At 39.4% G+C, this 57,671-nt stretch carries 47 protein-coding genes (2 of these 47 running past the window's edge); 24 read left to right on the forward strand and 23 right to left on the reverse strand.

Features of this window, described 5'->3' with window-relative positions:
• Both H1R81_RS11910 and H1R81_RS11915 read left to right on the forward strand, forming a co-directional pair.
• Positions 1-1,186: the 3' portion of a hypothetical protein gene (locus H1R81_RS11910; protein WP_181840953.1), read on the forward strand. The gene continues 416 nt to the left of window position 1, outside the view; only the last 1,186 of its 1,602 coding nucleotides appear in the window; the start codon falls outside the window, past its left edge; the stop codon is at positions 1,184-1,186.
• A gap of 232 nt (positions 1,187-1,418) precedes the next feature.
• Entirely contained in the window at positions 1,419-3,704 is a 2,286-nt protein-coding gene (locus H1R81_RS11915) for a UvrD-helicase domain-containing protein (protein WP_181840954.1), read from the forward strand.
• 50 nt (positions 3,705-3,754) lie between these two features.
• Here the strand turns inward: H1R81_RS11915 and H1R81_RS11920 are convergent, their stop codons facing one another.
• From H1R81_RS11920 to H1R81_RS11940, 5 genes are all read right to left on the reverse strand, one after another.
• On the reverse strand, positions 3,755-4,144 hold the full coding sequence (locus H1R81_RS11920; protein ID WP_181840955.1) for a thiol-disulfide oxidoreductase DCC family protein: 390 nt from the start codon (positions 4,142-4,144) through the stop codon (positions 3,755-3,757).
• 3 nt (positions 4,145-4,147) lie between these two features.
• On the reverse strand, positions 4,148-4,600 hold the full coding sequence (locus tag H1R81_RS11925) for a cytochrome c maturation protein CcmE (RefSeq protein ID WP_181840956.1): 453 nt from the start codon (positions 4,598-4,600) through the stop codon (positions 4,148-4,150).
• Positions 4,597-4,803 (reverse strand): CcmD family protein, encoded by a 207-nt coding sequence (locus H1R81_RS11930; RefSeq protein WP_181840957.1) that lies wholly within the window; start codon positions 4,801-4,803, stop codon positions 4,597-4,599. The genes H1R81_RS11925 and H1R81_RS11930 overlap by 4 nt, the downstream gene beginning before the upstream one ends.
• A 34-nt stretch (positions 4,804-4,837) precedes the next feature.
• Complete coding sequence (gene ccsA, locus H1R81_RS11935) at positions 4,838-5,503, reverse strand: cytochrome c biogenesis protein CcsA (RefSeq protein ID WP_181840958.1); 666 nt, start codon at positions 5,501-5,503, stop codon at positions 4,838-4,840.
• Positions 5,504-5,604: 101 nt separating this feature from the next.
• Positions 5,605-6,267 (reverse strand): heme exporter protein CcmB, encoded by a 663-nt coding sequence (locus H1R81_RS11940; RefSeq protein ID WP_181840959.1) that lies wholly within the window; start codon positions 6,265-6,267, stop codon positions 5,605-5,607.
• A gap of 335 nt (positions 6,268-6,602) precedes the next feature.
• On the opposite strand from H1R81_RS11940, the gene H1R81_RS11945 reads away from it, so the two are divergent.
• Positions 6,603-6,848 (forward strand): FeoA family protein, encoded by a 246-nt coding sequence (locus H1R81_RS11945; RefSeq protein WP_310588075.1) that lies wholly within the window; start codon positions 6,603-6,605, stop codon positions 6,846-6,848.
• A 36-nt stretch (positions 6,849-6,884) separates the two neighbouring features.
• Complete coding sequence (gene feoB / locus H1R81_RS11950) at positions 6,885-8,993, forward strand: ferrous iron transport protein B (protein ID WP_181840960.1); 2,109 nt, start codon at positions 6,885-6,887, stop codon at positions 8,991-8,993.
• 17 nt (positions 8,994-9,010) lie between these two features.
• On the opposite strand, the gene H1R81_RS11955 is transcribed toward feoB, so the two are convergent.
• On the reverse strand, positions 9,011-9,658 hold the full coding sequence (locus H1R81_RS11955; protein WP_181840961.1) for a YceI family protein: 648 nt from the start codon (positions 9,656-9,658) through the stop codon (positions 9,011-9,013).
• Between the two features lie 227 nt (positions 9,659-9,885).
• On the opposite strand from H1R81_RS11955, the gene H1R81_RS11960 reads away from it, so the two are divergent.
• Positions 9,886-10,263 carry a co-chaperone GroES family protein gene (locus H1R81_RS11960; protein WP_181840962.1) on the forward strand — a complete coding sequence of 126 codons (378 nt, stop codon included), beginning with the start codon at positions 9,886-9,888 and terminating at the stop codon, positions 10,261-10,263.
• Here the strand turns inward: H1R81_RS11960 and H1R81_RS11965 are convergent.
• From H1R81_RS11965 to H1R81_RS11995, 7 genes are all read right to left on the reverse strand, one after another.
• The gene (locus H1R81_RS11965) at positions 10,260-10,688 is read right to left on the reverse strand and encodes a thioredoxin family protein (RefSeq protein ID WP_181840963.1); all 429 of its coding nucleotides are present in this window, start codon (positions 10,686-10,688) and stop codon (positions 10,260-10,262) included. The genes H1R81_RS11960 and H1R81_RS11965 overlap by 4 nt on opposite strands.
• A 101-nt stretch (positions 10,689-10,789) precedes the next feature.
• Positions 10,790-12,430 (reverse strand): serine hydrolase, encoded by a 1,641-nt coding sequence (locus H1R81_RS11970; RefSeq protein WP_181840964.1) that lies wholly within the window; start codon positions 12,428-12,430, stop codon positions 10,790-10,792.
• Between the two features lie 74 nt (positions 12,431-12,504).
• Complete coding sequence (locus H1R81_RS11975) at positions 12,505-13,314, reverse strand: AraC family transcriptional regulator (protein ID WP_181840965.1); 810 nt, start codon at positions 13,312-13,314, stop codon at positions 12,505-12,507.
• 6 nt (positions 13,315-13,320) lie between these two features.
• Positions 13,321-13,779 carry a peptide-methionine (R)-S-oxide reductase MsrB gene (gene msrB, locus H1R81_RS11980; protein ID WP_220275214.1) on the reverse strand — a complete coding sequence of 153 codons (459 nt, stop codon included), beginning with the start codon at positions 13,777-13,779 and terminating at the stop codon, positions 13,321-13,323.
• A 306-nt stretch (positions 13,780-14,085) separates the two neighbouring features.
• On the reverse strand, positions 14,086-15,135 hold the full coding sequence (locus H1R81_RS11985; protein ID WP_181840967.1) for a sugar phosphate isomerase/epimerase: 1,050 nt from the start codon (positions 15,133-15,135) through the stop codon (positions 14,086-14,088).
• Positions 15,136-15,175: 40 nt separating this feature from the next.
• Positions 15,176-18,004, reverse strand: coding sequence for a c-type cytochrome (locus tag H1R81_RS11990; RefSeq protein ID WP_181840968.1), 2,829 nt, complete (start codon positions 18,002-18,004; stop codon positions 15,176-15,178).
• Positions 18,005-18,281: 277 nt separating this feature from the next.
• A complete protein-coding gene (locus H1R81_RS11995) occupies positions 18,282-19,619 on the reverse strand; it encodes a thioredoxin family protein (RefSeq protein ID WP_181840969.1) in 1,338 nt (445 codons plus the stop codon).
• Positions 19,620-19,787: 168 nt separating this feature from the next.
• Between H1R81_RS11995 and H1R81_RS12000 the strand changes: the two genes are divergently transcribed.
• Positions 19,788-21,005, forward strand: coding sequence for a chorismate-binding protein (locus H1R81_RS12000; protein WP_181840970.1), 1,218 nt, complete (start codon positions 19,788-19,790; stop codon positions 21,003-21,005).
• A 102-nt stretch (positions 21,006-21,107) separates the two neighbouring features.
• On the opposite strand, the gene H1R81_RS12005 is transcribed toward H1R81_RS12000, so the two are convergent.
• From H1R81_RS12005 to H1R81_RS12015, 3 genes are all read right to left on the reverse strand, one after another.
• A complete protein-coding gene (locus H1R81_RS12005) occupies positions 21,108-21,992 on the reverse strand; it encodes a hypothetical protein (protein WP_181840971.1) in 885 nt (294 codons plus the stop codon).
• 388 nt (positions 21,993-22,380) lie between these two features.
• Entirely contained in the window at positions 22,381-23,073 is a 693-nt protein-coding gene (locus tag H1R81_RS12010; protein ID WP_181840972.1) for a hypothetical protein, read from the reverse strand.
• Between the two features lie 2 nt (positions 23,074-23,075).
• Entirely contained in the window at positions 23,076-25,295 is a 2,220-nt protein-coding gene (locus H1R81_RS12015) for a carbohydrate binding family 9 domain-containing protein (protein ID WP_181840973.1), read from the reverse strand.
• A gap of 300 nt (positions 25,296-25,595) precedes the next feature.
• Here H1R81_RS12015 and H1R81_RS12020 point away from each other — a divergent pair, with 300 nt between their 5' ends.
• The 8 genes from H1R81_RS12020 (at position 25,596) to H1R81_RS12055 (ending at position 32,280) form a co-directional block, all read left to right on the forward strand.
• Positions 25,596-26,465 carry an alpha/beta hydrolase family protein gene (locus H1R81_RS12020; RefSeq protein ID WP_181841345.1) on the forward strand — a complete coding sequence of 290 codons (870 nt, stop codon included), beginning with the start codon at positions 25,596-25,598 and terminating at the stop codon, positions 26,463-26,465.
• A gap of 288 nt (positions 26,466-26,753) precedes the next feature.
• Positions 26,754-27,104, forward strand: a complete 351-nt coding sequence (gene panD / locus H1R81_RS12025) for an aspartate 1-decarboxylase (RefSeq protein WP_181840974.1) — start codon at positions 26,754-26,756, stop codon at positions 27,102-27,104.
• Entirely contained in the window at positions 27,101-28,117 is a 1,017-nt protein-coding gene (locus H1R81_RS12030) for a lysylphosphatidylglycerol synthase transmembrane domain-containing protein (protein WP_220275215.1), read from the forward strand. The genes panD and H1R81_RS12030 overlap by 4 nt, the downstream gene beginning before the upstream one ends.
• A gap of 75 nt (positions 28,118-28,192) precedes the next feature.
• Positions 28,193-28,672, forward strand: a complete 480-nt coding sequence (rfaE2, locus tag H1R81_RS12035) for a D-glycero-beta-D-manno-heptose 1-phosphate adenylyltransferase (protein ID WP_181840975.1) — start codon at positions 28,193-28,195, stop codon at positions 28,670-28,672.
• Between the two features lie 79 nt (positions 28,673-28,751).
• Entirely contained in the window at positions 28,752-29,450 is a 699-nt protein-coding gene (locus tag H1R81_RS12040) for a zinc metallopeptidase (RefSeq protein ID WP_181840976.1), read from the forward strand.
• A gap of 109 nt (positions 29,451-29,559) precedes the next feature.
• The gene (locus H1R81_RS12045) at positions 29,560-30,696 is read left to right on the forward strand and encodes an iron-containing alcohol dehydrogenase (RefSeq protein ID WP_181840977.1); all 1,137 of its coding nucleotides are present in this window, start codon (positions 29,560-29,562) and stop codon (positions 30,694-30,696) included.
• Between the two features lie 137 nt (positions 30,697-30,833).
• On the forward strand, positions 30,834-31,595 hold the full coding sequence (locus H1R81_RS12050) for a hypothetical protein (protein WP_181840978.1): 762 nt from the start codon (positions 30,834-30,836) through the stop codon (positions 31,593-31,595).
• A 304-nt stretch (positions 31,596-31,899) separates the two neighbouring features.
• Positions 31,900-32,280: a nuclear transport factor 2 family protein gene (locus H1R81_RS12055; RefSeq protein ID WP_181840979.1), complete on the forward strand. Its 381-nt coding sequence runs from the start codon at positions 31,900-31,902 to the stop codon at positions 32,278-32,280.
• A gap of 112 nt (positions 32,281-32,392) precedes the next feature.
• Here H1R81_RS12055 and H1R81_RS12060 read toward each other — a convergent pair whose 3' ends face one another.
• Entirely contained in the window at positions 32,393-33,337 is a 945-nt protein-coding gene (locus H1R81_RS12060) for an EamA family transporter (protein ID WP_229251116.1), read from the reverse strand.
• A gap of 130 nt (positions 33,338-33,467) precedes the next feature.
• Here H1R81_RS12060 and H1R81_RS12065 point away from each other — a divergent pair, with 130 nt between their 5' ends.
• Positions 33,468-33,968 carry a dihydrofolate reductase gene (locus H1R81_RS12065; protein WP_181840980.1) on the forward strand — a complete coding sequence of 167 codons (501 nt, stop codon included), beginning with the start codon at positions 33,468-33,470 and terminating at the stop codon, positions 33,966-33,968.
• Here the strand turns inward: H1R81_RS12065 and H1R81_RS12070 are convergent.
• Together H1R81_RS12070 and H1R81_RS12075 are read right to left on the reverse strand one after the other, a co-directional pair.
• Positions 33,963-34,661: a LytTR family DNA-binding domain-containing protein gene (locus tag H1R81_RS12070; protein WP_181840981.1), complete on the reverse strand. Its 699-nt coding sequence runs from the start codon at positions 34,659-34,661 to the stop codon at positions 33,963-33,965. The genes H1R81_RS12065 and H1R81_RS12070 overlap by 6 nt on opposite strands.
• Positions 34,658-35,668, reverse strand: coding sequence for a sensor histidine kinase (locus tag H1R81_RS12075; RefSeq protein ID WP_181840982.1), 1,011 nt, complete (start codon positions 35,666-35,668; stop codon positions 34,658-34,660). The genes H1R81_RS12070 and H1R81_RS12075 overlap by 4 nt, the downstream gene beginning before the upstream one ends.
• A gap of 166 nt (positions 35,669-35,834) precedes the next feature.
• Here H1R81_RS12075 and H1R81_RS12080 point away from each other — a divergent pair, with 166 nt between their 5' ends.
• The 3 genes from H1R81_RS12080 (at position 35,835) to H1R81_RS12090 (ending at position 38,592) form a co-directional block, all read left to right on the forward strand.
• Positions 35,835-36,260: a hypothetical protein gene (locus tag H1R81_RS12080; RefSeq protein ID WP_181840983.1), complete on the forward strand. Its 426-nt coding sequence runs from the start codon at positions 35,835-35,837 to the stop codon at positions 36,258-36,260.
• 21 nt (positions 36,261-36,281) lie between these two features.
• Positions 36,282-36,710: a nuclear transport factor 2 family protein gene (locus H1R81_RS12085; RefSeq protein WP_181840984.1), complete on the forward strand. Its 429-nt coding sequence runs from the start codon at positions 36,282-36,284 to the stop codon at positions 36,708-36,710.
• A 202-nt stretch (positions 36,711-36,912) separates the two neighbouring features.
• Positions 36,913-38,592 carry an amidohydrolase family protein gene (locus H1R81_RS12090; protein WP_181840985.1) on the forward strand — a complete coding sequence of 560 codons (1,680 nt, stop codon included), beginning with the start codon at positions 36,913-36,915 and terminating at the stop codon, positions 38,590-38,592.
• A 35-nt stretch (positions 38,593-38,627) separates the two neighbouring features.
• Here H1R81_RS12090 and H1R81_RS12095 read toward each other — a convergent pair whose 3' ends face one another.
• Positions 38,628-40,271: a phytoene desaturase family protein gene (locus H1R81_RS12095; RefSeq protein WP_409013556.1), complete on the reverse strand. Its 1,644-nt coding sequence runs from the start codon at positions 40,269-40,271 to the stop codon at positions 38,628-38,630.
• Between the two features lie 66 nt (positions 40,272-40,337).
• Positions 40,338-41,045, reverse strand: coding sequence for a gamma-glutamyl-gamma-aminobutyrate hydrolase family protein (locus H1R81_RS12100; protein WP_181840987.1), 708 nt, complete (start codon positions 41,043-41,045; stop codon positions 40,338-40,340).
• A gap of 379 nt (positions 41,046-41,424) precedes the next feature.
• Between H1R81_RS12100 and H1R81_RS12105 the strand changes: the two genes are divergently transcribed.
• The 3 genes from H1R81_RS12105 to H1R81_RS12115 all read left to right on the forward strand — a co-directional run bounded on the left by H1R81_RS12105 (position 41,425) and on the right by H1R81_RS12115 (position 47,698).
• On the forward strand, positions 41,425-44,595 hold the full coding sequence (locus H1R81_RS12105) for a PAS domain S-box protein (RefSeq protein ID WP_181840988.1): 3,171 nt from the start codon (positions 41,425-41,427) through the stop codon (positions 44,593-44,595).
• 204 nt (positions 44,596-44,799) lie between these two features.
• A complete protein-coding gene (locus H1R81_RS12110; protein WP_181840989.1) occupies positions 44,800-46,215 on the forward strand; it encodes an inorganic phosphate transporter in 1,416 nt (471 codons plus the stop codon).
• A gap of 166 nt (positions 46,216-46,381) precedes the next feature.
• Positions 46,382-47,698 carry a porin gene (locus H1R81_RS12115; protein ID WP_220275216.1) on the forward strand — a complete coding sequence of 439 codons (1,317 nt, stop codon included), beginning with the start codon at positions 46,382-46,384 and terminating at the stop codon, positions 47,696-47,698.
• A 71-nt stretch (positions 47,699-47,769) separates the two neighbouring features.
• On the opposite strand, the gene H1R81_RS12120 is transcribed toward H1R81_RS12115, so the two are convergent.
• Complete coding sequence (locus tag H1R81_RS12120) at positions 47,770-52,263, reverse strand: translocation/assembly module TamB domain-containing protein (RefSeq protein WP_181840990.1); 4,494 nt, start codon at positions 52,261-52,263, stop codon at positions 47,770-47,772.
• A gap of 185 nt (positions 52,264-52,448) precedes the next feature.
• Here H1R81_RS12120 and tsaD point away from each other — a divergent pair, with 185 nt between their 5' ends.
• The gene (tsaD, locus tag H1R81_RS12125) at positions 52,449-53,447 is read left to right on the forward strand and encodes a tRNA (adenosine(37)-N6)-threonylcarbamoyltransferase complex transferase subunit TsaD (RefSeq protein ID WP_181840991.1); all 999 of its coding nucleotides are present in this window, start codon (positions 52,449-52,451) and stop codon (positions 53,445-53,447) included.
• Positions 53,448-53,551: 104 nt separating this feature from the next.
• Here tsaD and H1R81_RS12130 read toward each other — a convergent pair whose 3' ends face one another.
• Entirely contained in the window at positions 53,552-54,913 is a 1,362-nt protein-coding gene (locus H1R81_RS12130; RefSeq protein ID WP_181840992.1) for a vanadium-dependent haloperoxidase, read from the reverse strand.
• A gap of 271 nt (positions 54,914-55,184) precedes the next feature.
• Between H1R81_RS12130 and H1R81_RS12135 the strand changes: the two genes are divergently transcribed.
• Both H1R81_RS12135 and H1R81_RS12140 read left to right on the forward strand, forming a co-directional pair.
• Entirely contained in the window at positions 55,185-56,588 is a 1,404-nt protein-coding gene (locus H1R81_RS12135; RefSeq protein ID WP_181840993.1) for a hypothetical protein, read from the forward strand.
• A gap of 165 nt (positions 56,589-56,753) precedes the next feature.
• Positions 56,754-57,671 carry the 5' portion of an HD domain-containing protein gene (locus H1R81_RS12140; protein WP_229251117.1) on the forward strand. Its footprint extends 354 nt past the window's final position, so 918 of the gene's 1,272 nt are visible here — the first part of the coding sequence; it begins with the start codon at positions 56,754-56,756; its stop codon lies off the right edge, out of view.

Consider the following 57,671-nt stretch of genomic DNA (forward strand, 5'->3'; position numbering starts at 1 on the left):
TTTTTTCAATGAGGTGGTTGAGTATAAACCTCAGAATGGAAAAACTCTGAATATGATAGAGGGTACTTTCTTTTTTACCTATCCTGTCGAGTTTGTGCAGATAAACTTTACGAAAGATGATATTGGTAAAGAGAAAAATATTGAAGGTGAAAAGGTAAAGCTGATGTCGATTGAAAACGATATTGCTGTTTTTGAGATTAACCGTAAAACGGAAGACAGTCAACTGAGTTACTATGCACTGAGTGCCAAAGGTGAGCCACTTGAGTTGACAGTCATGCGCTCAGAAGTACCTAAAACGATTTATACCCTTGTAGATAAAAACGGCAAGATACCAGAAGATAAAAAGAAAGAACTGGTAGATAAATTTGATCAACTGCTTAAAGAGCCGATTATCAGTTATGTAAAGGCTTTAGGTACAATTGCCCAGTTAGTGATTATCAAACCCAAAGGCATAAGCTCCAAAAAGATTCCGATTGTGGTGCATCGCACACCGGATTTTCAGCATGGCGAAACGGTTTTAGTCAATGAGCGTTATGCTAATATACCAGAGATAAAGTATGATAAGTTTTCAGAAGCAGATCTGACGAATCTGACTCTCAAAGCAGACCGCACCAACGATGGTATGAATAATCATAAAATTATTTTATCAGTACCCAATAGTTTTAATTCGGCTTATGCCAAAGTAGAATTTAAAGACGTAGTAGCCACCAACGCAGGAAAAAACTCTCAGTTTGAGCCGCAAGGGGCTTTTTATGACGATAAACCTAAAACCTTCAGTTTCAGACTTGACCCTCCGGGCGGCGACCAGCCTATTGATGCAGATTTAATTAAAGGTACGGTGGTAATCACCTATCCGGTAGAAATCACTACCGAGATCTTTCCTGTTAATGCTCCGGCCGATCATTTCGAAATGAAAAACCCACTTACTGTAAGTTATTTTACAAATGACGATGATCTGGATAATTCGGGAGATTTTAAACCCAAACGGGCTTATGCAGCTAATGGTATGCAACTAAAAAGAGTAGAAGGTTTCTATACAGGTGGCTCTATGAATGGTAAAAATTATATGGAATACGTGTACTGGGGTATACCAGCTACCATTCAGATTGATAAGGCAACCAAATGGGTTACTAAAGAAATTCCTTTTTCATTAAAACCTGCTCCTAAGAAGCCTAAGGAGTTTTGAGATTGTTTTTTGGGTAGAGACGTGATGCATCGCTGGCGAACCGTTACGTCTCTACGAACTGAAAAACAACCTCTAAAACAATTAATTGCCCTACATTCTGCACATTCCACCATATTGTTATTACCTTTGTATTCTCTCTCCTGATACTATCGATACCATTTTGAAAAGACTTGACAAAAATATATCCTGACGATATATTTATATTTGCATTAAATTTAACGATTGAGATTCCGTGCAGAACAAGAACAATTACTTAGAGAAACTTAACCCACCCCAACGAGAAGCTGTAACTCACCCTGAAGGCCCGCTGATGATTATTGCAGGTGCTGGTTCGGGCAAAACCCGTGTACTCACTTACAGAATTGCGTGGTTAATTGAGCAGGGTGTTGACCCTTTTAATATACTGTCTCTGACTTTTACTAATAAGGCAGCAGGCGAGATGCGTAACCGTATTCAACAGATTATTGGCGCAGATGCCAAAAACCTGTGGATGGGCACTTTTCACTCCATTTTTGCCAAAATTCTACGTTTTGAGGGTAAAAGATTGGGTTATACCTCTGATTTTACGATTTATGATACCGACGATTCAAAATCTTTGATACGCAGTATTATTAAAGAATTGGGCCTTGACGATAAAACCTATCGCCCGAACTATGTTTTGAATCGTATCTCGAATGCAAAAAATGCTTTAGTATCGTGGGAGGCTTATGTCAATAATCCGATTTATATGGAAGACGATAAAGCTGCCCGTATGCCGGAAATAGGAAGACTATATAAAACCTATCAGATGCGTTGTTTCCAGGCCAATGCGATGGACTTTGATGATTTATTGTTTAATACCAATGTACTTTTCCGCGACCATCTGGATATACTAAATAAATACCAGCACAAGTTTAAACACGTGCTGGTTGATGAGTTTCAGGATACCAACGTATCGCAGTATCTGATTACCAAGAAGTTGTCTTCGGTGCATCAGAATATCTGTGTGGTGGGTGATGATGCCCAGAGTATCTATGCTTTCCGCGGTGCAAATATCCAGAATATACTCAATTTCAAGAATGATTACCCGGAGTTGCACGTTGTTAAACTCGAGCAGAATTATCGTTCTACCAAAACGATTGTCAACGCAGCCAATTCTGTCATTGCCCGTAACAAAGAACAATTAGAAAAGAATGTCTTTACTGACAACGAAGAAGGGCCCAAAATTGAGGTAATCAAAGCGGCCTCAGACAACGAAGAGGCACGGCTGATAGCCACTAATATCTTTGAAGCCAAAAATAATGAGGGGCTTAAAAACAGTGAGTTTTCGATTCTATATCGAACTAATGCCCAATCAAGAGCATTTGAAGAGGCTTTAAGAAAAATCAATATCAAGTATCGTATTGTAGGAGGCTTGTCTTTTTATCAAAGAAAAGAAATTAAAGACTTACTGGCTTATCTGCGTTTTACGGTCAATCAGAACGACGAAGAAGCTTTTAAGCGTATCATTAACTTGCCTAAACGGGGTATCGGTGATACAACGGTTGCCAAAATTGTAGTAACAGCGGCTGAAAATAACCGATCGGTATGGGAAGTTGTCAGCAATATTACTCAATTTGTAGCCGGACGGGCCGGACAGGCGATTGATGAATTTGCGACTCTTATCAAGAGTTTCAAACTGATGATTGATGAAGGCAAAGATGCCCATACAGTGGCTGCTTATATAGCTAAAACCTCGGGCATTCTACGCGAACTCTATGAAGACAAAACAGTAGAGGGGCTTTCGCGCTACGAAAACGTACAGGAGTTGCTCAACTCTGTAAAACAATTTGTAGATAACCCTGAAAATGAGGAAAAAACACTTAGTGCCTTTTTGCAAACCGTTACACTGATGACCTCGGCTGATCAGGAAGATGAAGACGGTGACCATGAACGCGTAACATTGATGACCATACATGGTGCAAAGGGCCTGGAGTTCAAATATGTGTACATTGTCGGTCTGGAAGAAAACCTCTTTCCTTCGCAGATGATGCTGCAAAGCCGTACAGATTTAGAAGAAGAGCGAAGATTATTTTACGTAGCCATTACAAGAGCTGAGCAAAAACTGACTTTGAGTTATGCCGAAACACGCTATAATTACGGGCGGTTGAATTATTGTGAGCCAAGCCGGTTTTTAGAAGAGATAGACAAGAATTTCTTACAGATGTCGAAAAATCGCTCGGTTTCTTTTGACAACACGCCGGTTAGAAATGATCGTCCGACTCCGACCCTTTCGTTTGCTAAAAAAGAGAGCATTATCTCAAACCTGAAACCTGTACAAAAAGCAGTAGCAACCACCCAGCATACGCCATCAGGTGATTTTGTGGCAAGTGATACAAGTAATTTAAAAGAGGGAGATAAAGTAGAACATCCGAAATTCGGCTTTGGCACCGTAAAAAAAATGGATGTAAATGGCACTGACAGAAAAGCAACTATTGTATTTGACGGGCAGGGAGAGAAGACTTTGTTGTTGAGTTTTGCCAAGTTGAAGATATTGTAACAAATACTATAAAAGCAAGAAAGCCTGTTCGATGAACAGGCTTTCTTGCTTTATAAAAACCTCGCTCTCAACTCAGGCGTGGGCAATCGACATGCATCCATTTTACCCATAAACCGATAACGGTTTTTAGCTACTATATCATAAACAAAATCGCGGATAAACTTAGGGACTATCTTAAAACCATAGAGCAATTTCCACAGTCCGTTCATATTACGGGCTATTTCCAGCGCTGCATCAGATTTCTGATAGAGTTTACCGTCTTTCTCCAGTATTACACTATCAAAGTCAGTGATAACCTTTATGTTGTGTTTTGCAAGAATTTCTCTTCCCGGTTCTGATTGCAGGGCGGCAAATCTGAATACGCCTTTCGGGTCTCTGTCAATCAGAAAATTGATGGAGGCATTACAGAAATTACAAACACCATCAAATAAGATAATCATTTTTTAGTTGTTTTGCATCGAAACTGCCTGTTTCTCTCCTTCCGGATTCAACTCTCCGTTATTGTATTTCGACGGGCATTTCAACAAGATTTGTTCGGCACGAAAAACTTTATTCTGCAAATCCATGCTACCAACTACCACCACTTTCTCTGATTTATCAAGATCCTGTGGTTTGGGTTGATTGTAAATAACCCTTTCTTCACGTTGCAATGAATCAATCATTGTAAACTGAAAGCTATTCGGGTCAGTTACAGGGTCATAAATCATGCCTAAGATATTTCCCTGTGCATCTTTCTTTAAACTACCAACTACGTGAATAGACTTATTGTTTCCGTTTTTTGCTAATTCTTCTGCTTCGCTGAACCCAACGTAAGTACTGGCATCGCCCACAGTAGAAATAATGATTCCAACGGCTATCGCAATGACGCCCAATGCGATGATATGTGATTTTTTCATAAACCTTTTTCTATTTTACTAATCTTTCTATCTAACAAAACTAAGTACCCAATAATTCCCGCAAGAACTACGGCTATCACTGCTACAACCACCCATATTTTTCCGTCTTCACGCATTTTATCTGCCATTTCTACTTCCTGTTGTGCAAACAGATTGGTTGAGATAAGGAGGGTTAGGGTTAAAAGTGCTATTATTTTTTTCATGTATATCGATGTTAATCAAAATTGCAAATAAAACCTAAAATTGCTCAGTCTTCAATCTTTTAATGATTCTCACTCTGATTCTTAAGCTGGTTATCCAGACGCCTAAGAGTGTCCAGCCGATAATAGCAGGATAAAACACCAATCTTACGCGGTTATCCATATCATATTTACCAAAGGCAGGGTTACCGCCATTGCCGGGGTGTAATGAATCTGTCAGGCGGGGTAATATCCATACCAGAGGCATAAAGGCCGCAAAGGCGAAAATATTATATACTGCCGAGAGGCGACCTCTTTTCTGTTCGTCTTCGAATGAGCTTCTCAGAATAAAGTAGGCTGCATATATCAATAAGCCCACTTCAACTGCAATTAGTTTCGGGTCTTTTGGGAGTGGGTCTCCCCAGGTATAGTTGCCCCATACTGCTCCGGTAGCAAAGCCTAATACGCCATAAAGCATGGCTGTATTGGCAAATTCAGCCGAATACTCATCGTGTTGTATGTTTCCACCTCTCAGGTATTTAATGGCAAACCATGCCGAAGCTATCATCAGGGTCATCATGCCAAACCACAAAGGCACGTGAAAATATACGTTACGAAGGGTTTCGTTAAGGATAGGCTGACGAGGAATAGTGCCGATCAGCCCTTGTATAATTGTGTAGAACAAAAGCACTACACATACTATTTTCCACCAGGTTTTTCTCATAAGTAAATAATCGTGAATCAGCGAATGGCGAATATCATGAAAAATATGCTAATTCTTTCCAGACACTTAATATTATAAAAACTTTCTATTCAATATGTTTCTTAGCTTCTCCACAAATACGGAAAAAGCAAATAACTGATACTTAAGACAATAGCATCAATGGCTAATAAAATAGCTATTTCATCATAACTTGTGTTCCAACCCAAGCCGTCCATTGCACTTTTAGATAATTTGGTTATCATCATCAGCATAGGCAGGATAATCGGGAAACTCAGAATAGCCATCAGGGTTGAGGTATTTTCGGCTTTAGAGGCAATACCCGCTACCATTGTAAGGGTAGTAGAAAAACCTATAGAGCCTAACAGAATACTGACTAAGTACATTGGTAGATTAACTACCGGATTCCCAAGCATGACCGCATACACCACAAAACCTAATACCGACAATACTAACATCAGCAAGGTATTATATATTATCTTCGATATAATAATTCCTTGCGGACTTGCCAGCGTATAGTAGTAGAGTTGTCGGCCTGCACCCTCTTGTGTAAAGCTTTTGGTGATGGAATTAACCGCGGTAAACAATAAAATAATCCAGAAGAGGGTATTCCAGGTAATAGGCTCAATAATGTCAACTTTCAGCTTAAAGCTCATATAGCAAACGAAAACCGTACTTATAATGTATAGAAGCATGCCATTAAGGGCATATTTCTGACGCCATTCTAATCGGATTTCTTTTTCTATTAGTGCTTTGATTTCTTGCATGTATCAACCACGATTGCCTTGCTGTACCTATCGTGCTGCAAAGGTACTATGCAAACTTATACGATTTTATGATTTTAATTCTTTTTTTCGGGTTTTTTCCCGATGATATTTACATATTCATTTACCACAACTGTCAAAAACTAATGATAGCCCCAAAGTACACCAATGGCCTGACGTGTTGCAATTCTTTTTTGTAGGGTTAGACAAAAACCTGTACCCAGTGGGCTTTATTGTTGTTCAATTGTAGCAGAATAGAGTTGTATGATAAAAATCATTTTTATTTACGAACCAAAACTATTAAACTTGCGTTCAATTTAAAATAATTCTAAATAAGTGTGGTAAAGTTTTCAGAAAAAACTGTTGCAGACCTAAACATTGGAGAGAAAGGAATCATTAATACTTTTAAAGACCCTGCTATGTCTTTGAAATTGTTAGAGATGGGCTGTTTACCCGGAACTGAAGTTACCTTAGATTTCATTGCTCCATTAGGTTGCCCCGTTGGTATCAGAGTAGCGGGCTATCATCTTTCACTAAGAAAGAGAGAAGCGGCAACCATTGTGTTAAAACCTAACCAGGCGTAGGCAATTTGCCTGGTTGTTAAATTTTTTGGATTTAAGGTGAAAGAAAAAAAAGTTATAGCCCTGTTGGGTAACCCAAATGCAGGTAAATCTTCTCTATTTAATCAATTGACCGGACTCCGACAAAAAATCGGAAACTTTCCGGGTGTTACGGTTGATAAAAAAATAGGCTTCTGCCGTTTAGATTCAAAAACTGATATTGAAATTCTTGACTTACCCGGCACTTATAGTATTTATCCTAATTCGCTCGACGAGCAGGTTGTATTAGAAGTATTGGCTAATCCTGAACACCCTGAATACCCTGATGTAGCCGTAGTAGTAGCCGATGCCTCGAACCTGAAACGCAATATGTTGCTTTTTGAACAGGTAAGCGATTTAGGTATTCCGACGGTACTTGCCTTGAATATGCTTGATGTTGCACAGGAAATGGGTATTTCAATAGACTCAGGAAAGCTCTCAAAGATTTTAGGTGTACCTGTAGTAGAATTAAACGCCAGACAGGGAATCGGAATTGAAGGCTTGAAATACACAATTCTGAACCAGCTTGAAGCCCGGAAGATACATATTAATCCGCCTTTATTCGACGATAAATCAGAAGCAATTGCCTCTGAGGTTCGTAAAAAATATAATATCTCTAACAAATATCTGGCTTTACAGTATGCGGCGCAGTCGCCCAAAATGATGTTTTTAGGTGATACTGCCCAGAAAGATCTGCAAGCATTGGTTGAGAAATACAACTTCAATGCTGATGCCTTCCAATCAGCTGAGACCATTGATCGTTATCATGACATCAGCGGAACACTCACACAGGTAGTTTACGAAACCGGCGAACAAAAAGAAACGGTATCAGAAAAAATTGATAAGATACTGCTGCACCGTATCTGGGGATACGTTATTTTCCTGAGTATCCTTTTTCTGATTTTCCAATCGGTTTTTTCTTTTGCTGAGTATCCTATGGACCTGATTGACCAGGGAGTGGCAGGTTTGAATGACTGGCTCAAATCAGTATTACCTGATAGTATTCTCGTAAGTTTATTAACCGATGGATTGATTGCGGGGGTTGGAGGCGTAGTTATTTTTATTCCACAGATTGCCTTTTTATTTGCCTTTATTTCGATTCTTGAAGAATCAGGCTATATGGCTCGTGTAGTGGTACTGATGGATAAACTCATTCGCCGCTTTGGTATGAGTGGTAAATCGGTTGTGCCCTTGATTTCGAGCATGGCTTGCGCAGTGCCCGCTATTATGTCGGCACGTACTATTGGTAGCTGGAAAGACCGCCTGATTACTATTATGGTTACGCCCCTGATGAGTTGCTCGGCAAGGTTACCGATTTATACGATTCTGATAGCCCTTGTTGTGCCTGACACAAAAATATTAGGGATATTTAACCTACAGGGTATCGCCCTGATGGGCTTGTATCTTTTAGGTTTTTTCTCGGCTCTGGTGGCAGGCTGGCTTATGAAACTGATCCTGAAATCGAAAGAGCGCAGCTACTTTATTATGGAACTGCCCACCTATAAAATGCCTCGCTGGAAACAAGTAGGGTTTATGATTTTAGAAAAAGTAAAAACCTTTGTTTTTGAAGCCGGAAAAGTAATTGTGGCTATTTCGATAGTACTGTGGGTGTTAGCGTCTTATGGCCCTGGCGATGGAATGGATCAGGCAGAAAAGCGAGTAATTGCTGCTAACCCAAGCCAGGTAGAAGAAAATTTAGCTTCAAAAATAGCGGCCGTCAGACTCGAAAATTCCTATGCAGGGCATTTTGGCAAATTCATTGAACCCGCTATTGCTCCTTTAGGTTACGACTGGAAAATCGGCATTGCGCTGATTACTTCTTTTGCTGCCCGTGAGGTATTTGTGGGAACGGTTTCAACCATTTATAGCATAGGCGCCGACCCCGACGACGAAACAACCATTAAAGAAAGACTTCGCAATGAGATTAATGCCAATACAGGCAAGCCTTCGTTCTCATTGGCTACTTCTTTTTCATTACTGATATTCTATGTATTTGCTATGATGTGTATGAGTACCATTGCCACAGTTTATCGGGAAACTAAAGGCTGGAAATGGCCACTCATTCAGTTAGGCTATATGTCGGTACTGGCTTATGTGGCGGCATTGGTGGTATATCAGGTTCTGAAATAAGTAAAAACCTCAGCTATTTATTTCTTTGCTACGATTTTCATCTGGAGTTCAATTTTATCCGAAACAGTCTGATCAGCTAAATTATCATAAAACTTTCCTGATGCATAGCGGATACCCCACTTTGTGCGGTCGATAGTCACTTTGCCATCTGCTTTGGCAATCCCATCTTTTAAGTCCATTCTGGCCGGAAAAGTGACGGGGTTTGTAATACCTTTAATGGTCAGGTTTCCTGTAACTTTTATACTGTCGCGAATAATGGAGTCCACTTTCGTAATAGCGAATATAGTAATCGGGAATTTTTCGACATCAAAATAATCTGCCGATTTTAAGTGTTTAATTGGGGTATTTTTGTCCGTCTTATCTCCATACTCAATTGTATTCATATCAATTTCAAACGTACCCCCAACCAATTGTTTTTTTTCAATCATCAGTTCACCTTTTGATAGGTAAACATATCCTTTATGTTCTTTAGCAAAGTCAAAAACCATAAATCCCTCCCATGTAACTACACTTTCTTTGGTATCTAAGATATATTTTTCTCCTAATGATGATGATGCACTTGCCTGTGCATTAGTTGCGTTTCTCTCTTTTGCAGGTCCGCTACAACCGAAAAACAAAGAGGCATTCAACAAAATTAAATAAGTGACTGATTGCTTGTTATTCATATTACAGATAGTATTTTGTGATTTTTTATTACCCGATATTTAGACAAACTTATAAGAGCTAAGACCTACTATGGTGAATAGCCTGTAAAAAGATGTAAATCAAATGTAAATTGTTTGGGCAAGAAAATCAGTCTGTCTATACGGCATCAATTCAATGCCAGGGTATTTTTTAAACAGGTTCTCAATATTTTCTACTAATTTTGCATTCAATTTTATTTTCATGATTTATGATTGGCGTAACAGCAGATAACAAATTAAAGAGACTCATTGTAGTAGGCGACAAAGTATTGATAAAGCCTAAAAATCCTTCTGATAAAACAAATACAGGTTTATATCTGCCCCCTACCGTAACCGAAAAAGAAGAAGTACAAACGGGCTATATTATCAAGGTTGGGCCAGGCTACCCCCTACCGCAACAAACAGAAGACGAACCCTGGAAAGAAACCGAAGAAAAAGTGAAGTATATGCCTCTACAGGCACAGGAGGGCGATATGGCCATTTACTTACAACGCCATGCCATTGAAGTAATGTATGAAGGCGAGAAATACGTAATTCTGCCGCAGGCGTCCATTCTTATGTTAGAGCGTTTTGAAGATCTTGCTTAATTTTCTTTTGCCCGTCTGACAGCAAAATCGGCTTCGTCCATAAAAACCTGGGGGGGCATTACCCCTTCAATTCGATGGAGAACTTTTCCTTCGGGAGCAATAAACAGATAGGTCGGATACGCCCCTACTTTGTATAGGTTTCTGACTACCTGCCCCTCGGAAGTATCTCCATCGACCTTAAAATTGATAAATTGCTTGTTGAATTTCTCCGATACTCTCTTGTCAATAAATGTATTTTCATCCATCCATTTACATGGCCCGCACCAGGTAGTGTAAACATCTACAAAGATAATCTGCTTTTTAGCCTTAGCTTCTGCCAGTATCTGTTGCATACTTTTCTCCTGCCCCTTTATGAAATTCATCTGGGCGCGGGTGAGGTATCCGGTTAATAATAGTAAGATTAGCAAAAAAGTATTTTTCTTCATTGTAGCGTTTTGTCATTTCTACAAAGCTAATTAAAATATAAACGTTTTTAATACTTAGTAGAGATGTATAGCAATGTGTCTCTACTAAAAAACCAAATTAATTATTTCACCACCGCAGGCAAAATGTACTCCTGCATCATTTTATCGACCTGTTGGTGAGCATAAGGACGGCCATAGGCTTTGGCTGTAATAACAATCGTGAGAGGAATATCTTTAAATATATAGATTTTATTACCCCCATTGCCGGTACAATAGAAAGTTTCATAATTTTTGCCGTTGATAGTAAAGGTTTTATTCCAGAATAAATAGCCATAGTACTCTTGGGTTCTATCCGGGATTGACAGGTATTTAGTAAAGGTTTTGTTAATCCAGCTCTGTGGAATTATCTGCTTTCGATTCCATTTACCCTTATTCTGATACAATAACCCGAATTTCGCAAAATCTAAAGCTGACATTCGCAAACCTCCGGCTGTATTAACGACTTTCTGAGGAGTAAACTGCCATTCATAATTCTTTATACCTAATGGGCTGAACAATTTTTTATCAGCGTATTTTTCAAGGCTTTCAGGAACTGATTTGTTCAGAATATCGCCTAATAAAACGACCCCTGCTGTAAAATAATCCCATTGTTGGCCATTCTTTTTTGTATTATCCATGCCTAAATCGAGACCAAATTTCACCCAGTTGTCAGTCGGATACATATTTTCTTCATTGCCGGGCGAATCGGTGTTGTTATCAGACCCGTTAAAGGCCGAACTCATTCTTAATAAATCCTTGATTTTTACGCTGTCTTTCTCAGGACTGGAGTTGGAAAACTGTTTTAAATCATAGAATTTGTCCAGGGTCTGGTTCTCATCTTTGATATAACCTTCTTCAATAGCAATACCCATCATGGCAGATGTAAACGATTTTCCGACGGAACGGGTATCATGTAAGGTGTTTCTATCTGCCTTATTAAAATACTCTTCCAGCAATAATTTGCCGTCTTTTATTACTACTACACTTGTAATTTCTTTGAGTTTGTTCAAAGAAATCAGCCTGTTCATTTCTTCTATCTTTTGCGTATCAAGACGGGTTTCAGAAATTTCCCATCCCGAATCTGGTCTGATAGGCTGTACAGCCACTTCTTCATGCGTAAGCTCCGGGGTTTTTACAACCAATCTGAGTTCACCCTGTGCAATCAGATCTCCAACTTTTATTTCACCTGTATTGATATAAGGCCGCATTTCCAGTCTGAATTGGTGTGTACCATCTGTCAGGGCTTTTTCACCACCATTCATCAGAAATCTATTGAACATATAAACTCCCCACCAGTCTTCTCCTTTAGATGTAGTAAGTGGTACTCTGAATGTAGTAGTTGTATGTTTTTTTAATCCTGCACCATGATGCAGATTTTCTTTGTAAATAAGTTTACCATCAACATAAAAAGAAAACTGATAATTTCCTTTTTTTATGATTTCATCGGCTGGTATGTCAGGCGATAGCTGATGCAGATAATTGGTGATTGAATTACCCAGAAATGGTCTGATACTTAAATCGGATACCGGCTTCAATTCAAAACTTGTCAGAAAATCACTCTCTTTTAATTGATCTAAAGGGATATCACTGGGTAAAAATGCAATTCGCCCGACATTAGCCTGGTGTAGTGAGTTAGCAAAACCATCGGTTTGCACGAGGTCTCTGGTTTGTCCGCAGGCAGTAAGTGCATAAAGGCATAGGAAATTTAAGATTAGCTTTTTCATTTTTCATCTTTTAGTGAATCACAAAGGTAAGCATCTCTCTACTTCAAAAAATAGAACAGAATTAACATCAACAGTTAATTCATCACAATTTTACGGTGTTCTGAAGCATTTATCCCATTCAGGGCTTTGAAACACCGGGCAAAATGACTCTGGTCTGCAAAACCACATTCAAAGGCTATATCAGCCAGGGATTTATTTTTCTGAGCAAGTAACGAAAGTGATTTCTCTATTTTTAGTCTTCGGATATATTCGCCAATATTACAATGAAAGTATCTTGAAAAATCTCTTGAAAGATGAACTGGATGAATACCCAACTCGGCAGATAATTCAGAAAGACTCCAGTGGTCAGTAAAGGAATCATGCAATAATTCTTTTAAGTGCTGTACCCAGGCCGGATTCTTATTAATCTCTTTTTGAGAGTCTCTTTCCATCTGGCTCAGCAATTGTAACAATAAAGACTGAACCGCCAGCCCAGTAGTCATATCATTGGTTTTAGATTCTCTGAAAATCCTGTATAATAATAGTTTCAGTTCAGGATTTGAAATACAGATACTGCCTGTGAGTTTATCTATTTCAGTTCCTGTAGTCTCCAGCCATTCATGATTTAACTCAATATGAAACCCACGCGTATAGCCAGGAGGTTTAATATTATAATGTGGTTCCTGCCAGTTATGAAACAACAAACTTCCGGCTCCGCAATTATACACTTCTTTCTTATTCCCTTCTATTACTCTGCCTTGCAGGATAAAAGTAAAATAGGCGTTCTCGTGGTAATGCCAGTCAACTTTATCCAAAGTGTACTCCGTATCAGTCAGGGTTATGCCCTCCAACCCGATAATCCGGTTGGTTTGCCCATGAAACTGCCCCGTTTCTAAGTATTTCATTTGTGGCTACATCTGGGTCTTGTCATCAGGCTCGAAATCAAGCGCAATGGAGTTCATACAATAGCGTTTGTGTGTTGGTGCCGGACCATCATCAAACAAATGTCCTAAATGCCCTCCACAGCGGCCGCATAGAGCTTCTGTCCGGTGCATTCCATGTGAGTAATCCTCTTCATAAACCACACTGCTGGCGTCTTCCTGCTCAAAGAAACTCGGCCACCCACACATACTGGCAAATTTGGCATCAGAGCGGAATAGTTTATTACCGCATGAAGCACAATAATAAGTGCCTTTACCTGTATAATTCCAGTATTTTCCGGTAAATGCCCTTTCGGTGGCTTTCTGGCGCATAATGGCATAAACATCAGGTGATAATACTTTTTTCCATTCAGCATCACTTACATGAAGCGGTGTTTTATCGGTATGTGAATAATACGGATTCTCTTTTTTGATTTCTTCAGTTTGCATGGTACTTTGTTTGGATTTATTCTGACAACTAATGAGGTTAAAAGACAAACAGATTAAGATTAAAGTTATTATTTTCATGCCGACGGCTTTAAACATATTTGATACTCCAATATTTAATTTTTAAAATCATATATCAGGTAAAACGTAGTATCCTAATAAAATGTTTCATAAAAACGTTCCCAATTCAGCCATTCACATCTTCATAATCATTTGATAGATTACAGGTCTAAATTCCAACAGAACAAATAAAAAATCCCGATTTCACCATAACATTGAAATCGGGACTGACTTGATAATTATCATAGGTTAACTCAAAGAATTCTTACAAAATTCCAGACATTTTTTTACTTCTGCTACTGAATTCGAACCTTCAGGTATTTTGTACTCTAACTCAATAGTAGCCGGGAATTTATACTTATTATCCTTCATTAAATTCAAAGCCTCTCTGATAGGTGTATCGCCTTGCCCCCATACTACGTTACCTTTTCCGTGTGCCGGAGTCTGGCGGTCTTTGATGTGCATACTTACGATTCGGTCGTGTTTTTGTTTGATAATATCTAATGGATTGGCATTTCCGGCGGCTACAAAGTGACCTAAATCCAGGTTCAATGAATTGGCAGGAGATTGTGCCAACGCTGTATCCCAAAGCGTAAAGGTTTGTTGCTCGTGGCCATGATACCCCATTTTAATGCCCATTTTTTGAGCCATAGTACCTAATTTCAGTGTATGCTCATCGTTAGAAGGGTGTTCTACCGTTACCTGATTGGCACCTAAAGCCTTAGCTGCTTTCATACCGTAGATAATTTCAGCATCAGAATTGTTTCTGCCAAAAGCATTTGGTTTAAAGGCATAAATTGAAATTCCTGCTTTTTTATAGGCTTTTCCCAATTCTTCAAATTTTCCCATTGAAGCACCTTCTCTCCATTTTGCTACTTCCGTATTGTAGGCTTTCATTTGTGCTTCAGCATCTTCGAGTTTCTTTTTTTCTTCTTCTGTTAATTCCTGCTTTTCGTTTCTTTTTCTCATTAACGGAAATACAGAACGCATATCTACATAGCTCTTAGGTTTGCCTGCATAAATTTCGGCGTGGTCGCCTAATAGCTCAATCGCACTAATGCCCGACTCCAGTACATATTGTAAAACAGCTTCTGCGCTTTGATCAGGCATTTCTCTGAAAGAGTAGGTAATAGCACCAATCTGCACACCATTTATGAGCGAATTAGGTCCGAAAAGATTTTTAATATAAGCAGGCGCACCGAAAACTGCATTGCTTGCCAATACCGAACCTGAAACAAGTGTTGCGGCAGTTCCTAAAAACTGGCGGCGTGACACAGAGGGATTGTTTGATTTTTCCATTGGATAATTATGTTTCGCTGAGATTTTACGATTATGAAAATTAATTGAGTTCAAATACTTTGAGTTGTTTCATGGTCCACGGAATATCGTCTTCGGGATTATCAACACCCTGGTCGAGTTTTATTCTGATAAATCTGGCTTTTCTTGGGTTTAAGGCTATGATATTATCGCCATCTTTCCCTTTTTGGGTACTCAGGCTTGCCTGCCAGTTGATACCGTCTGACGACGTTTCAATGGTGTATATTCTTGGGTGTGTCTGCACCATTGGTCTTTGTCCGGGTGGTGTATTAGGTTTAGGCACCCAACCTCTTTTGGTCATAGCGGCAGAATTAAACTGTATTTCGCTGATGGCTGTCTCTTTCGGAAACTCAATCTGGTACCACATACCTTTCTCCTGTTTTACACCTGTCGACCAACCTTCGTAAGTAAAAGCAGTGGTTGGCGAAACATTACCCCCGATACGTGTTGATGCTGTGTTGCTAGCGGTTACTTTCCAGCCATCGCGTTGTTGCAATTCATGAGGTACCACTTTAATCAGGTTATCATATTTATACATACCCGGTTGGTCGGCTGTTTTCTGACGTATTTTAGCAACTACCTCTGGTGTGACCAACGAAGCGTCGTTCGACAATCCATTTCGGATGTAAGAAATCACGTCAGCTACCCATTGGTCGGGTTGTTCTTTCATACTTGCCATCATGCCTCCCGCATAGGTTTTGCCCTCAATGGCTCCATCCATACCATGTAATACTACTCTTATGGCATATTCAGGGTGTGACTGGATTCGTGAAGAGCCTGCCAGTGCCGGAGCCAATAACTTACCATCGCCTGCCGGAGTACCCATCCCACTATTGCCATGACATTGCGAACATAGCTCATTGTAGATGACTGCTCCACGGGTGAGCATTTCCTGTTGATCTTTATTTAATTCCCCACCTATTCCGAGCCCTCTGGTGATTCTTGGTGGTGTAATAATCTGCTCACCTACAAGTTTTACTCCTGCGGCTTTATTATTTGCTACTGTATTTTTGATAGTGGCTTCTAAATCTGGCAGTTTCAGGAATTTACTACTCAACATGGCCTGAATGGCCACGTCGGCATTGGCATCATTCAAGGCGGCTTTGTAGTTTGTCTCTATATCTTTCTGTCCATTCTTGTAAAGTGTCTCTCCTACCCTTAGTGCCTGCACCCGAATACGTGGATTTGCATCGCTCAACAGCTTTTGCACTGTTTCAGTTTTCAGGGCACTTAAGCCTTCCAATGCCCAGATGGCGTGTATTCTTGCCAATATGTTCTGGCTATTCAAAGCCATTTTTTCGAGTGCAGGTACAACCGACTGGTCTTTGCGCAATACAATCAATTGTTGGGCAGCATCTCTCCACCAGCCGTTAGGGTGTTCAAGGTGTTTTACCAATGCCGATGTTTTTTCATTCAGCATTTTAGGTCTGGTTTTGTCACGCTCCTTGCCATCATAGGTGATGCGCCAGATTCTTCCTAATCCTACTACTTTATCTAATTGATATTGTTCGATTTTGGTACGTAGATAAGTACCCTTTTGCGTCCATTGGCCTTCCTGAATAATGCCGTGATACATATCTACAATATACATGGTGCCATCTGGTGCGGTAGCCATATCAACTGGTCGGAAAAGCGGGTCGGTAGAACGTAGGAACTCTGATTGCTGATCCTGATACACGTTATGGAGAGTTGTTAAACCCTCTTTCACTACAGGGTTAATCTGACGAACGATTCGGGCTACCGGCTCACCATAGAAGTACTGACCTCTTAATGATTCCGGTAGGCGGTCTCCCCGATATACATCATTTCCTGCTGAACCAGTTACGCGTTTCAACGAACCATCAGGCTGTCTGATTTCGTCCATACCTCCCTGCATATCCGATATTTTTACGGCTGCTCCATATGGAATATCAAAGCCCTTGGCAAATTCGCCAGGCACTTCAAAGTTTCCATAATGAATCGGAAACTGAAAATATGAGGGCAGTCCACTCGCACCACCCTGAAACCATAGTTTGCCGTCGTCGTCGTGAGTAATTCCCCATTGCGCACGGTTAAAGCCGGTTTTTTCACGTATTACTCCACCTGGGGTTTCTCTAACACGAAATGCATTGACTGTGCTATACAGCCAGTTGTCCATACCCCAGTACATAAAAGCCTGTTGGTGCTCTACGTTACCAGAGCGACCATATTTATTGGTAAACAACTCTTTTTTATCGGCTTTACCGTCACCATCTGTATCAGTATATTTATACACATTATCTGCATCAGACTCCATTGTCAGCACACAATCTTTACCATATGGCAATACAAAGCGTGGAAATATCAGATTATCAATGAAAGTAGTTCCTGTTTCATAAACCCCATCATTGTCTTTATCTTCCCATCTTGAAATGCGGCTGGTTGGCTCTAATTCGTCTTTTGAATCGGCCGTTAGCATATAAGACCTCAACTCCAGCACATACATCCGGCCGTTGCCATCAAAAGCAATAGCCCCTGGTTGCTGAATGGCCGGCTCAGTAAGAACAGGCTCGATATGATAGCCAGGAGGAAGCAGGAAATGTCTGGCTTCTTCAGAAGCATAAAGTGGGTTGACTGGCTTTTTAGCCTCTAAGTCTGCATCTTTCCAGTCATCACTATTCGGGTCTGCTCCTGTTGGTAATACGGGTTGAGGTAGATTAGATGAAAATGAATTAATAACGTCTTTGACTAAGTCCTGTTGTGGAACATCAGCCATAGTCGTTATATTCTGAACAGGTTGGCTGGTTTTACAGGAGCTTATAAGATAAAGACAGAAGGCAACAGTTAAGAAAATTTTCAATGGTTTGGAAGGGCTTTTCTTAGATACTTTCATTTTTTTATTTGAAAAATAATATTCCAATAAAAATACTTCATTGTTGGGCATACTTCCAAAAAAATCGACAAATTCCCTGATTAAAACGGCAAATTGGGAGTTTGGGGGAAATTGATTTGGCTAAAGCCGATTATGATGATAGCATATATTAATCCTCTGGAGGCAATTGAATCAATCAATAGCCCCGTGCGGCGTCCGTCGATTTTTAAATGGGGGATAAAATATAAAGCAACCTTTGGCGGGCTTTAGCCAAAAGTAAAAGACAAATTAAAAATAGTTATACACGTTTCTGCTTCATCTCCTTCAAAGCCAAATTCAATTCCTTTGTTTCAATACCCTGTTTTTTTGCCATTTTAATCGCTTCCTTTTCTGCCTTAATAGCTTCTTTTCTTCTACCTAATTTTGACAGGAGATTAGCGTAAGTATCTAAATTAACAGGAGATTTGAATAATTCTATCGAACGTTCAGACCATTTCAGAGCCGTTTCCAGTTCATCTTTGTTTTCTATCAACTGAAAATATCCCCACGCATATTCATTCAGATGAAAAGATGTCAGCTTTTCGGCACTGGTTTTTATATCTTCCAGAGCCGACAGGTATTGCATGGTATTTTCTTTGATGCCTTTGGCTTTTGCACCTTGTATAAATCTTTCGGTTTTCTGTTGAGATTCCTCTCTCAATTGTTCATTGGTTTTCTCCATCAGCTTCGCGCCTTCTTTCGAGGCTATGATTCTGAAATTGCCGGCATCACGTGTGAGTTTGGCAAAGTCAAGGCGAAACTGTCTCTCTTCTGCTTCAAAGCCAGCCTCGCTATAGGAAGTCTGCCTTACAGCACTGATCAATTGTTCAAATAGAACTTTGTCCTGGGTTTCAATTGCTTTTCTGAATGTATTGCGTTTGGCTTTTGAAATTCCGTCCAACACAAATTTTTGTTGCTCCGGCGTCATGTTCATAAAGCGGTCGAGCGATTTTGTCAGAATCTCAAAGGCCTTTGAATCAATCAAGCCGATATTTTCTGATATAATCATCAGCACCTTTTCTGTTTTATGCGCCGATTCGGGAATAGCTTTCAGATATTCGTCTAATATCAGCGCATTTTGTTCTCCGTTCAGTTTTTTTCTTTTCAGAAATTCATACAAAAACCCAGCCTCTCTTCGGCCTGCCTTAAAATCATTTTCAAGTGCAGCGGTAGGTTTGTAATCTAACCCTGCCTGTAAAGCTTTTTCGGCTTCAGATATGAACTTCCTGGCAGACATAGAGCCAATGGAACGATAAACAAGTTCACCTTCGGGATTGATAAAAAGATAGGTCGGATAGCCTGATACCATATATTTTTTTGCCAGCATATTACCTTCACCTTTTTCGGCATCTATTTTATAGTTAATAAATGAGGCATTAAATTTTTCGCCTACTTCGGGGTTCGTAAATATATTTTTATCCATTACTTTACATGGCGCACACCAGGTAGTGTATATATCTACAAATATCAGTTTGTGCTGAGTTCTGGCTTCAGTGAGAATCTGCTCCCATTTACCTTCGTTAAATCTGATTCCCCTGTTATCATCGGCATAGGCTGAACAGGCTATCCAAAAAAGTAAATAGTATATTTTTTTCATCGCTTCAAGAGTTTTTTTGCACATTTCCAACAAATTTACAGGAATAAACCTGCATCAGAAAAAATCTGCTTTTTTTTGAGCGGTTTTCAACCCAATTTTGTTATTGATTTAAAGGCTTTAATAAATACATTATATCTTGGCATTTTGTTTAAGATATAGTTTCGTGATATGACAACAACGACTTCAAAGACAAAGACCAATACATATAGACAGACACTCTGGAATGCAGCACTTGAATCAGGTTTCCCAACAGTCATGTGGCGGTTGCCTAAACAAAATCATAAACATTTCTTAACTTCTTTCCTCAAAAATCCTGAACAGATTAAAATAGAATTTGAAGAGTTAGGTCCTGGTTTTGCTTTTTCCCCCTTTATTAATCCTGATGGGAATGACACCTACTTTTTGAAGGCTGATTTACACTACGTTTTTTCTGAGATAGCTATTGATGAAAACGAAACCTGTCAGGAAATTGTTACCCCTTCTTCCGTCGACCCGAACTTTGTTGAATTGCTGAGTGCTAAAGCCACATCAAAGCCTTTTTTCTTTTCAAAAAAAGGTGAGGTTGCCAATGCCACAACAAAAGAAGATTTTATAGCAGAAGTAAACGATGCTGTGAATGAAATTGAGGCCGGCAAATTCAAGAAAGTAGTGCTTTCAAGAACAAAGAACCTCAATATCCGTGACGATTTTGACTTAGTAACAGTTTTTGACAAATTATGCGTGACCTACCCGAATGCATTTGTCTCGGTTGTGTCTATTCCGAGTTTGGGAATGGTCTGGATGGGGGCGTCACCCGAAACATTAGTCAGTCAGGATTCTCAGGGGATATTCCGGACTATGGCTTTGGCAGGTACTCAATCGGCCTATGATGCTGACGGGAATCTTATCAAAACCTCAGAGGCATTGTGGCGACAAAAAGAGATTGAAGAACACGCCCTGGTAAGCCGATATATTGTGAGTTGCCTTAAAAAAATACGTGTACGCGAGTTTGAGGAAGAAGGACCCAAAACAGTAATTGCCGGTAACCTGATGCACCTGCGCATGGATTTTATTGTGGATACAGTTGAAATCAATTTTCCTGAAATGGCTACTGTGATGCTCGACCTTCTGCACCCTACTTCTGCCGTTTGCGGTATGCCTAAAGAGCCTGCCAGGCAGTTTATTTTAGCGAACGAAAAATATGACCGGGAGTTTTATAGTGGATTTTTAGGGCCGGTAAATATTCAACAGGAATCACATATTTTTGTTAATTTGCGTACCATGAAACTACAGAATGGCACTGCCACGCTCTATGCAGGTTGTGGTATTACAGCCGATTCAAACGCCGAAAAAGAATGGATTGAAACCGAAATGAAATTTCAGACACTGGGGAGGTTTCTCGTTTAATATAGGCTATTGGTTCTCTTTAGAGAGATCTGCCAAACCATAAACAAATAGTGCAGTGAAATACTATTTCACTGCACTATTTGTTTATAAAATACTGATAAGTTACTTTCTACCAAACAAACGGCTCCAGAAGCCTTTGGCTTTTTCGGTTACTTTTTCTGCTGCTTCAGCTGCATCATTGGCCATTTCCTGTGCTTTTGCCTTAGCCGTTTCTAAAGCCTCTGTTGCATCTTCTTTTAAATCTTCTAATTTTTCAGCTGCCTGATTCTTCAACTCATTAATTTTTTCCTCACTGGCATATTTTGCTTTTAGTTCTTCAATTTTTTCCGATGCCTCAGCTGCTAATTCCTGTGCTTTTACTTTCGCTGTAGCCATAGCCTCTTTAGCTTCTTCTTTCAGGTCTTCAAATTTATCTGCCGCAATAGCTGCTGCTTCCTGTGCTTTTACCTTTGCAGCATCAATGGCTTCGGCGGCATCTTCTTTTAAATCTTCAAATTTTTCAGCAGCAGTATCCGAAAACGACTGTACTTTTTCTTTACCGGTTTCTGCGGTTTCTTTAGCAGCAGCTTTTACTTCTTCTACTTTGGCAGCTACCTCTTCTTTTACCTCTTCGACCTTTTCTTGTGCTGCGTTTTTAACTTCTTCTGCTTTTTCTTCTGCAATTGCTACTTTCTCGTCAGTTTCAGTTTTTATTTCTTCTACTTTAGCAGAAGCAGCTTCTTTGGCTTCTTCAATGGCTTCTGTAGCTTCAGCCTTAATTTCTTCTACTTTAGCTGCCGCCGCCTCTTTAGCTTCTTCTACCTTTTCTTCAGCTACTATTTTTGCTTCTTCGGTGGCTACGGTTGCTTCTTCTTTTACCTCAGCGGCTTTTTCCTTACCTGCTTCAATAGTTTCAGCAACAGTCGCTTTTGCTTCTGCTACTACTTCTGCCGGGGTAGTTGTTTCTTCTACATTATTGGTGGTTTCGGATTTCTTATTAGTTGCCATTTTCGCTTCAGAGTTTGAGTTTGTAAATTTGATAAAAGAGTATGATAAATTTTTACACAAATAAAACTAAACCAATTGATTTTTAAGCAATTACGCTGTTTTTTTATTATTAAAATTACTTGAGTAGATATTAATCTTTAATCAGCAGTATTTACCTACTGCGTTTCACTTGGTTTCAGCCGGAGTTTCACTGATAGGCAATTGCCCCGAACCCGGATTCAGCTGATTGATCTGGTAGTGCTGATTCTAATCTGATTTATTTTTGATCAACTGCAATTAGTATTTTCGCTATTATTTAATCATCAAAAAGTAAATAATTGTATAAAAACCAAGCATCAGATAAATCAATGCAATCAGCTGAATCAACACTCAATACAAAATCACCAGATTACTTAAAGCTGATAATAAAATGCGAAACAAATGGATTGAGTCTCTGTGCATTCGGGTCTTTAGAAGTAAATGAGTTATCGCCTAAGAGCTTATCTGCTACAGGGTTCAAAGCCTGATTTTCATAATCATAGGCTAAAATGATTGCGAGATAACTGGTACTATCGGCATTCATCAGCTTGCCGCCGTTCCAGTCTACAACCGAGCCGCCGTAATCCCACCCAAAGCCTGAAAAATTGAAAGGCTTACCGTTTATCTGCTCCAGTTCGGTCAATTTTGTACCTACTTTAACTCCATTTGTTACAAACCATTGTACCTGACTTTCTTTTCCCGGTTCTGCAAAACCAACCTCTACATATTCAGGATTTTTGAAGTTAAGGGTATCTTTCCAGACAATATGTGCTTCGTTGGGAGTACCTTTGTAGAGAATCGTTCCTATAGAGAACATACCCTCTGCGCCGTAAACGGTATCGTGTGAGCTTACATTCTCTTTACCAAGTTTATCTATCAACTCTTGTTCACTACTGTTACTATTTATTATTCCTGCCCTTTCTCCGGGAATACACTCCCACTCATTTATGACTACATTGCCGCTAACGGTCAATGTAGTGGAGTCTGTGGTTTGTTCGCTGTTCTTCGAAGTACAAGCATTGAGCAGTAAAGTGAATAAACTCCCAAGCAATAATAATCTCATGTTCAGAATTGTTTAAGGTAACTTATTTTAGCAATCACATGGTTTTCTATCTGAGTTGGTTTATCTAACAGATTATCAAATTCTCTGTGGTTATACACCACATAAATGTAAGACAATGGTCGGTATTCCCACGATAAACGGATATTATAATTCTGTGAAAGATTCTCAGCGTTTTTCTGATAAAAACCTATCAATTGTACACGTGGATTCAGGGCAAAACGTCCTTCGACACTGTATAAATCTACATATGATTCTCCGTTTGCCTCATGAGCCAGATTCCCTACATTTCTGAAATGATTCCGGTTATATCTTGCTAATATAGATATATGTGGTACAGGTGCTATTTGCATTCGGATATCGTGTGAGTTCAATCGTCCGTTAAAATAAGTTCCCCATTCAAATGAACTATTGAGGCTGATGACTGCCGAGGGGTTAGTGCTGGCATAAATCTGATGTCTTACATAGTTGTATTCACCATTATCAATGTACACTCCTAATGGGACGAAAGGCTCAGTAAGGCGTTGGAAAGTGGGGTTAATGAGATATCCGAAATACCCTCCACGCTGGAAATTCAGCCAGATGGGATTAATATTCAGTTGTCGCTCAACCAGTTTTCCGGTTGAGGCCTGATGATAAAACTCGGTCATGATGCCCGGTTCAAAGGCACGGATAAACTTCTTGAATGGAATCCATTTTCCTCTGTTAAAAAAGAATATGCCGGGTGTGGTTCCGACAACATCGCTTCTGGAAACGAAACCCATTTCAGGGTTAAAATCTTTGGTAACAACAGACTGTGTCCACCAGAATTTAAACTGATTTGTAGAATAATAATACTGTGCAAAGCCTGAGAACCCTGATTTGCCGCTATTGGTAGAGGTTGAATATACTGCCATTGTATTGAGCGAATGAGACTCACTCAAACGGAAGAAACCATCAATCGTGCCCGTCATATTCGTACCATCCGGACGATTTTTTACAGTTACTAACCCACCAATCCGGTTTTGTTTACCAAAGTTTTCAGAGTATCTGCCAACAAAGAAATTTGTACCCGGACTATCGCCAACTTCTCGCTGGCGCATCGCAATTGCGCCGTAATTTCGTTTCAAAGAACGATATACAAACCTTGCACCTACATCAATCGGAATCGGATTACCACTATCATCCAAGCCTATTCTCCGGCTGAAAAAAGGTTGAACACGCATGGTTCCGCCTGAAAGGTCTTCATTTGGTCCTACGCCTACTCCAAAAAGAGAAGCATTCTCTAAAAAGAACTGTCGTCTCTCCGGAAAAAACACAGAAAAACGGGTAACGTTATTCACCTGGCGGTCGGCATCGGCCTGTGCAAAGTCAGTATTGGCTGTAATATCGAGAATGGCATTCGGGTTAATAGCCCATTTAATTTCTCCACCTAATTTGTAAGTGTTCGTATTCGGTTTATTATCATAATTTCTGTATCTGTCGAATGTAGTCAGAAAATACGGCTGGATACGCACGTTGGTTGAAGGCGGAGGCGGTTGCAGATTGGTCAATACCCCTGCATAAGCCATACGGGTATTGGTAAATGAACGGGGGTACGGCGAAAAAGCTGTTTGCTCATTCGTCAATCGTCGGTTACGGAATACATTAAACCCCCAGTTCTGGGTAGGAGAATCTGTTTTCGGATACCTTAGTGTTTGCCAGGGCACGGCCATTTCTGCTACCCAACCTGAATCGGTGCGTGTGGTTCGTACGCGCCATAGGCCATCCCAGTCAATATCATAATAAATATCATCAAACGACAGAAAGTCTCTTTGTACCCCATACGGATTGGTTACCAAAGCCATTGCATTGCGTTTATCGTTGAATCCATCAAAAGACAAAGCCACTAAATCATGTTGTCTGAAACTGAAATCACGCTTGAAATCAGTGGCACGAATGGCTTTCTTACCCAGAGAATCTCCGGCAAAAATGGCAAAATAAAGATAATTTTTATTGTAGAGTACCCGCACCTCTGTTTTATGGCTGGGTTGTTTTCCCTGATATGGTTCAATCTGAATGAAATTCGATACCGGTTTGGCCAGTTTCCATTCTGCGTCGTTCATCACACCATCAATCCGAAGGTTAGTAGTAATTGGTGTGGCTTCAATCTTTTTTTTAACCGAGTCAGGTTTAAAAATTTCGGCGTCCTGAGCAAAAGAAAATGAAGTAATAAAAAATAAAAAATTAGGTAGTTTTTTAATCATACAATAAATAGCTTTTCACTACTGCAAAAGTAATGAAAAGTAGGATTTTATGCTATTTGTTGACAAAAATTGAGAAATAAATCTATGCAATAGACTTCCAAAAAAACAATACAGGAATATTTGGTAAACGATGCGGTGGTGAGGTATGGGTGGATAATTATACCATATTTTTGCTAAATTATATTGGTAATTCAGTTAGTGCAATAAATTAAAAAATCAGAGTGGAGCAGATACAATACTTCTCATTATGCTTAGTTTTGTTGTTCAATTTATTAAACTTCGTAACTCTACAATACTATGATGAAAAACTTACGATTATTTCTTTTTTCAGCTTTATGCTTTTATTGTGTTTATGCAAAAGCCGCTGCAGTTGACAGCCTTGATGTGCCAAGTGCTGTGATGAATAAAACCTATAAAGCGGCTGTAGTTTTACCGTCTTCTTACACCAACAATAAAACTGCGTATCCGGTATTGTACTTATTGCATGGCGGTTCGGGGCATTTTAATGACTGGCTGAACAAAACGCCTGATAAAATGCTGGTAAGGAATTTAGCCGACCAGTTTAATATTATTATTGTCATGCCGGAAGGTGAAACTTTTGGGTGGTATCTCGACAGCCCCACAGACCCAAACAACAAGTTTGAAACGTATATAACAAAAGAAGTAATTCAGAAAATAGATGATACTTACCGCACAGTTAAAAGCAATAAAGGCAGGGTCATTACCGGACTTTCGATGGGTGGTCATGGGGCAATGTATCTTTCAAGCCGACATCCTGATTTGTTTTGTGCCGCAGGTGCAATGGATATGAACTATACGAAATTCAGAGTTAATGAGGATTTTACCAAATCGCTCAAAGACCGTTTCCAGAAACTATTGGGTACTGCTGATACCTCAAATGATGTATATGTCAAAAACTCAATCATCAATATGGTTGATGCCATTAAAAAGAATGGTATGCCTGTGATTATTGATTGTGGAGTAGATGATTTTCTGATTGAAGCCAATCGGGAGCTGCATCATAGATTGGTCTATAACAATGTTCCGCACGATTACACCGAACGACCAGGTGCTCATACATGGGAGTACTGGCAGAATTCATTGCCTTATCACCTGTTATTTTTTAACAAGGTTTTGAAGGGGAATGGGGTTTTGGTGGAAGAGAAATGAGGATAGAACCATATCGGGCGAATCAGCGAATAAAATTCGCCCTCTAAATCAACAAAGGGTTTTGCCACATCGCCAGACTTAAGTCCGGCTTACATAAATAAAGCCCTTTGTTGTTTTAGACCCCCGATTCATTTGGGGAGACGGGCCGTCCTAAGGGATGGCCCTTTTTCAAGATAAAAGGCAATATAAGAAGCCAAAAAAACGAAAAGGAATTTTATTCGACACCCAAACGTTTGTTTACTAAGCAATTTTATAATTTTGCAACTACTATCAAAAAAGGGAGATATTATGCTTATCAATATTTTTAAGTCGAAAATCCATCGAGTGAAAGTTACACAGGCAGAGTTGAATTATGTAGGAAGTATTACGATTGACGAAGATTTGCTCGAAGCCGCAGGTATTATGGAAAACGAAAGAGTACAGGTAGTAAATAATAATAATGGTGAGCGACTCGAAACATACGCTATCAAAGGCAAGCGAGGTTCGGGAATCATCTGCCTGAATGGTGCAGCAGCCCGCAAAGCAGAAGTTGGTGATATTGTGATAATTATTTCCTATGCATGGATGACCCAGGAAGAAGCCAAAACGCATAAACCCCTTGTCGTGTTTCCTGATGAGAATAACCGTGTTGTAAAATGATAAAAAAAATTTTGCAATACCTTATTTCTCTGGCTATAGCCGGAGGTTTATTATGGTTTGTTTTTAAAGACATAGACCTAAACGCCCTCTGGGAAAAAATAAAACAGGCAGATTATAAATGGGTAGCATTATCCGGGGTTCTGGCTTTAGTAGCTCATTGGAGCCGGGCATATCGCTGGGCATTAATGTTACAGCCTCTGGGTTATAACCCTTCTGTATTCAGAACTACCTTAGCTGTATTGGTTGGTTATCTGGCCAATCTGGTTTTTCCGAGAGCAGGTGAATTTGCCCGATGTGGCACACTCAAAAATCTGGAGGATATTCCTTTCGAAAAATCGTTCGGTGCGGTGGTTGCTGAAAGAATAGCAGATGTACTGGTGCTTTTGATTCTGATTCTACTGAATTTATTATTAGAGTTTGACCGGCTGAGTACATTCTTTTTCAACTTCTTTGGTGATAAATTCAAGAACCCCATTCTGTTATTAGGTTTAGGAGCAGGATTTATCATTTTAGCCTTTATGGCTTATATGACTTTCAAACGCCAAAAAGATAAAATCTCACAATTGCCGCTTTATCAGAAAGTTGCCAATGTTATTAAGGGATTAGCCGATGGATTTTTAAGTGTGCGCAATCTTAAAAACCCGATGGTATTTGTGTTACATACGGTGTTCATCTGGGTAATTTATTATATAACCACTTATGTACTATGCTTTGCTTTGCCTGAAACTGCCAATCTTTCACCTTTAGCAGCTCTGACTATTTTTGTGATGGGTTCTATCGGAATGGCAGCTCCAACGCAGGGGGGTATCGGCAGTTATCATTTTCTGGTAGGTAGTATTGTAGTGCTTTATGGATTATCAGAGCAGGACGGCATCACTTTAGCTACTTTCCTACACGCTATGCAAGGGTTGATTTTTGTGGTCTTATTTGGTATTATATCTTTTTTATTGACCCTTGTTTTGCCGAAGAAAAAATTTGGAAAGGCTGAAAAAGAAATATCGCCGGGAGCCTGAGTTGAAAGAAAGATCATTCATTGGTAAAATCTTTCATGGGGCAATGATATAAAAGTACACATCATAATCTGGAAAATGACCGAATCAAAAATACAAACTAAAGAGCAAGCCACCCAACAAGTAAAACAATGGCAATCTGAAGGGAAGAAAATCGTTTTTACTAATGGATGCTTTGATATTGTGCATTTAGGGCATATTGATTATTTAGAGAAAGCCCGTAACTTAGGCGATAAGCTGGTATTGGGTTTAAATACAGACGCCTCGGTATCAAGACTGAAAGGCCCAAGTCGCCCGGTTGTCAATGAGTATGCAAGAGCAAGGATGATGTCGGCATTTGAGTTTGTAGATACTGTCATTTTGTTCGATGAACCCACACCCAAAGAACTGATTGAGACACTTTGTCCGAATATTTTAGTGAAAGGTGACGATTATAGTATAGCGAACATTGTTGGAGCAGATTTTGTTATAGCTAATGGAGGAGAGGTAAAAACGGTTGCTTTAGTGAACGGATACTCAACCACTTCAATTATTAAAAAAATAAAGGATTTAGACTGATACTTTTTAGAGTAGGCTTAAACCTTCCTGAATAAAATCCGTCAGACTATTATCACAATTAAAATGAAAAAGTAAAGCTATGATTTTTGTAATAAGTATCGTTTTTATGTTGCTTGGTCTTGCAGTTTCTTCAAGACTGAAAAGGAAATTTGCCGAGTATTCGCAGGTAGGTTTGTCTAATGGCATGACCGGTGCAGAAATAGCCCGTAAGATGCTAAATGACAACGGAATATACGATGTCAGAATTACACAGGTAGAGGGGCAATTAACAGACCACTATGACCCTATCAGTAAGACAGTTAACCTTAGCTACGATGTCTATAATGGTAACAGTGCAGCTTCGGCTGCTGTAGCTGCGCATGAGTGCGGACACGCGGTACAACATGCTGTAGCTTATGCTCCGTTGAAGATGCGTTCAGCCTTGGTGCCCATCGTAAATGTCGCTACTAATGCCATGAATTTCTTTTATATGTTCGGGTTTATGTTTATGGCTTATATTTTCTCGAAAAATACACCTATGGCTCAGACAGTGCTTTTAGCCCTGATAGTTGCCAATGCTATTATCGCAGCTTTCTCGTTAATAACCTTGCCTGTAGAATATGATGCAAGCAACCGTGCTCTGGCTTGGATGGAAAACAGAGGTGTTGTAAACAGCCGTGAACACGGAATGGCCAAAGATGCTTTGAAATGGGCTGCTCTTACCTATGTAGTAGCCGCCGCTGGTGCAGTGGCCAACCTGTTATATTACCTAAGTATGTTTCTTGGCAGAAGAGACTAAACAATAACAAAAAAATCAAGGGAAACCATCAATCAGACGAGCTTATTAATTACTTTTGTCTGATTGATGGCTTTTCTGTTTTTTATTCATTTTACTATTCTTTACTATTGTGATTTCGACCTACAACTTCCCTACTAAAATACGCTTTGGCGCAGGTGCTGTTGATGAATTAGCAGATTATCTGAAAGATAATAATCTGTCAAAACCGCTGATTGTAACAGACCCTGTAGTGGCAGAATTACCTTTTTTGAAGCGAATTGCAGAAAACTTACGTCTTAAGGGTATCAGTCCTGAAATTTTCTCTGACATCCACAAAAACCCGGTGAAGTCTGATGTGTATAAAGGTGATGAAGCTTATCATGCTACTGATCGCGACAGTATTATAGGTATCGGAGGCGGTGCAGCAATGGACGTAGCCAGGGCAATTGTATTACGCATCAATCATAGAGAAGATTTATTCAAATATGATGACCTGATAGGCGGAGATATTTATGTAACCCATGATGTACCGCATTTTATTACCATTCCAACTACTTCGGGTACGGGTAGCGAGGTAGGAAGAAGTGCCATTATTGCCGACGACGAGACACACCAGAAAAAGATTCTTTTTTCGCCTAAATTACTGGCAAAAATTGTTTTCGCAGACCCTATTCTGACAATGGATTTACCTCCGTTTGTAACAGCAGCCACCGGAATGGACGCCCTGACGCACAACATGGAGGCTTTCGTAGCTAAAATGTATCATCCGATTTGTGAAGGTATTGCACTGGAAGGAATTTCATTAATCCACAATTCATTAGAAAAGGCTGTTCATAATCCAGATGTTGATTCGCGCAGCAAGATGCTATTAGGCTCAATGATGGGTGCAATTGCCTTTCAGAAAGGCTTAGGTGTGGTACACTCATTGGCCCACCCGCTTTCATCATTGCTTGATACACATCATGGTCTGGCCAATGCCGTGAATATTCCGTATGGCATGCAATTCAATATTGCAGGTTCTGAAGACAAGTTCCGTAGAATAGCCCGCACATTAGACCTGAAAGAAGAAACAGGGCAGGCAGTCGTAACCTATCTTTTTAACCTCAACAGCCATATTAATATTCCACATCGCTTAAGAGACATCGGTGTGAGAGAAGAACATATAGAAACCCTGGCAGACTTAGCTATTGCTGACTTTGCCCACCCCAATAATCCGAAACCTGTGAGCAGGGAAGATTTCAAAGCGCTTTATCTTGAAGCGTTGTAAAACGAATGAGTAAAGACATCATAGGTTAAAACGGAATAATAAAGTAAAATTTCTTATAATATTGAAAAATAGTATAAGAAAAGTACAGTTTTTAATGTTATTTTTGTTTAGATATTTATTCGTATTCGTTACAACCTATGAAAACGTTCGTACTTCTATCCGCTTTAGTGGCATTGCCACTATGCATTATAGGGCAGGAGCTCTATAATCCATCAAAAGACTACAAATATTTTATCAGAGAAGCAAAAATTGCTGATAACAATGAAACAAAAATTGTTATTAACAACAGAGGTGATACTACGCTTGTTGCACATTACAAGACACAGAATTCAATGAATAACACCGTGCAGGAATTTACCAAGGTGTTTAAGGGCACGCCCTTTTTCAAAAACGGGTGGTATAAAGGAACTATGAGCTCAGAAGGGGCGAAAGAAGTCCCTTTTCTGATGGCATACAATATCGAAAAAAGCGTAGTGTATGTGGTAGAAAATGCTGAAACAGATGCAGTGGTAGTAAGGCCGGAAGAATTTACGATTGAAGGCCATACGTTCAGAAAATATGAGAATATTTTTCTTGAGACTCTCCATATGCGACGTGAAAACATTCTGCTTAAGGGATATAACTGCGTTTTAAGCACCCGACAGGTTGATAAAACCGGATATGAGGCCCAAGGTGGAGAATTTGCCTATGATGGTGAGTTCACAAAATACCAGAAATATTTTACTATTCAGGAAGATATGCTACGTGTTGTGCCATTGGGCAAAAAAGCCCTTCAGATTTTTCCGAAGGGAAAGCGCCCTCTGTTAGAACAGTTTGTCAGAACCAAAAATATCAACCTGAAAACTGAAAATGGATTGATTGAGGTTTTTAAATACTACGATTCGCTTATTGCCTTGTAAGGTTTAACAAAGCACCGGACGCCATGAGATGGCAGTTAATGGCGTCCGTATTATTCTTTTTGCCAATCTCCCCTCAAGAGGGTATTGTTCACCGTAATTCTATGTATTAATTTTCCGCCATAGTCGGTGATACTTTTTTTTAGATACCCATAATTGGAGTATAGCCCCATTTTGTACTACCTTTTATTTCATTAACTCAAAATTTCTAAATCAAATGAACAAAATTCTGACACTTCTTATCGGGGCATTATTCATTTTGACATCCTGCAGAACCAGCCTTCAAAAGAACCAAACCCAAACAGATATGACAAACGAGACAGATACACAAGCCAAAACTACACTTGCCACAGTAGAAAAATTCAATGAAGCCTTCAATCGTCACGATGTTGAGGCAGTAATGAATGCCATGACAGACGATTGTATTTTTGAGAACACAGCACCTTCGCCAGATGGCACACGTATTGTGGGTGCAGAGGCCGTCAGGGCATACTGGACAAAATTCTTTACTAACAATCCTGATGCCCTTTTTGAAGCTGAAGAAGTGTTTGCTACTGGCGACCGTTGTGTTGTCAGGTGGATCTACCGCAAGACAAAAGACGGGAAACCCTGGCATTTGAGAGGGGTAGATATTTTCAAAGTCAGAAATGGAAAGGTAGCCGAAAAACTGGCTTATGTGAAAGGCTGATAAAACTCCTGAATTTGCGATCGGGTACTGCCTTGGCTCACTTCGGCATTATGAGCCGGGGTTCGGAATTTGAACCCCTATAGGCTAAAATATACCCCTACAGATTAACCATTTAAAACAGGATAATCAACACCGAACCAATTATCATAATTACTCCGCCAATTAGTTTTTTATACATATCCTGCTCCTGAAAAATCCGGTATCCTAAAAAAATATTCACCAAAACCGACAACTGAAACAGCGATAAGGCATAACCCACAGGCATTTGCTGGAATATAAACGTTGTTGAAAATTGCGTGATTCCGATACATACAACAAGCCCCGAAAATATTCCGAAGGTTTTTACTTCAATCTTTCGTAAACTACCTGACAGGTTTTCTCTTCTCCATAAAAACAGGAAAAGAGAAAAAATAGTCCCGAACCAACACCAGGTAAAAAACGAATGCACATAAGAGGAAGCTAAAATCACTTTCTTTCCGATCACAGCTTCAGTGGCTGTCAGAATCATCGCCCATATTCTATACTGTATTTCCTTACGTCTGAGAAGTTGCCATGTAAAACCTTCCTTTGTGGTATTCAGCACAAAATAACTTCCGGCAATTATTAAGCCTACTCCTATCAAACCCCAGATTGTCGGAATCTCCTGCAATAGAAAAAGGCCAATCATCATACTGACAACAGCTTTATAGGCATTGATGGGTCCTAAGACCGAGAGGTCGCCTGTCTGCAAGGCTTTTACCAGAAAGAGATTACCTAAAGCTCCCAATAGACCCATCATGACTGAGTAAATCCAGAAATCGGCCGAGATAGGCTGCCAGTCTACCTGAAAGATAAAAGCCAGACAAATCAAGCCCAGAATGAAATATGTCAGGAAATTTACAAATAAGGGAGAAAGCCCTCTAAAAGTAAGTTTTTTCTGAAAAACATTGGCAAATGGATTGGAGAAAATTCTTAGTAAAACAGCTATAGCAAGTATGAAAATGGCACTTGTCAAAGAGGTAGCGGGGTTTAGGTTTTTAGTATAAATTTTGCCACAATGTACACAAAGTTGGTTCAATCTTCTGCAATAGGTTAAATGAATAATTGTGTAACATTGTATCTTTTGATTACTTTGTGTCAATTCAATTAAGTATTATCAAATAAAATTGTATATTAACATAAGTTATTCTCTAAACTACCTGATACCCATGCCCATTATTTCTTTAATTGCTGCGATGAGTGAAAACCGAGCCATTGGGCTTAATAATGCGTTACCCTGGCCCTCGATTCCTGCTGATTGGGATAATCTGAAAAAAGTAACACAAGGTAAAAAAATGATTATGGGTCGAAAAAGCTATGATAGTCCACACAGGCTATGGTCTGAAGCCGGCAATTATGTCATTACACGTCAGCACGATTATGCTGTAGATCAAGGCTTTGAAGTAGTAAGAAGTTTAGAAGAAGCTTTAGAAAAATGTACCGATCAGCAAGAAGTGTTTGTATTAGGGGGCGAAGAAATATTTAAGCTGGCTATTCCGATAGCAGACAGGATATATCTGACCATAGTGCATCAGGTTTTCGATGCAGATACTTTCTTCCCCACTTTTGATGAAAGTGCATTTGATATAACAGACCACATGGAATTTAAAGCCGGAGAAAATACGCCTTATGATATTTCTATTCTGACGTATCAGAGGAAAGGTTCATAACATTCTGTCACTAACCTTCTGCAAAAAACGCTCTCTATATTTTTCTGAAATCGGAATACTCTTTTCCTGAATAATCACTTGATTATCACTTATTTTCCTGATTTTATTACAATTGATGATATAGGAAAGATGCACTCTTGCAAAATTAGCGGGCAGACTTTCTTCTAACTCACGCATCAGTTTATAAGTAATTACCTTGTCGGTTTCTGTTACTAAAGAAACATAGTCTTTCAGCCCTTCGATAAACAGAATATCATCGTATTCTAATTTTATAATTTCTCTACCCGATTTTACAAAAATATGGGCATCGGTAGAGTTTGACATTACTGGTTTAACAGACTCGCTACCTTGTAAACGCTTCACCGATTTCAGAAACCGCTCAAAAGTGATGGGTTTTAGCAGGTAATCAAAAGCATTTTTCTCATAGCTTTCAATCGCAAATTCAGAGTAGGCTGTGGTGAATATCACTTTCTGCTTTTCTGGCAGAAAACTCTTTAACTGCATACCTGTCAGGTAAGGCATTTCTATATCTAAGAAAATCAAATCCACTTCGTTTTTTTCTAAAAACGCAATGGCCTCCATGGCATTGAAACACTTGCCTGCCAATATTAGAAAGGGAACTTGCCTGACGTGGTTTTCCATCAAAGCAACCGCTAACGGTTCATCATCTACAATCAGACAACTGAATTTCATACCACAGGAAAAGATAAAGATGCATCAAAATAACCGTCTTTGCAGTAAACCTCAAAACCAAAGCAATCCGGGTATAGCAAAGCCAGTCGTTTCTGCAAATTAGCTAAACTTCTCCAAGTGCCTGCTTTTTGTGTAAAAGTTTTGTTCCTGACGGTATAATGCAGAACCCCGGCAGCTATGCTCAATGATATTTCAGCTTCGTTGTCTTTCAGGGTTTTGTTTACCCCATGTTTAAAAATATTCTCCACAAAAGGTATCAATAACATGGGTGGGATTAAAAAATGTTGGTCTGCAATGGTATTGGTGATAGTCATTTTCAAGGGGTTCACCATTCTGATTTGCTCTAATTCAATATAGTTCTCCAGAAACTGGATTTCGGACTCCAATAATACCTTCTCCTTGGTTGCTTCATCTACAAAATACCGCATCATATCCGAGAGCTTGGCTATCATTTCGGAGGTTTTTGGGGAGTGGGAGACGCTCAGTGAATAGATATTATTGAGGGTATTGAACAAAAAATGAGGCTGTACCTGTGCTTTCAGCAGATTTAGTTCAGAGGTCAGTTGCTTGTTTCTCAGAATCTCCTGTGTGTGTAGTAAATCTACATAATCAATAGAAATTCTCAGGAGGAATCCGAACAGAAAGGCAAGGAACTGGGTGATTAACAGAAAAGAAAAATGAGTGTAATTCCATCCATAAAACGTATGCCTGATAAATATTCTGTTTAGCAGCTGGTCTTCGATAAGCATTCTCAGGAAAACCGTCAGTAATAAAAAAACAACTGAATACAACCCATATTCCCAGTATTTATTTTTATGAAAAAATCTGATAATCAGGTAATTAGCATTCCCATAAACAGCTGCTAAAAAGAAAACTACAAAAATATTGGCGGTTACGAATCCAATCTCCCATCTGTTTTTTTGGGTAAAATACAAGACCAGCATGGTATAAACAATAAACCATAGCACTACCTGTATAAGCCTGAAATTGATTCGGGTTCTATTCATACCCAAATTTCCCTTTTTCAGGCAATTATCCCTAATTATTTCGATGGATTCCTGCTTTTTTTCGATGCTTTCCTCTACGAACAAGCGGTCGAAAAACGAGGCAAGGTGGTCTAATAATGTTTCGTTGGTGAGCCTTTTGCTCTAATATTGCCTCAAAAATATAATTATGAAAAAGCTTATTCTTCTATGGCTAATAGGTTTTCTGGCCTGTCAGCAGGCTCATGCGCAGAAAGACGCTTATGTAATCATGGATATTGTCAGGGTCAAAAAAAGACTCTGGAATGAAGCGATTTATTTTTTTGAGAATAACTGGAAAGTCTTTCGCGAAGAGGCCAAAAAGCAGGGCATTATTAGTTCATATAAAATGCTCGTAAACAAAGCCGATAGTGTCAGCAATCATATTGTGTTGATTACTGAGTATTCAGACAGCCTTTCTTATCGTAAAAGTGAAGAAAACTTCCGGCCTATTCTGAAAAAATTCCGCCCCGCTGGCCCGGTCTATCTCAATGAGAAGAAGCGCAATGACTTTATGGAAATTGTGGCTTTCAACTCGTATCGGGTCTGGACTGACGACAAAGAAAAACGTAACTAATCATTCTAAATCTAATCAATCATGCAAAAACTCTCACTCATTGTTTTTTGTCTTTTAGCACAATTCTCGGTGGCTCTGGCACAAAAATCGGACCTTGAACTGGTAAAAGAAACTGTACAAAACTACCTTGATGGCGGTACTTACGGAGATACAGCTAAAATGGCACAGGTTTTTCACCCAAGTGCCTTTATGAAATTTGTTGATGTAAAAACCGGGGAGTTCAGAGACGTACCCATTGCCCGATACCTCGAAAATGGCAAAGCCAATGCAGGAAAAAAAATTGACCGTACTACTAAAATCCTGAATATTGATATTACTGGCACAGCCGCTCAGGCCAAATTAGAATTAGATATGCCAAATACTAAACTTACTGATTATTTCAATCTGCTTAAAATTAATGGGGAATGGAAGGTTGTCAGTAAGATTTTTACGCGGGAGGATAAGAAATAAAATTTATACAGTTTGTAAAAAAATGTTAATCTATGTCGAATATTCAGGCATAGATTTTTTTATTGTGCTTTCACGATAATCATATAACTAAAAATCGTAATTTGTTGCACTGAATATCAGCAAGGTTCTTTTGAGTAAAAATGAGAGATAGTATCAAAATACTCCATTGACTAACTCACTTACTACATTAACCCCTAAACGAATGCAACACCTCAGACTCATAGTATGGTTATTCATGCTCTTCCTTATTAGTTCCTGCGAAGAAAAATCTACTTACGATATTATCATAAAAAACGGAATGGTATATGACGGCAATGGTAGTGAACCCCAAAAAGCTGATATAGCCATTATAGCAGATACTATTGCTTTTATCGGTGATTTATCTGGTCAGTCAGGTACCAAACAAACCATTGACGCCAATGGGTTGATGATTTCTCCGGGCTTTGTGAATATGTTAAGCTGGAGTACTGAGAGTCTGATTCAGGACGGGCGTTCGTTAGGAGAAATCAAACAAGGGGTTACATTAGAAGTAATGGGTGAAGGTGACTCGATGGGGCCATTAAGTGATTCTGTGAAAGCATACGCCCAGCGTCTGCAAGGGGATATTAAATATAAAATTGAATGGACCACCTTAGGAGAATACCTCAACTATTTAGAAAAACGAGGTGTTTCGACCAACGTAGCCTCCTTTGTTGGAGCGGCCACTGTAAGAGCCAATGAGTTAGGTTATGCTAACCGACCTCCAAAGCCTGAAGAACTGGAACGAATGAGACAGCAGGTGAGAAAAGCGATGGAAGAAGGAGCTATGGGTGTAGGTTCATCGCTCATTTATGTGCCGGGTACTTATGCCAGCACTTATGAACTGACCGAGTTAGCGAAAGTAGCTTCTGAATATGGCGGAATGTATATTTCTCATATCAGAAGCGAGGGCAATAAACTTGAACAAGCTGTAGATGAGATTATCAGAATTGGAAAAGAGGCCAGTATTCATTCGGAAATATACCATCTGAAAGCCGCCGGAAAAGATAACTGGTATAAATTAGACAAAGTAATTAACAAGATTGACAGTGCCCGCAAAGCAGGTATCAATATTACAGCAGATATGTACAACTATATTGCCGGGGCCACAGGCTTAGATGCAGCTATGCCTCCATGGGTACAGGAAGGGGGCTTACCCCAGTGGCGCAGAAGATTAAAAGAGGTAATCATTAAAAGAAGAGTAGGAGAAGAAATGCAGGCCAAACAAAACGACTGGGAAAACCTCTGCCTGGCTGCTGGTGCTGACAAAACCCTGTTGATTGGTTTCAAGCAGGATTCTCTGAAAAAATATATTGGCAAGACACTGGCAGAAGTAGCCGCCATACGCCATAAAACCTGGTATGAAACAGCCATGGATTTAGTGATTGATGATGACTCAAGAGTTGATGTGGTGTACTTTCTGATGAGCGAAGAAAATGTTAAAAAACAGATTCAACTGCCATATATGAGCTTCTGTTCTGATGCGGCATCGATGGCACCAGAAGGAGTATTTCTTAAATCGAGTGCGCATCCGAGAGCTTACGGGAGTTTTACACGTTTGATAGGGAAATATGTACGCGACGAAAAAGTGATTACGTTACAGGAAGCTATCAGGAAACTATCTTCGTTGCCTTGCGACAACCTGAAAATTCAGAAAAGAGGTCGCCTGAAGGTGGGGTATTATGCCGATATTTTAGCGTTTGATTTAGCCGGAATGAAAGATAATGCCACTTTTGAAAAACCTCATCAATTGTCAGAGGGTATGGTACACGTATTCGTAAATGGACAACAGGTGTTAAAAGATGGTGAACACACCGGTATGAAATCAGGAAGATTTGTAAAGGGGCCGGGCTGGAAACCATAAGTGTATCAGAATTGAACGGTTTGTGGTTATTGATTCTATACGTCCAGAACCACCTTCACAGCATTTCTGCCGGGTATTCCGCTTACGGCACCGCCTCTGGCTGCGCCTGAGCCACATATATAAATATGATCGTAGGGGGTTTCTACACCCCATTTACCAACAGCTTCGGCAGCTTCGGCATAAAACCATGATAAGCCATTATGGAAGATATTGCCTCTTGGCATACCTAATTCTTTTTCCAGATCAACAGAGCTTTTGGCTTCCAGGCACCAGTTGCCTTCATGGTCGGTAGCCAGACAATCTTCTAAAGGTTCTGCTAAATACGTGTTGATACCTTTCAGAAATTTTACTACCACTTCTTTCTTGGCGGCTTCATTGTCTTTTATGAACAATTCATAAGGTAAATCCAAGCCAAATACTGTTAAGGTATGGTACCCCTGAGCTTGTAGTTCTTCTGAGAGAATTGACGGGTCGGTCAGGGTATGACAATATATTTCGCAGGCAATAGTATCAGGTATTTTACCGGAGATAACCGCATCAAATGTCTGCTCCATTTGTTCAAAAGACTGGTTGATATGGAAAGTACCCGCAAATGCCTGTTCCGGCTGCACCTTTGTATCTTTTAATTGTGGGAGTCTTTTTAAGAGAAGATTAATCTTAAATGCTGTTCCCTCTTCGGTTGGTTTGCCTGGTAGTGGTATGTGCCCTAACAATTTTTCTAATACCTGAGGAGCAGCGTTGAGTAATACGTCTTTAGCATTTATGCTATATTCTCTTTCATCATAACTATAAATCACTTTTAATCCATCCTCCCTATCGATATGTTTTACTTCAGCCTGGGTTTTTAGTACCACACCTAAATTCATAGCTTTTTCAATTAATTGTGCCACTACGTTTCCCATGCCTCCCTGCGGTACGCGCCACTCCCCTGTCTTATTGCCTATAATATGATAAATAAAAGTCTTATTCTGTAATAAACTTAAGTCATAGGCATGGGTATATGAGCCTATCTTGGCATCGGTCATCAAAACCCCACGCAGAATATCGGACTGCACATGGCTTTCTATGAATTTACCAATGGGTTCCTCCACAAAACTTTGCCAGAGTTCGCCGTATCCTTGCTGCTCAAAATAAGCCTTCCACTCTTCTTTACTTTTCAAAGGAGAGAGAAACGAATCCCAGATTAATCCGGCAAATTGCTGCTGTTTTTTCAGAATTGTCTGATAGCCCTCCCACTCTGCTTCTCCATAGCCTAAGGCTAAAACCGATTGTTTAGAAATTGCCTCATCAATATTACTGATAATTAACCCTTTATGTTCACCATTCTGCACATAAGGAGTATATGAAGCAACACTTCTGCGCAACAGATTGATGTCAAGGTCTAATTCATCAGAGATTTCCTTCGGGAAAAGACTCACTAAATATGAATACCGCGAGAGGTAAGCCTCGTATTCTGGAAAAACTTTTTGCGAGGTAGTACCTCCGCCTATATAATCGTTTTTTTCTAAAATCAATACTTTTTTGCCTGCCTTAGCCAGATAGCAAGCCGCTACCAGACCATTATGCCCTCCTCCTATGATGATTGTATCGTAAAGCATGATTTTTATTGAGTGAATTAGTGACTTTTGTCTGAACTTTGATTTAACTAATTCAATGATTTTACTGATTATAATTGTGATTAATTACTTTTAGTTGATAAAAAACACAGAAAGTTGTAGTTCAACAAAATCATTTAATCAACTAAATCAGAGTTGAAGGCCATATTTCTCCGCTGCCTGAATAAACACTTCTCTTATTCGGTTATTATAAGGATTCTGAAAGTTTTCTATCCTCTCAGGATGCCATTGCACTAACGTAAGCGAATGATTATTCGGGGTTTTCCACTCCAATCCTTCTACAATCCCGTCTTCAGATAAAGAATTAATTACCAGAGTTTCAGCTGGCTCATCTACCGACTGGTGATGTGCTGAATTGATTTCGCCCGTAGTTGTACCTGTAATGCTGGCGAGGGTAGAGTGCGGAAAGACCTCTATCTGGTGATAACGATCTTTACCTTCATAGTACTTCGAATGATTATTTTTTCCAATGCTTGGTATATCAGCTATTAGTGTACCTCCTAAAAATACATTGGCAAACTGCAAGCCCCTGCAAATACCCAGAAGAGGAACTTTATGTTCAAAAACATATTCACATACTTTCCATTCAAATTCATCTCTTCGCTCATCCATAAAGTCCGGATTACACAGAGCAAGGTTTTCTGGTTTATGATAAAACCTCGGATGCACATCTTCTCCTCCTGTCAGCAAAACCCCATTACATCTGCCGATTTCTTTCAGATTATCAGCCCGGTAACCAAGTTTAATTATCTCAATATCTTTATTTTGGCATAGTATCCATCTTTCATAAATCGGGTGTTTTTCGCCGCAGTCTGTAATGCCAATCGTTATCTTCATCTAAAATCAGGAAATAAAATAATAAAAAACTGTGTTATGTATCCGTTCAATAAAAAAGGCAAAGCTAATTACATGGTAACAGATTTAACACAATAAAAAGCCTTTGGTGGTACGATTTTTGAAAGCTAAACATCAATTATAATACAAAAATTGTAATTTATCGGGCCAAAAACAAATGGTTTGTAAAATCGCTATTACAACCATTGCATTGAAAAAAATATCTTTTGCTGAAATCCGACCAAGGATAACATCTACTGCTTTGTTATCACCGTAAATGCAATTACAGGTAAAGAGCTAATTTTATTCTGGCCCGAATAAAATTAGAATGAACTTTATCGATTAGGGTTTAAGTTTTACAAGGAATTATTTAACCAACAACATGACAGATTTATTACCTGTTCCGGTCAACGAAAAGGAAAGACTACAAGCCCTGCAAAACTATAATTTACTTGATTCTATAGATGAAGAAGAGTTCGACCGTCTTACCAGATTAGCTTCTATTATTTGTGGTGTTCCGATGTCTGTCATTAGTCTGGTTGATGAAGAAAGGCAATGGTTTAAATCTAATATTGGTATAGAAGATAAAGAAACCGATAGAAGTATATCATTCTGCCAATACACAATAATGGATACAACTATCTTTGCTGTAGAAGATGCCACACAAGACGAACGCTTCAAAAATAATCCATTAGTAAAAGGCAATCCAAATATACGTTTTTATGCAGGATACCCACTTATTGACCCCGATGGCTATGCTTTAGGGTCTATGTGTGTGATGGATAATAAGCCACGGAAATTGACCAGAGAGCAGGAAGAAGCTCTTATGATTATAGCTCAGGAGGTGGTTTCGCAAATTATCGCACGCAAAGAAAAGGAAGAACTAAAAGAATACGAAACGCTTTTCAATCTTTCAAAAGATTTAATATGTATAGCCGGAGATGGCCACTTTAAAAAGATTAATCCGGCATTTGAGCAAACCCTTGGCTGGACGAACGACCAACTGGCAGAAAGGCCTGTTATTGAATTTATACACAATGAGGACAAAGGGATTACAGAACAACAAATTACCAATCTGTACAACCATACGAAAACCATAAACTTCAATAATAGATTCAGAACGGTCGATGGGGATTACAAACTACTGCAATGGGTAGTTACAACACATCCTGATACCGGAAATGCCTATGGTGTAGGCCGGGATATTACAGAGCAGAACCGTATTGAAAAGGAATTGGTAGAAACCAAGAATATGTTGGAGTCTACCAACCAGGTAGCAAAAATAGGTGCCTGGAAGGTAAATCTCGACACCCAAGAAATTTCATTCTCGGATATTACCAAAGAGATTTATGAAGTAGACCCTGATTACGTGCCAACTGTTGAAAATAATATCCTGTTTAATAATGACAACAAAGAGGTAATTGAAGCAATGATCAGAAAGGCTATTGAGAATAGCTCCTCTTTTGATACAGAGTTTCAGGTTGTTACTGCCAGGGGCAATAAAAAATGGATTAGAGCTGTTGGTAAAGCCGAACTTAGCAAGGGTAAGCCATCTATTCTGTATGGAACTTTACAGGATATTGATAAAGAGAAACTCGTTAGAATAGAGTTAGATAAAGTTAATACTGAACTAAAAGCAATTTTAGATGCCGATTCGGGGATTCTGATAATTACAACCAATGAGTTCGGGTATATCACTACCTATAATAAAGGTGCAGAACTGATGTTAGGCTATACCGCCAAAGAAATGATTGGTATTAAAAAACCTTATTTCTTTCATGACCCTGATGAAGTGGAAGCGTATGCACAAAAAGTAACCAAGGAATTAGGTATTCAACTGAGAGCCGTAGATGAATCTTTGATTGCCAAAGCACGCCTGGGTAAAACAGATACGAATGAATGGACTTTCATAACTAAAGATGGTAATAGAATTACCGTTGAATTATCCATCACCCCTCTTACAAACAACGAAAAAGAGATTATAGGTTTTGTAGGAATAGCCAAAGATATTACAGCCAAAAAAATATGGGAGCGTAAGATTATGCTCAGCGAAGAACGCCACAGAGGTTTCTTTGAACATTCGCAAGGCTTAATGTGCACCCACGATCTAAAAGGGAAATTCCTGACGGTAAACCCCGCAGGAGCACAATTGCTTGGGTATTCGGCAGAAGAGTATCTTCAAAAAACTTTATTTGACCTGGTTCCGGCAGAGTATGCCGATGTCGTGAAACTCTATTTGAATCAGATAAAGGAACACGGGCAGTTTAAAGGTTTGATGAAGGTTCAGCATAGAGACGGATCTTTCAGAACGTGGATGTACAATAATATTCTTTCAGAGCTGATTGACGGCGAAAAATACGTAATCGGAAATGCCGTAGACATGACCGAGCATATAATGATAGAAAAAGAGTTGATCAAGGCCAAAGTACAGGCAGAGCAGAATGCCCACGCCAAAGATGTGTTTTTAGCTAATATGAGCCATGAGATACGCACGCCAATGAATGCTATTGTAGGTTTTGCCAATCTGTTGAAAGATACTTATCTCAACGAAGAGCAAACAGAATACCTCTCGTATATCATTACCTCAACCGAGAATCTTTTAGGTATCATCAATGATATTCTGGATATTTCTAAAATAGAATCAGGACATATAGTAATTGAAGAGGTACCGTTCAGTGTTAAAGAAATTGTCAGAACAGTAAGAAATATTCTGAAAAACAAAGCCCACGAAAAAGGTTTGGAATTAGATTGCAGTGTCGATGAAAATATACCAGAAATACTCCTTGGTGACCCTACAAGACTTAACCAGATATTACTTAACCTCGCCAATAATGCTGTCAAATTTACTACTTCGGGTTCAGTTAAGATGGTAGTTGAGCAACTCAGCAATACCGTAGCTGAGACCACAATTTCTTTTAAGGTGATAGATACAGGTATCGGGATTCCGCAAGAAAAATTAGATATGATCTTCGACCGCTTCACTCAAGCCAACTCAGACACTACCCGCAAATACGGGGGCACCGGCCTCGGATTAAGCATCTCAAAGTCGTTGGTAGAATTACAGAACGGAGAGCTATGGGTGGAAAGTGTGCCCGACCAAGGCTCTATTTTTGCTTTTAAACTGATATACAAAAAGGTAAAAGACGAATCAGATAAAAATAAAAGCGGCAATAGTGCATTACTTGTCAGCGATAAAAAAGTACACGTATTGTTGGTAGAAGATAATATACTGAATCAGAAATTAGCCCTGAGAGTGCTTGAGAAATTTGGTTTTACAAGCGATCTGGCCCAAAACGGGAGAATCGCCGTTGAGAAAGTAAGAGATAATAAATACGACATAATTCTGATGGACTTACAAATGCCTGAAATGGATGGTTATCAGGCAACTACAACAATCCGTCAGGAATTAAAAGATACTACACCGATTATGGCTATGACTGCCCACTCTCTGGTAGGTGAAAAAGATAAATGTATTGAAATCGGCATGAACGAATATATCACCAAGCCTTTTAATCAGCGAGAATTATTTGATAAAATAATGAGTTTTGTCTGAAAAATTGACTGAATTTTCTGAACTTTGATTTACCTGCGCGGGTAAATTAAAGTTCTGGGAGTTTAGTCATTAATTTGCTCAACCCTACCAACTGTTTACAATTTCTTAACATAGTTTCTTGGTACTATTGTAGAAACTTTCAGAATTTTGCACCATGAACACCAATATAAATCATACTGTAATAACTTAAACCCAAAATCCCTTATGTTTGGCTTAGAAACCGACATTTTTCTCTTACTCTCCTTCTGCCTTTTAGCAGCCTGTGCCTTCGAATTCATCAATGGTTTTCACGATACCGCCAACGCCGTTGCTACCGTTATTTATACCAACTCCCTAAAACCAACTCAGGCCGTTGTGTGGTCGGGGTTAATCAATTTTATAGGTGTAGTAACCGGAGGTGTAGGTGTAGGTATGAGCATAGTAAACTTGCTCCCGGTAGAATTATTAATAGATCAGAATGTCTATCATAGTATTGCCATGGTGCTGGCCTTATTGTTCAGTGCTATTATCTGGAACTTCGGAACCTGGTATTTTGGTATTCCGGCTTCAAGTTCACATACATTAATCGGAGCTATCTTAGGAGTTGGCCTGGGCTATGCCCTTTTGCCCGACAACGTCTCAGGAGTTGCAGCCGTGAACTGGGATAAAGCCAAAGAGATATTCTATGCCTTGTTTTTATCGCCACTGGTAGGTTTTAGTCTGGCTGTTATTCTGATGTTTACGCTTCGCAGGGTATTAAATAAAGACATCAGAAAGCAGATATTTGATGAACCGAAAAAAAATGAAGAGCCGCCTTTCTGGGTAAGAGGCATTCTGATAACTACCTGTACGCTGGTGAGTTTCTTTCATGGCCGTAATGACGGACAAAAAGGAATTGGGCTGGTAATGCTCATTCTGATAGGGATACTTCCCGCTTACTTCGCTATCAATAATACAATTGATTTTGATAAAATCAAACCTGATTTAACTGTTATCTCTGAAAAAATAGCATTGATAGATACCACCAAAACTTCAGATATAGAAAAAGAGCGAATCGCCAAAATTAAAGAAAGTGTAGGATTCCTGAATGCATTGGCTGATAGCAACAAAGTAAGTAAAGCCAAAGCCTTAGATGCCCGTAAAGCTCTGCTTACTATTAGTGGTAATACTAAAAAACTGGTAGAAGATCCCGATGTAATTCTGAGTGCAGGCGATAAAGATGCTTTAAAAGCAGCGGCCGTACAGGAAGAAAAAGGTATCAGAAAATATACAGACCATGCTCCCATGTGGGTAATTCTGATGATTTCGATGTCGTTAGGGCTTGGAACAATGATCGGCTGGAAACGTATTGTTGTAACGGTGGGCGAAAAAATAGGTAAATCTCATCTGACTTATGCACAAGGTGCTTCGGCTGAATTAGTAGCCGCTGCTACAATCGGAATGGCCTCCTGGTTTAAACTGCCTGTAAGTACTACGCACTCATTGTCATCTGGTATAGCTGGTTCAATGGTTGCCAGCAAAGGTATCAAGAACCTGCAATCAGGTACAATTAAAAATATAGCATTAGCCTGGGTGCTTACTTTACCTGTGGCTATTATTCTTTCAGCAACTTTGTTTATTTTCTTCCGTTGGTTGTTTTAATGAAAACAGCAAAGAGGAGAATGGCAAACAGAAACACCTCAGACAATACCATCTCAATAAAGTATTTTTATCATAAGTTCCTGAGCATGCCTAACCCTGCTCAGGAAACTTTTTGTATATAGCAAAATTCCCTACAATTTTGCACCAATATTGATTAACACCAATTATGAAACTTCGTATAAATCTCGTTTCGAGAGTAGCTATTTATAGCTTTTTCCTATATTGTACCTTGTCAGCATCTTTTGCACAAGACCATGGGGCTTTAACAGATATTGATACTACTACCGCCAGGAAGCTCTTTGCGACACTCAAAAAATACGAATTTGTAGGAATCAGCGGATATATCCAGCCCCAATTTCAGTGGATACAAACCAAAGGAGCCAGGAATTTTAATGGCGGAGATTTTCAGCCAAACGCCAGCAATCGATTCATGATGCGCAGAGGGCGTATCCGTTTCGATTACGCTCGTTATTTCGAAAACAATATGCCTAAACTTTATTTTATTTTTCAGTTTGACGGTACCGAAAGAGGTATTTTCATCCGTGATTTCTGGGGGCGTATCTATGAAAACAAATTCAAATCTTTTTATCTCACAACTGGTATGTTTGCCCGCCCGTTCGGCTTTGAAGTGGGGTATGGTTCACCAGACCGTGAATCACCCGAACGCGGCAGGATGTCTCAGATTCTGATGAAAGTAGAGCGCGACTTCGGCTTTATGGGTAGCTATGAGCCTCGTACTAAAACTAATTTTCTGAAACATATCAAATTTGATGTGGGTGTCTTTAACGGACAAGGCGTAAACTCTGTTGCTGATTTTGATAACCACAAAGATGTTATTTCAAGGCTTTCGGTAAAGCACTTTAACCTTGCACCCAAATTGATTGTGAGTGGTAGTGTATCGGGTTTTCTGGGGGGTATGGAACAATTTACTAATAAGATCTACAGCATGAATGCCTCAACGAGACAATTTTCGGTTGATTCAGCTGCAAGCAATATAGGCAGAATTGCCCCAAGAAACTATTTTGGCGCAGATATACAAATCAGAATTCCGAATCGTGTTGGTGAGACGGAGTTCAGAGCAGAGTATATCAGAGGAACCCAGACTGCATTACAAAGCACTACTGAAACGCCGGCTATAATACCCTTAGAAAACGGGAAACTCGCGCCACTCTATATCCGTAATTTTGATGGTGCTTATTTTTATTTTCTCCAGCATTTAGGCAGCAGAAAACACCAGCTTGTATTAAAATATGACTGGTATGACCCCAACAAGAAGGTAAAAGGCACAGCTATAGGTCAGGGTTTTACGGCTGCTGATGTACGTTTCAATACATTTGGGTTTGGTTATCTGACCTATATTTATGAGAATGTACGATTGATGCTCTGGTATGAAATGCCACAGAACGAGAAAACAGCCATACAAGATTACAGTAAGGATATTAAGGACAATAGTTTTACTTGCAGGGTACAGTACAGATTTTAGCCTTGCTCCGACGAATGGGAGTTACTAAAACGGCAAATACGAAACTTGGTTTGTAAGTGTCTTGGCCGCGGTTAAAAAATCGAAGAAACCCGTGAAAGTTCTGATTTGGGCGTAGCTGGGGGTGTCTTGCGTTTGAAAATGGTATTAAAGCTACGGGTGTGTTGCAGGCTCACGCCATTTACTGTTACGTTTGTATTGAAGTTATAAAAATAGTTAGGCACGTTGCGGCTATAGGCCTTTAAACGCCAGCTACCGTCTTCGTTGAGCAGCCACTCTACTTCACCGCCATAAAAATAGTTCCCGGCGGTTTGTTCCTGATTCTGCAAGATGGTATTATTTACACTTAGTTTCAGGCGGTTATTACTGAAACGATAGGAGAAGTTGACCTGCACATTATTAAACATATTCTGGCGCAAAGTGCTCAGAGCACCCAGTTGTACACCAATTTCGAGATTAGGGTTTATTTTAGAGGCAATTGTACCCAACTGGTTAGTCAGTAGGCTACTTACATTGTCTAAAAGCAATTGAGAATCTACTACATCTCTAAAACTATTATCGGAAAATAACCGGTTAAAAGCAGCAACCCCTACAAAATTGTTTGCTAATAATTGCTCATCATTCCTAAGCCTTTGCTCAAACGCAATTACCTGTGGCTGAAGATTCAAAGGAATTCTGCGCTGATCAAATTTAATATCATATTTGATAGTAGGCTTCATCAATTTGTCTGTTAGTATCACATAGGCACTTACGGGATAGGTAGTTCTCAGTTCGGCACTATTGGTTCCCGAAGCAATGCCGTCAGGTAAAAATACATTTGCTGTTACAATAGCATTGATGCTTATGGTTGCATCATAGGGGTCGCCTGACCACCGTATCCAGCTGCCATCTGCAATATCAAACTTTCTTACTCTTGATATATTCTGTAAACTGAAATCATATTTACCGCTCCTGATAGTATAAGGGCCCGTCATGGTAAAGCCACCACGTGTATCATATTCAATGCTGATGCGCCCGTTTCCTACAGCTGTTAGTTCATCTTTATTGATACGGTCAAAAATCACCACACATTCTGCATCGGGTGTTATGGTAAAGTTAAAGGCCATTTTCAGGCTTCCGGCTTCTTCATTGAGTGTCGAGTCTTTTTTCTCTCCTTTGTTTTTTGCGTGCTTCTCATTCCGGCTTACAAAAGTTATACCCTCTTCTTCGGTATTTACATAAGTAGCCCCATCTAAAGGAATTGTGATTTTTGTATCTTTCTTACTGGTCAGGTTACCAGTTATTGCCACATTTTTCAGGCTTCCTGTAATATGTAAATCTCCAGTGGCAACTCCTGTTCCGTAGAAATCTTCATTATTTTTAATAGTTGTATTCATAATCCTGAAACCATCACGCCCTCGCATATAAGCATGAATGCCCAACATAAAATTGCCGCTTCCACCATTAAAAATTCCTCCGGCCAGTTCGGCTTCGTTACCATCTGTATCTCTCACTCTAAACCCTTTTTCTACAACAAAACCCTCTTCGTTAAAATTAATTCTATCATCAAAGTACAACGGTGTATTTAGTTCATTTACTAAGAGGCTTCCTTTTTCAACTGCTACACTACCTCTGATAACAGGATCACCAGGTGTACCTCTCACTGTCAGTGTACCCGAGCCATAACCCCTGATATTAGAAAAAATATCATCAATAAACGACTGAAATATTTCAAGATCAGCTTTTTCAAGATTCGCTTTCAGGTTAAGCGGGTCATACTCATCTTTAGGGTCGTAGGTTCCAGATAAACTGAATATCTCATTATTGATTCTGACAATATTTCCATTAACATTGAGCTTCTGGGTTACATTATCCCATAGAATACCCCCTGAAACTGTTCCTATCAGGCTGTTTTCATACTTCAGGTTATCAACATTAAATTCGCTTGTAATTAATCCATCATTATACACATCTCTTAGCATCAATTTGCCGTTCACAATCCCTTTCAGGTCAACGTTTGTTAATGGCTCAAGGGTTTGTAAATTAAAGTCCTGGACATTTACATAGGCTTCCTTAAGGCTATCCTGCGACAAATAGCCACTCATAGAGATACTCTGATTTTTATTTGAAATGGCTACATCCTGAAAACAAATATCAGACTCATAAAAATTAATCAGGTTGTTTTTTGCCAGCAACCAGGTTTCGCCTAACAAATCAAGTTTGGTATTTCTATCATTAAAACTTACATTTATTTCGTCTTGAAGAAATGCCAAATGCCCGAATACCTGTGCCCTGTTTGAGCTTTTCTGTTGTTTGATTTTAGCATCAAATTCAATTACGTTGGCTTGTCCCCAGGCTCCGTTTACTTCTAATTTTTCGGTAGGTGCCATGTCTCCTAACTTCTGTTTCTCAGAATTAAACACCAGAGAAGTCAGAATTTTAGGCGATGTCACTTCTTTAGAAGTATTAAAATCAAGTTCATTATTATAAAAAGCAAAACTTCCATGCCGGAGTGTATCTATTTTTCCACCCAGCGAAAGCTCAACTGTGTTTCTGATATTGAGTTGACCGTTCAGCTCGGTATTAGGTGATATAAACAATGCCGGATAGAAGTAGGCAAAGAAAGGATCGGATTTTTTGAATAAGACTTTATAATCAAGATTATATCTGGGCTGAAAACCCTTAGCAGGCAAATTGACGTAATAAGCCATTCTACTGGCTTCATTCTCAACAAAATACTGGGTATATTCTTTCGAAAAACGCGTAACATCGCTTATAACCTGACTTGGTGTAAATTTACCGGTAATATCAATATTGAAAAACTCTGAAAGCAGACTGATATGGCGTGAATTGGAGTCTAAAGCTGAGGTTACAAATACCGAATCAATCCCTAATTTGCGTTTATCATATTGTAATACTGTATGCAATAACTGCGCGCGTCCAATCCAGTTATCCAATTCATTACCCTGAAAATCAAGTGTTAATTCTGATTTCAGCTTTACATCATTTTGGGCATAACCTAAAGCACGCAGATTAGCATTCTGAACAATGCCATGAATATCAAATTTATTAAGTGCTTTACTGAAATCAACCTTACCGGTTATATCAAAAGTCAGGTTAGTATCCTTGACACTCACCCGTCCGTCAAATAACGACTGGCTCATTTCACCATCAACCGTGATATTCTGAAAATCATACCCATTAAACCAGATATGTTTGACGGTGCCGTCAAAATTCAGCAAAGCGTCTTTAATAGTAAGTCCTTTGCCTTTAATATCGCCGGTAAACGACATTTTCTGAAGCATTGTCTCTTCATTTACCAGTTTACCTAACTCCAGGTCGTCAACCATCAGCGAGCCTGTATAAGTAGGCAAGGCTTTCCCGTTAGGAATTTTCATGGTAATATTACCGGCTACTAACCCTAACTGAGACTTCACGAAGGCATCAGTAGTAAAATCATTATACAACCCCTTGAAAATTCCTGCAAAGGTAGTTATGCCAAACTTCTGTACGTGTTGCTGATACAAAGAATCTCCTACATACTGGCGGGCATCAATCGCATCAATCTGCGAGGGTTTCCAGGTCAGATCCATCACTGCCTTGCGCAGATCAGGCATATTTTTAAAGGCAATTTCTCCGTCAAGGTAGCTGTTCTGGCCGAATTTCAGGTTAAAGTCTTTGACCCTGAAATCGTGTACTGTCCCCTTGAAATCTCCATTGAGCAGATAGTTTTCATGATACTGATACATATCAGTTGCAAATCGCCCCAAATCCTGCGCATCAATTTCACAATTGCGCAGATCGCCGATCATCTCTACCTTTTCATTAAAATCACTGAAATCTCTTGGGGTAATATAATTGAAATGAACTGACTTCGTAAGTGTTGAATTATTAATTCTGGCATATAGATCATCAAATCTCATGTGTTGCCTTGAATAAAAGAATTGGGTATTGAGTTCTTTTATTTCAAGGTTACTTCGGCGTTCAGTTCCTTTAAGGTCAGTCAAGGCAAACTTAATGGTATCACCTTGTATGAAAAAATCTTTCAAAAGCCCTTGTACACCATGCACAGTAAAATTATTATAATCAAATTCTTCTTTCGGAAAACGCTTTTCTTCGGGGTCTTGCAGTGTAAAAGTACCCCCCTGTATATAAGCTTCATCAATCGTAAACGGAATATTATGCTCAATTCTTACCTTGGCGGTATCGGGGGTTGAGGTTAGTTCTTCAATTCTTGCTAACCATTTATCAATATTCAGGTCGCCATCTGACTCGTAAATCAGTTTCACCCGGGGGTCGAGCACCATTACATAGTCAAGATTATTGTCAAAGGTCAGAAAAGTATTCCAGTCAAAATTAAAATTGGTTTTAGAATTCACGTACAACTCTTTTACAAAAATCATTTCCCGGTTTTTGTAATCATATATCGTAACATTCTCTAAAGTGATTTCATCGAACCAGGTAAGTTTGGCTTTTTCGATTTTTACTTTTGAGCCTAATTTTTCGGAGAGGTATTCGGTTGCTCTTTGTAGAGTAAGGGTTTGTATGACAGGCAACTGCAGAGCATAGAAAACCGTTACTATTCCCATAAAAATAATGAAAATAAGATTCAGCAGGATTCTGGTTGATATTTTAACTATGCGGCGCAAATACTTAAGCAAATAAACAAAATAATTAACAAATCAATTAATTACTGAATTACCAATCGTAATTTTGTGTTTTTAATTTTAATAGGGTCATAGAACCTTAAAACACAAAATCTTAATCTTTAGTTTTGAATATATTAGCTATCGAATCTTCCTGTGACGAAACGTCAGCGGCTGTTATTTCTAACGGTAAAATCTACTCCAACATTGTAGCAGGACAACTAATTCATGAGCGTTTTGGTGGAGTTGTGCCTGAGTTGGCTTCCCGTGCCCACCAACAACATATTTTACCTGTGGTTGAAAATGCTTTAGAAAAGGCAAAGATAACAAAAAATCAGCTAAATGCTATAGCTTTTACACGTGGACCTGGCCTTTTGGGTTCTTTATTGGTAGGCACTTCATTTGCCAAAGCAATGGCTCTTGGGCTTAATATCCCTCTCATAGAGGTCAATCATATTCAGGCACATGTCTTAGCTCATTTTATTGATGAACCAGCACCAGCGTTTCCGTTTTTATGTCTGACTGTTAGTGGCGGGCATACCCAGATAGTTTTGGTGAAAGACCACCTGGCTATGGAAGTAATTGGTGAAACCCAAGACGATGCTGTGGGTGAAGCCTTTGATAAAACTGCCAAACTGTTAGGCTTACCCTACCCTGGTGGCCCGCTCGTTGATAAATATGCCCAACAAGGCAACCCCGAAGCCTTTGAATTCCCGCTGTCTGAAATGCCTAAATACAATTTTTCTTTTAGCGGAATCAAGACATCCATATTGTATTTTTTAAAAGCAAATCAGGCTAAGAATCCAAATTTTATTGAAGAAAATATAGCTGATATATGTGCCAGTGTGCAGCACACACTTATTAAGATGTCGTTACAAAAACTACGTAGAGCAGCACGAGAATTAAATATCAGAGAAATAGCTATTGCCGGAGGAGTATCGGCCAATTCGGGTTTAAGAAAAACTTTGCAGGAATTAGGTGATAAAGAAAAATGGAATGTCTATATTCCACAGTTTCAGTATTGCACCGATAATGCCGGAATGATTGCTATGGCCGCCCATTTTAAATATCTGAAAGGAGAATTTACTTCGCAAGAGGTGAGCCCTTTGCCAAGAATGGATTGGTAGGTTATTAAATTTCAGGCACTAATCCTTGAATTTACGTTCAGAATAAATCCAGAAAAATGCTATAAATAAAGAGCCTTACCATCAGGCAAGGCTCCAAATCATGATTATTTATTTACTGCAACAGTATTCTTTTTTCTGGTCCGGGCTATTCTTAATACTTCCTGCCCGATTTTCACACCACATTTGTTTCCTTCGTTACAGCCGGATAAAAAGTGGATTCCGCCATACATCCGGCTGATATTGGCCGTCAGGGCGGCTTCTCTGAACGAATTAAAAGTCATAACACCATGCCCGTGTTTGTATTCGGTAGAGTCGGTAAAAGTTACTTTATCACCATGAATAAAGCTCAGTACTTCTGCGGCGGCGGCAGAGATAGTACTATGGCCGCTGGTATATTCAGGGAAAGGTGGTGTTTGCAGGAAAGGTTGCCATTTAGGGTCTACTTCAGCATTAATAACTGTTTCCGGGCGGATTTTAATACTACGGTATTTTTCGTTCCAGCAACTGATAAAAGCATCTAATAATGCCATTGACTCTAAGGCATAGCCCTCAACACTTTTCTCAAAAGAAGCGTTGGTTTTGCGTGAAACTGTAGTGTGAATAGCCAACCAGTGCCCTCCGGGTGTCATTTTTTTATTAGCGAACATCACGTGTCCCATTACATTCATTACAAAAGGGTTGTCGTCCCAGAACCATGCAAGGCGTTTTTGGTCTTCTGTCAGATTCTTACCTACCTCATATACTTCCATTGTTTCTTTCCAGAAAGCACTTTTTCTATCATGATTATACATAGGTGGTGGTGGCGGTGGAAATTGCCCTGCCGAATCTAAGGTGAAAGCCCTCAGTTTATTCCATTCGGGTTCGCAGGCATCGGCATAGGCCGGAGGGGTAGGAACCCACGTACCAGGCAAGTTGGTTACCGTAAAACGGATACCCCGTGTTTGCTTGTACTTGTCTCCACCAGAATACCGTATTATATGTGCAGCCACACTGTCACCGTAAGCCATCGAACGCTCCATTACATCTTCCGGTACACCCAGCGCCTCATATTTTTTGTAGAATGTTTTCTCGTAGTCATCAAAGAAATTGCCAGAAAAAGTAAGAGTACGCCCAACTTTCAGAAATGCCCTTGTACTTGCCAGCGGGAAACAATAATCTTTGCCTTCTTCAGGTTTGGGGCCTGCCGGTAAACCTTTCACTTTTCCGCTTAATGACTCATATTCGGGGAATCCCGGCACCATTGCTTCATAACCAGCCAAAGTAGAGTAGGCGTAGATACGGGCTGCTACCGGTGGTTTGAAAATATCATGAATAATCACATCTGTCAACAATTCAACCGATTGATGATAAAGCTCAGGGTCAGCGGCTTTTGCATTATAAACTTTAGCATCGCTTTTGGGTTTACAAGCATTAAAAGACAAGCCAATAGCCGCTATAGTTACAAAGAGGAATAATTTTTTTAACATGGGTAGTGTAAAACAAACTAAAAAAAACACAATTATTAAATGCAAATTTACAAAATATACTTTACCAAAACGATGATTTTCGTCATTTTAATATCTGTTTAATATTCTTGATGTAATTTAAAAGGCTGAACCATCAGCAGTTTCAATTGCTGACTCTATGTATTTTATCCCTTAAACACTCAATAAAAAACGGTAATTAGATGAGTAAATAATATTTAGATTCTCCATTTTTTTTCTTAAAATGCCATTCAATTTCCAATATGCACAAAAAATGCACTCTTCAAACGCCACATATCTTTCGTTTAAAAGCAGAAAATTCTTGTTCATATTCTTTTTTCTTTTCCTCTCTATTTTTTTTAAAGTATCAGGGCAGAGTCCGACGCCAAAACAGATTTTTCGGGAATCACTTAGTTTTCTGATAAAAACTCAATGCGATTCTACTATAACAGGCAAACAATATGCAGGCGAATGGCCCGTATATATGAACCTGATTGAGACTTATATTTTTATTGGCAAAAAACGAAAAGCCCGCGACTCTAATTGCTTTAATATCTCGGCAGTACATAATTTTCTGTCTGAGATTTACCTACATGATACCACTTTACATGAATTAAAGCCTGTGCTGGCAAAAGCTTTCAATGAGATCAAGACCTATGAGGTTGATAAACGTTATAATTTCTGGAAATTGCTACCAGCCGTACGTAACCATAGAATGTTTGGTAAAGACCCTCATCTATTAGTGCGAAGACCTACAAATTATCCGCTCAATTCAAGGTTTATCAATAAAACGGCCAACGTGCCCGAAGATGCCGACGACACCGCCTTAGCCAATACTGCAACCTATTATCATAATCGTATTTTTAATGATACATTAAAGGCTCTCTCGTATGCAGGTTTTGATGAATACCTTGATAAAAAACGCAAAAACCGCAACTGGTATAATTTCATGTTGCCTACACCGGGGCAATCAGGTGCTTACCTTACCTGGCATCATCAGGAATATGAATATGATCATTGGAATCCTGTTACCACCTATTTTTCATTATTATTTATATTTTCCCCGTTCAGTTCGGCTTTCCCGGTAGCTTATGAACCCTGGATACCTTTCGGAGCCAATGATGTAGATGTGGTTGTAAACAGCAATATCCTGAATTACCTCTCATTAACGTCGCAGGTGAATAAAAGTGCCGGTAAAAACGGAGCTCTTAAAGTAATTGGACATTGTGTCAGAAAAAATCTGTGGAGTACCGGAGCAGTTTACTATCCGAACAGCTATCATATTGATTTTGCCGTAGCTAAAGCATTTCGTAATGGTGTAGAAGAATTAGCTGAAACAACAAAAAAAATAGTTAAACACTTAACAGAAACCCAGCAACCCAACGGAAGTTTTGAAAGCAAGCCCTGGGTAAATAAAAAAGATATTATACAATCAACTGCCTACGCCCTGCATGCCATGATAGATTTACGAGCCAAAGGAATGGCAATACCTGACCAGAACATCAGAAAAGCCTTTGAATTTCTGCTAACCAAAGCTCAAAGAAAAGATGGTATGTGTCATTGGGAAGGTGGGGTGTATTTTTCAGGAGGCACGTTGCTCCGCAATATTCTTATCTGGCAGTCTGATGCCTATACCACAGCATTGATAGCGAGTTGTTTTCAGAGATATTACCTCTGACATGGTTCTACACTTTATATTTTCGCAGGAGTTAACAGCCTTTTATATTTCTGTTTCAGAAATTTCATCAGCATTTTCAGCCTTTTCACAACCAATTACGTCTTCTTTATGTTGTTTGTGCAGAAGTAATTAATTTTTTATTAATAAATTTCACAAAATTTAAGTATGACGTTGGCTAATAACGTTACAGGCGGTTCTTCGATGACGACCAATAAACGCAAGATATTTAATGATCCGGTTTATGGATTCGTAACAATACACTCTGATTTAATTTATGATCTCATTGAGCATCCTTTTTTTCAGCGTTTACGTCGTATAAAGCAATTAGGCATGGCCGAACTGGTATATCCGGGAGCCTTGCACACGCGTTTTCATCATGCGCTGGGGGCTATGCACCTGATGCACGAGGTACTGGTAGTGCTGCAATCAAAAGGGCAGATTATTTCCGAAAGTGAGTTTGAGGCAGCACAAATAGCTATTCTGCTGCATGATATAGGCCACGGGCCATTTTCTCATGTACTTGAATACACCATTTTAGATGAAGTGCACCACGAGCACATTTCAGCTTTGCTGATGGAGAAACTTAACCGGGAGTTTAACGGGAAGCTCTCGCTGGCTCTTGAAATGTTTAATGGTACTTATGAACGTGATTTTTTCCATCAGTTAATTTCGAGCCAGCTGGATATGGACAGGCTGGATTATCTGAACCGGGATTGTTTTTTTACAGGAGTAGCAGAAGGCACTATCGGTGTCGACAGAATCATCAAGATGCTGAACGTAGTGGGAAATCAGTTGGTAGTAGAAGAAAAAGGCTTGCTGAGTGTCGAAAACTTTCTGAATGCCCGCCGCCTGATGTACTGGCAGGTATATTTACATAAAACCGCTATCTGTGCCGAAACCATGCTTATGCAAATTATCAGACGTGCCAGAGAGTTGATTAATGCAGGAGAGGCTCTATTTGCCAATCCGGCGTTTATGATTTTTTTAAAAGAAAACGTGAGTTTAAAGGCGTTTCAAAGCAATGATAAGTATCTGCAAGCGTTTACACTATTAGATGATTACGACATCTGGGCTTGTGTAAAA

Origin of the sequence: Emticicia sp. BO119, assembly GCF_013912375.1 — a bacterium.
Classification (GTDB): Bacteria; Bacteroidota; Bacteroidia; order Cytophagales; family Spirosomataceae; genus Emticicia.

Coding starts and splice junctions, on each gene's coding strand:
- H1R81_RS12040 (WP_181840976.1), top strand. CDS start 28,752: ATGATTTTTGTAATAAGTATCGTTTTTATGTTGCTTGGTCTTGCAGTT.
- H1R81_RS12090 (WP_181840985.1), top strand. CDS start 36,913: ATGCAACACCTCAGACTCATAGTATGGTTATTCATGCTCTTCCTTATT.
- H1R81_RS11930 (WP_181840957.1), bottom strand. CDS start 4,803: ATGAAAAAAATAATAGCACTTTTAACCCTAACCCTCCTTATCTCAACC.
- H1R81_RS11940 (WP_181840959.1), bottom strand. CDS start 6,267: ATGCAAGAAATCAAAGCACTAATAGAAAAAGAAATCCGATTAGAATGG.
- H1R81_RS12100 (WP_181840987.1), bottom strand. CDS start 41,045: ATGAAGATAACGATTGGCATTACAGACTGCGGCGAAAAACACCCGATT.
- H1R81_RS11960 (WP_181840962.1), top strand. CDS start 9,886: ATGATTGGCGTAACAGCAGATAACAAATTAAAGAGACTCATTGTAGTA.
- ccsA (WP_181840958.1), bottom strand. CDS start 5,503: ATGAGAAAAACCTGGTGGAAAATAGTATGTGTAGTGCTTTTGTTCTAC.
- H1R81_RS12065 (WP_181840980.1), top strand. CDS start 33,468: ATGCCCATTATTTCTTTAATTGCTGCGATGAGTGAAAACCGAGCCATT.
- H1R81_RS11995 (WP_181840969.1), bottom strand. CDS start 19,619: ATGAAAAAAATATACTATTTACTTTTTTGGATAGCCTGTTCAGCCTAT.
- H1R81_RS11925 (WP_181840956.1), bottom strand. CDS start 4,600: ATGAAAAAATCACATATCATCGCATTGGGCGTCATTGCGATAGCCGTT.
- H1R81_RS12055 (WP_181840979.1), top strand. CDS start 31,900: ATGACAAACGAGACAGATACACAAGCCAAAACTACACTTGCCACAGTA.
- H1R81_RS12115 (WP_220275216.1), top strand. CDS start 46,382: ATGAAACTTCGTATAAATCTCGTTTCGAGAGTAGCTATTTATAGCTTT.
- H1R81_RS12110 (WP_181840989.1), top strand. CDS start 44,800: ATGTTTGGCTTAGAAACCGACATTTTTCTCTTACTCTCCTTCTGCCTT.
- H1R81_RS12015 (WP_181840973.1), bottom strand. CDS start 25,295: ATGATTAAAAAACTACCTAATTTTTTATTTTTTATTACTTCATTTTCT.
- H1R81_RS12105 (WP_181840988.1), top strand. CDS start 41,425: ATGACAGATTTATTACCTGTTCCGGTCAACGAAAAGGAAAGACTACAA.
- panD (WP_181840974.1), top strand. CDS start 26,754: ATGCTTATCAATATTTTTAAGTCGAAAATCCATCGAGTGAAAGTTACA.
- H1R81_RS11920 (WP_181840955.1), bottom strand. CDS start 4,144: ATGATTATCTTATTTGATGGTGTTTGTAATTTCTGTAATGCCTCCATC.
- H1R81_RS11955 (WP_181840961.1), bottom strand. CDS start 9,658: ATGAATAACAAGCAATCAGTCACTTATTTAATTTTGTTGAATGCCTCT.
- H1R81_RS11990 (WP_181840968.1), bottom strand. CDS start 18,004: ATGAAAGTATCTAAGAAAAGCCCTTCCAAACCATTGAAAATTTTCTTA.
- msrB (WP_220275214.1), bottom strand. CDS start 13,779: ATGCAAACTGAAGAAATCAAAAAAGAGAATCCGTATTATTCACATACC.
- H1R81_RS12030 (WP_220275215.1), top strand. CDS start 27,101: ATGATAAAAAAAATTTTGCAATACCTTATTTCTCTGGCTATAGCCGGA.
- H1R81_RS11965 (WP_181840963.1), bottom strand. CDS start 10,688: ATGAAGAAAAATACTTTTTTGCTAATCTTACTATTATTAACCGGATAC.
- H1R81_RS11970 (WP_181840964.1), bottom strand. CDS start 12,430: ATGAAAAAGCTAATCTTAAATTTCCTATGCCTTTATGCACTTACTGCC.
- H1R81_RS12005 (WP_181840971.1), bottom strand. CDS start 21,992: ATGGCAACTAATAAGAAATCCGAAACCACCAATAATGTAGAAGAAACA.
- H1R81_RS12130 (WP_181840992.1), bottom strand. CDS start 54,913: ATGTTAAAAAAATTATTCCTCTTTGTAACTATAGCGGCTATTGGCTTG.
- H1R81_RS11975 (WP_181840965.1), bottom strand. CDS start 13,314: ATGAAATACTTAGAAACGGGGCAGTTTCATGGGCAAACCAACCGGATT.
- H1R81_RS12085 (WP_181840984.1), top strand. CDS start 36,282: ATGCAAAAACTCTCACTCATTGTTTTTTGTCTTTTAGCACAATTCTCG.
- H1R81_RS12080 (WP_181840983.1), top strand. CDS start 35,835: ATGAAAAAGCTTATTCTTCTATGGCTAATAGGTTTTCTGGCCTGTCAG.
- H1R81_RS12000 (WP_181840970.1), top strand. CDS start 19,788: ATGACAACAACGACTTCAAAGACAAAGACCAATACATATAGACAGACA.
- H1R81_RS12120 (WP_181840990.1), bottom strand. CDS start 52,263: ATGGGAATAGTAACGGTTTTCTATGCTCTGCAGTTGCCTGTCATACAA.
- rfaE2 (WP_181840975.1), top strand. CDS start 28,193: ATGACCGAATCAAAAATACAAACTAAAGAGCAAGCCACCCAACAAGTA.
- H1R81_RS12070 (WP_181840981.1), bottom strand. CDS start 34,661: ATGAAATTCAGTTGTCTGATTGTAGATGATGAACCGTTAGCGGTTGCT.
- H1R81_RS12075 (WP_181840982.1), bottom strand. CDS start 35,668: ATGAATAGAACCCGAATCAATTTCAGGCTTATACAGGTAGTGCTATGG.
- H1R81_RS12135 (WP_181840993.1), top strand. CDS start 55,185: ATGCACTCTTCAAACGCCACATATCTTTCGTTTAAAAGCAGAAAATTC.
- H1R81_RS11985 (WP_181840967.1), bottom strand. CDS start 15,135: ATGGAAAAATCAAACAATCCCTCTGTGTCACGCCGCCAGTTTTTAGGA.
- H1R81_RS12010 (WP_181840972.1), bottom strand. CDS start 23,073: ATGAGATTATTATTGCTTGGGAGTTTATTCACTTTACTGCTCAATGCT.
- H1R81_RS12050 (WP_181840978.1), top strand. CDS start 30,834: ATGAAAACGTTCGTACTTCTATCCGCTTTAGTGGCATTGCCACTATGC.
- H1R81_RS12020 (WP_181841345.1), top strand. CDS start 25,596: ATGAAAAACTTACGATTATTTCTTTTTTCAGCTTTATGCTTTTATTGT.